The 57671-nt window shown below is 46.7% G+C and carries 48 protein-coding genes and 1 pseudogene (1 of these 49 running past the window's edge); 15 read left to right on the top strand and 34 right to left on the bottom strand.

What is annotated here, in order from left to right; all coding sequences use genetic code 11:
• Positions 1–922: the 5' portion of an APC family permease gene (locus tag Q0L39_RS00695; RefSeq protein ID WP_296626415.1), read on the bottom strand. 449 nt of this gene lie to the left of the window's left edge; 922 of the gene's 1371 nt are visible here — the first part of the coding sequence; it begins with the start codon at positions 920–922; the stop codon falls past the left edge of the window.
• A 31-nt stretch (positions 923–953) separates the two neighbouring features.
• Positions 954–1643: a cysteine hydrolase gene (locus Q0L39_RS00690; RefSeq protein WP_296626414.1), complete on the bottom strand. Its 690-nt coding sequence runs from the start codon at positions 1641–1643 to the stop codon at positions 954–956.
• 246 nt (positions 1644–1889) lie between these two features.
• Here Q0L39_RS00690 and Q0L39_RS00685 point away from each other — a divergent pair, with 246 nt between their 5' ends.
• The 11 genes from Q0L39_RS00685 (at position 1890) to Q0L39_RS00635 (ending at position 13043) form a co-directional block, all read left to right on the top strand.
• On the top strand, positions 1890–2642 hold the full coding sequence (locus Q0L39_RS00685; protein ID WP_296626413.1) for a helix-turn-helix domain-containing protein: 753 nt from the start codon (positions 1890–1892) through the stop codon (positions 2640–2642).
• 11 nt (positions 2643–2653) lie between these two features.
• On the top strand, positions 2654–3853 hold the full coding sequence (locus Q0L39_RS00680; RefSeq protein WP_296626412.1) for a PocR ligand-binding domain-containing protein: 1200 nt from the start codon (positions 2654–2656) through the stop codon (positions 3851–3853).
• A gap of 343 nt (positions 3854–4196) precedes the next feature.
• Positions 4197–4892 carry an HAD family hydrolase gene (locus Q0L39_RS00675; RefSeq protein ID WP_296626411.1) on the top strand — a complete coding sequence of 232 codons (696 nt, stop codon included), beginning with the start codon at positions 4197–4199 and terminating at the stop codon, positions 4890–4892.
• 19 nt (positions 4893–4911) lie between these two features.
• Entirely contained in the window at positions 4912–6468 is a 1557-nt protein-coding gene (locus Q0L39_RS00670) for an ABC transporter substrate-binding protein (RefSeq protein ID WP_296626410.1), read from the top strand.
• 76 nt (positions 6469–6544) lie between these two features.
• Positions 6545–7489, top strand: coding sequence for an ABC transporter permease (locus tag Q0L39_RS00665; protein WP_296626409.1), 945 nt, complete (start codon positions 6545–6547; stop codon positions 7487–7489).
• Positions 7490–7507: 18 nt separating this feature from the next.
• Positions 7508–8329 (top strand): ABC transporter permease, encoded by an 822-nt coding sequence (locus tag Q0L39_RS00660; RefSeq protein ID WP_296626408.1) that lies wholly within the window; start codon positions 7508–7510, stop codon positions 8327–8329.
• Between the two features lie 12 nt (positions 8330–8341).
• Entirely contained in the window at positions 8342–9331 is a 990-nt protein-coding gene (locus tag Q0L39_RS00655) for an ABC transporter ATP-binding protein (protein ID WP_296626407.1), read from the top strand.
• 3 nt (positions 9332–9334) lie between these two features.
• Positions 9335–10315: an oligopeptide/dipeptide ABC transporter ATP-binding protein gene (locus Q0L39_RS00650; protein WP_296626406.1), complete on the top strand. Its 981-nt coding sequence runs from the start codon at positions 9335–9337 to the stop codon at positions 10313–10315.
• Entirely contained in the window at positions 10312–11133 is an 822-nt protein-coding gene (locus Q0L39_RS00645) for a metallophosphoesterase (protein ID WP_296626405.1), read from the top strand. Before Q0L39_RS00650 ends, Q0L39_RS00645 begins: the two co-directional genes overlap by 4 nt.
• 12 nt (positions 11134–11145) lie before the next feature.
• Positions 11146–11667 (top strand): metallophosphoesterase, encoded by a 522-nt coding sequence (locus Q0L39_RS00640; RefSeq protein ID WP_296626404.1) that lies wholly within the window; start codon positions 11146–11148, stop codon positions 11665–11667.
• A gap of 263 nt (positions 11668–11930) precedes the next feature.
• Positions 11931–13043 carry a hypothetical protein gene (locus tag Q0L39_RS00635; protein WP_296626403.1) on the top strand — a complete coding sequence of 371 codons (1113 nt, stop codon included), beginning with the start codon at positions 11931–11933 and terminating at the stop codon, positions 13041–13043.
• A 66-nt stretch (positions 13044–13109) separates the two neighbouring features.
• Here the strand turns inward: Q0L39_RS00635 and Q0L39_RS00630 are convergent, their stop codons facing one another.
• From Q0L39_RS00630 to Q0L39_RS00570, 14 genes are all read right to left on the bottom strand, one after another.
• Complete coding sequence (locus tag Q0L39_RS00630; protein ID WP_296626402.1) at positions 13110–16454, bottom strand: serine/threonine-protein kinase; 3345 nt, start codon at positions 16452–16454, stop codon at positions 13110–13112.
• 170 nt (positions 16455–16624) lie between these two features.
• Positions 16625–17713: a serine/threonine-protein kinase gene (locus Q0L39_RS00625; protein ID WP_296626401.1), complete on the bottom strand. Its 1089-nt coding sequence runs from the start codon at positions 17711–17713 to the stop codon at positions 16625–16627.
• Between the two features lie 2 nt (positions 17714–17715).
• The gene (locus tag Q0L39_RS00620) at positions 17716–19059 is read right to left on the bottom strand and encodes a trypsin-like peptidase domain-containing protein (RefSeq protein WP_296626400.1); all 1344 of its coding nucleotides are present in this window, start codon (positions 19057–19059) and stop codon (positions 17716–17718) included.
• 11 nt (positions 19060–19070) lie between these two features.
• Positions 19071–19781 carry a protein phosphatase 2C domain-containing protein gene (locus tag Q0L39_RS00615; protein WP_296626435.1) on the bottom strand — a complete coding sequence of 237 codons (711 nt, stop codon included), beginning with the start codon at positions 19779–19781 and terminating at the stop codon, positions 19071–19073.
• Between the two features lie 23 nt (positions 19782–19804).
• Positions 19805–20776, bottom strand: coding sequence for a protein phosphatase 2C domain-containing protein (locus tag Q0L39_RS00610; RefSeq protein WP_296626399.1), 972 nt, complete (start codon positions 20774–20776; stop codon positions 19805–19807).
• Positions 20777–20779: 3 nt separating this feature from the next.
• Positions 20780–21454, bottom strand: a complete 675-nt coding sequence (locus Q0L39_RS00605; RefSeq protein WP_296626398.1) for an FHA domain-containing protein — start codon at positions 21452–21454, stop codon at positions 20780–20782.
• A gap of 27 nt (positions 21455–21481) precedes the next feature.
• Positions 21482–22192, bottom strand: coding sequence for a DUF805 domain-containing protein (locus Q0L39_RS00600; RefSeq protein WP_296626397.1), 711 nt, complete (start codon positions 22190–22192; stop codon positions 21482–21484).
• Positions 22193–22431: 239 nt separating this feature from the next.
• Entirely contained in the window at positions 22432–22893 is a 462-nt protein-coding gene (gene tnpA, locus Q0L39_RS00595; RefSeq protein WP_076917642.1) for an IS200/IS605 family transposase, read from the bottom strand.
• Between the two features lie 209 nt (positions 22894–23102).
• Positions 23103–24593 (bottom strand): hypothetical protein, encoded by a 1491-nt coding sequence (locus tag Q0L39_RS00590; protein ID WP_296626396.1) that lies wholly within the window; start codon positions 24591–24593, stop codon positions 23103–23105.
• Between the two features lie 20 nt (positions 24594–24613).
• Positions 24614–25693, bottom strand: a complete 1080-nt coding sequence (locus Q0L39_RS00585) for a Xaa-Pro peptidase family protein (RefSeq protein ID WP_296626395.1) — start codon at positions 25691–25693, stop codon at positions 24614–24616.
• A 66-nt stretch (positions 25694–25759) separates the two neighbouring features.
• Entirely contained in the window at positions 25760–26140 is a 381-nt protein-coding gene (locus Q0L39_RS11640) for a hypothetical protein (protein ID WP_366916339.1), read from the bottom strand.
• The gene (locus Q0L39_RS00580) at positions 26025–27272 is read right to left on the bottom strand and encodes an oligopeptide:H+ symporter (RefSeq protein ID WP_366916338.1); all 1248 of its coding nucleotides are present in this window, start codon (positions 27270–27272) and stop codon (positions 26025–26027) included. Before Q0L39_RS00580 ends, Q0L39_RS11640 begins: the two co-directional genes overlap by 116 nt.
• Before the next feature lie 29 nt (positions 27273–27301).
• On the bottom strand, positions 27302–28411 hold the full coding sequence (locus Q0L39_RS00575) for a hypothetical protein (protein ID WP_296626394.1): 1110 nt from the start codon (positions 28409–28411) through the stop codon (positions 27302–27304).
• Positions 28412–28861: 450 nt separating this feature from the next.
• A complete protein-coding gene (locus tag Q0L39_RS00570; RefSeq protein ID WP_296626393.1) occupies positions 28862–29923 on the bottom strand; it encodes a hypothetical protein in 1062 nt (353 codons plus the stop codon).
• A gap of 563 nt (positions 29924–30486) precedes the next feature.
• Here Q0L39_RS00570 and Q0L39_RS00565 point away from each other — a divergent pair.
• The 3 genes from Q0L39_RS00565 (at position 30487) to Q0L39_RS00555 (ending at position 33929) form a co-directional block, all read left to right on the top strand.
• Positions 30487–30837 carry a hypothetical protein gene (locus Q0L39_RS00565; protein WP_296626392.1) on the top strand — a complete coding sequence of 117 codons (351 nt, stop codon included), beginning with the start codon at positions 30487–30489 and terminating at the stop codon, positions 30835–30837.
• Between the two features lie 75 nt (positions 30838–30912).
• Positions 30913–32400: a xylulokinase gene (gene xylB / locus Q0L39_RS00560; protein WP_296626391.1), complete on the top strand. Its 1488-nt coding sequence runs from the start codon at positions 30913–30915 to the stop codon at positions 32398–32400.
• A 59-nt stretch (positions 32401–32459) separates the two neighbouring features.
• Positions 32460–33929, top strand: coding sequence for a fucose isomerase (locus tag Q0L39_RS00555; RefSeq protein ID WP_296626434.1), 1470 nt, complete (start codon positions 32460–32462; stop codon positions 33927–33929).
• A 429-nt stretch (positions 33930–34358) separates the two neighbouring features.
• On the opposite strand, the gene Q0L39_RS00550 is transcribed toward Q0L39_RS00555, so the two are convergent.
• The 14 genes from Q0L39_RS00550 to speB form a co-directional block, all read right to left on the bottom strand.
• Positions 34359–34790: a 4Fe-4S dicluster domain-containing protein gene (locus Q0L39_RS00550; RefSeq protein WP_296626390.1), complete on the bottom strand. Its 432-nt coding sequence runs from the start codon at positions 34788–34790 to the stop codon at positions 34359–34361.
• Positions 34783–36921 (bottom strand): molybdopterin-dependent oxidoreductase, encoded by a 2139-nt coding sequence (locus Q0L39_RS00545; protein WP_296626389.1) that lies wholly within the window; start codon positions 36919–36921, stop codon positions 34783–34785. Before Q0L39_RS00545 ends, Q0L39_RS00550 begins: the two co-directional genes overlap by 8 nt.
• Before the next feature lie 21 nt (positions 36922–36942).
• Positions 36943–37917 carry an oligopeptide/dipeptide ABC transporter ATP-binding protein gene (locus tag Q0L39_RS00540; RefSeq protein ID WP_296626388.1) on the bottom strand — a complete coding sequence of 325 codons (975 nt, stop codon included), beginning with the start codon at positions 37915–37917 and terminating at the stop codon, positions 36943–36945.
• Between the two features lies 1 nt (position 37918).
• Positions 37919–38935, bottom strand: coding sequence for an ABC transporter ATP-binding protein (locus tag Q0L39_RS00535; RefSeq protein WP_296626387.1), 1017 nt, complete (start codon positions 38933–38935; stop codon positions 37919–37921).
• Between the two features lie 12 nt (positions 38936–38947).
• Positions 38948–39844 (bottom strand): ABC transporter permease, encoded by an 897-nt coding sequence (locus Q0L39_RS00530; RefSeq protein ID WP_296626386.1) that lies wholly within the window; start codon positions 39842–39844, stop codon positions 38948–38950.
• Positions 39844–40803, bottom strand: a complete 960-nt coding sequence (locus Q0L39_RS00525; protein ID WP_296626385.1) for an ABC transporter permease — start codon at positions 40801–40803, stop codon at positions 39844–39846. Before Q0L39_RS00525 ends, Q0L39_RS00530 begins: the two co-directional genes overlap by 1 nt.
• An 89-nt stretch (positions 40804–40892) precedes the next feature.
• Positions 40893–42572 (bottom strand): ABC transporter substrate-binding protein, encoded by a 1680-nt coding sequence (locus Q0L39_RS00520; RefSeq protein ID WP_296626384.1) that lies wholly within the window; start codon positions 42570–42572, stop codon positions 40893–40895.
• Positions 42573–42719: 147 nt separating this feature from the next.
• Positions 42720–43421 carry a MerR family transcriptional regulator gene (locus Q0L39_RS00515; RefSeq protein WP_296626383.1) on the bottom strand — a complete coding sequence of 234 codons (702 nt, stop codon included), beginning with the start codon at positions 43419–43421 and terminating at the stop codon, positions 42720–42722.
• 455 nt (positions 43422–43876) lie between these two features.
• Entirely contained in the window at positions 43877–44047 is a 171-nt protein-coding gene (locus Q0L39_RS00510; protein ID WP_296626382.1) for a hypothetical protein, read from the bottom strand.
• Positions 44048–44159: 112 nt separating this feature from the next.
• The gene (locus Q0L39_RS00505) at positions 44160–46454 is read right to left on the bottom strand and encodes a hypothetical protein (RefSeq protein ID WP_296626381.1); all 2295 of its coding nucleotides are present in this window, start codon (positions 46452–46454) and stop codon (positions 44160–44162) included.
• Between the two features lie 5 nt (positions 46455–46459).
• The gene (locus Q0L39_RS00500; RefSeq protein ID WP_296626380.1) at positions 46460–48463 is read right to left on the bottom strand and encodes an MMPL family transporter; all 2004 of its coding nucleotides are present in this window, start codon (positions 48461–48463) and stop codon (positions 46460–46462) included.
• 448 nt (positions 48464–48911) lie between these two features.
• A complete protein-coding gene (gene tnpA, locus Q0L39_RS00495) occupies positions 48912–49370 on the bottom strand; it encodes an IS200/IS605 family transposase (protein WP_296626379.1) in 459 nt (152 codons plus the stop codon).
• A 208-nt stretch (positions 49371–49578) separates the two neighbouring features.
• On the bottom strand, positions 49579–51027 hold the full coding sequence (locus Q0L39_RS00490; RefSeq protein ID WP_296626378.1) for a nucleoside recognition domain-containing protein: 1449 nt from the start codon (positions 51025–51027) through the stop codon (positions 49579–49581).
• Positions 51028–51086: 59 nt separating this feature from the next.
• Positions 51087–52040 (bottom strand): agmatinase, encoded by a 954-nt coding sequence (gene speB, locus Q0L39_RS00485; protein ID WP_296626377.1) that lies wholly within the window; start codon positions 52038–52040, stop codon positions 51087–51089.
• A 296-nt stretch (positions 52041–52336) separates the two neighbouring features.
• On the opposite strand from speB, the gene Q0L39_RS00480 reads away from it, so the two are divergent.
• Complete coding sequence (locus Q0L39_RS00480) at positions 52337–53248, top strand: LysR family transcriptional regulator (protein ID WP_296626376.1); 912 nt, start codon at positions 52337–52339, stop codon at positions 53246–53248.
• Positions 53249–53714: 466 nt separating this feature from the next.
• Here Q0L39_RS00480 and Q0L39_RS00475 read toward each other — a convergent pair whose 3' ends face one another.
• The 4 genes and pseudogenes from Q0L39_RS00475 to Q0L39_RS00460 form a co-directional block, all read right to left on the bottom strand.
• Positions 53715–54287, bottom strand: a complete 573-nt coding sequence (locus Q0L39_RS00475; protein ID WP_296626375.1) for a hypothetical protein — start codon at positions 54285–54287, stop codon at positions 53715–53717.
• Between the two features lie 334 nt (positions 54288–54621).
• Positions 54622–56235, bottom strand: coding sequence for a hypothetical protein (locus Q0L39_RS00470; RefSeq protein ID WP_296626374.1), 1614 nt, complete (start codon positions 56233–56235; stop codon positions 54622–54624).
• Positions 56232–57272, bottom strand: coding sequence for a hypothetical protein (locus Q0L39_RS00465; protein WP_296626373.1), 1041 nt, complete (start codon positions 57270–57272; stop codon positions 56232–56234). The genes Q0L39_RS00470 and Q0L39_RS00465 overlap by 4 nt, the downstream gene beginning before the upstream one ends.
• A 147-nt stretch (positions 57273–57419) precedes the next feature.
• Positions 57420–57671: pseudogene (locus tag Q0L39_RS00460) on the bottom strand (recombinase family protein); the annotation flags it as partial.

The raw sequence follows: 57671 nt of genomic DNA, 5'->3' as shown, positions 1-57671 counted from the left end.
TTAACTGTGCTGCACCGTAAAGAACGCGTGCAGAGGAGGTCCAGAAGCCCATCAGTGTTGTTACTGCATGAAGAATACCTGCAATGATTGCCAGAATTGCCAAAATCTTTGGCATGGAGTACATGTTGATAAATTCCGGTTCCGGCATATTCATCGCCGCTACGACATCCCAGGAGCCCATACCGCCGATGGCCATAACAACAACAAAGTACAGAATTGCTGGTACAAACAGCGCGGAGAGAATAACCTTCCACATTTTGCTTACCGGAAAGTTGGTTTCTTCAATCATGGTAGGAGTCATCTCAAAGCCGATAAACTTTAAGGAAAAGACTGCCATTGCAACAAAAATGCCTTTGAAGCCCTGAGAGAAGAAACCACCATTTGCGGTAAGGTTACCTGCTTCCCAATGTCCACTTAAAAACAGCGAACCGCTGACGATCAGGGACATAATGATCATTGTAAAGAAAAAGATATTTGCCAGCGAACCGGTAATGCCTACATTGAAGTTGGAAACAATATACCAGAGGACAACGATTGCAATCGCAATCCAGACCTCCATTCCCTTTGGAATCGGTACAAAGTAGCCGATGGCGGTGATGAAGATGAATGCCATCATCGGAGGCTCAACAACCTGGACCAAAAACATCATCCATTGTGTTGCAAAGCCCATCTTGTGTCCAAATGCACTTGTTGTCCAAATATCAACCGAGGATGCAAACGGAAGCATGGATGTCAGCTCTGCGAAGGTGAGTCCAACTGGAATCAAAAGAACCGCCAAAATTGGAAAGATCAGCGCTGCACCTGCACCCGTAACCGAAAACCAGTAGGGAGCTTCTGCCAGCCAACCGCCGATAACCGCACCCGATGCCAAAGCAATCATCGATATAAAGCTAAGATTTCTTTTTAATTTCTGCTCTCCCATACTACTCTCCCTTTCTTATTTTGATCTGCTGCTATTGAATCGCTGCCAACAGTTCTTCGGTGTTGATAACGTGGCAATAGATGTTGTTCAGAATCTCCAGCTCGTTATCCTGGATGCGCTGTGTGGATGCCATGCAGGCGTCCTCGATCAGCCATACCTTAAAGCTTTCATCTGCAAGACTTCTTACCGTTCCCGATACACACTGGTCGGTCAATACGCCGGTGCAGACCACAGTGTCAATGCCCATGTTGTGCAGCCAGAGGCGCAGCGGAGTACCTGTCAGCGCACTGTCGGTCGTTTTGGTTACAACGATTTCATCTTCCAGCGGCGCCAGCTCCGGCACGATCTCTGCCGAAGGAGTTCCAGGAGGAAGCAGCAGCTCGTTATATCCGGTTGCTTTCTGGTCCAGAGAGCGATCGCTTCCGTTCTTTTTCAGGCACTGGATCTTTGCAAAACAAACTTCCATGCCCTGTTCACGAAATGCTTTCAGCAGCTTTGCATTGTTTGGAACAACAACCTGCTCGACCTTGCTGTAAAATGGCTCCCAGCGTTCTGCTTCCCTCTTCTGTTCCTCGGTAGGATTCTCATAGACCGGACGGGTGATGAAAACATGCTGCATATCAATGACAAGCAGCGCCGTCTTTTTCTTGTCGATGACAATCTCTCCCATGTCCATGTCGTTTTCGTAGTAGAACGAAACATGACGATCGTTTACTCTCATTGTGTACTCCTCGCTTTCTTTGATAAAAATTGTTTTTTCTTTATCATATCAGAACATTTTTGGAAATTCTATATCCGAAGGCACACCTGACAATTCCTGCAAAAGAATACAAAATTTTCGCCGTATGTTTACAGTTTTTGACATCTTCTTAATACTTTTTGTTATCAGGCTTTTCGATTTGCCATTTTTATATTAAGATAATACATAGGACATTATAGTACATTATATCGGAAAGGAGCTCTCCGTATGCTGAAAGTGTTGATCGCTGATGATGAAAATATCGAACGCAGATACCTTCTGTCGTTGTTTAAAAAACATCCCGATCTCTTTGAAGTCATCGGGGAAGCCAGAAATGGAAAAGAGGTCCTGCAAAAGGTTTTGGAATATACTCCCGATGTCATCATCATGGACATCAATATGCCTTTCCTGGATGGACTAAGCTCTGCCCACAAAATCAAGGAGCGATTTCCCAACACCATCATCCTGCTCAACACCGCCTATGCAGAGTTTGAATTCGCAAAAAAGGCGATTGACTATGGACTGGATGCCTATCTGCTCAAGCCCGCCAAGGAATCCCAGATACTGGATGCCATCCAAAATTGTCTGGACAAACGAGAGCGACGAAATACACCTCCTTCCACCTTTGCCCAGACGCTTGCTCATACACCACCCGAAAGAATATCCGACCCTGTCCGGCTGATTGTCGAGTATATCGACAAGAACTCCCATTGTGACATCACCCTGCAGGAACTTGCCGCTGTTGTCCACTTTAGTCCGTCCTATATTTCCCGCGTCTTTCACCTCAAACAGGGAATGACCATCAAGGCCTATATCACACAGCGCCGTTTGGAAAATGCAAAATACCTGCTGGAACACAGCGATCTGAGCATTCAGGAGATCGCCTCCTCCTGCGGATTTTCCACAACGCCAAATTTTAATCGGGTATTTAAGCTGCATGTTGGATTCACTCCGTTGGAATACCGGCATCAACACTCATAGGAGAATCATTTATGTCTAAATTTGATCTTCGATCTATCATCACAGAAGAATTTCAAAATGAGATTCAGGATTCCTTCGCCTATGCGACGGGATTCGGTGTTGTATTTACCGATGCCGAGGGCAATCACATCGGACCAGGAGGCAACTTCTGCCGTTTTTGCAACAAGATCAACGAAACATCGGAAGGCGCACACTATTGCAGTCTGTCCAATAAACACGCCATCGAGCTGGCGCTGGCCGCCAAAAAACCCAGCATCTATATCTGCCATGCCGGCCTTGTCAACATCGAGATCCCTTTGATCTATGAAAATCAGTGCGTGGGTGCCATCACTGCCGGTCAGGTACTGTGCTCCGAGGAGAACATCTATCCCGAGGATGAAATCGCATCGGAAATCAACTGGCTGTCCGATCCGGAGCTTGCCTCCTATTACAGTGAAATCGAAATTATGGATCAGAAAAAAATCGAAGCAACCACGACCGCTCTGTCAAACTTAACAAATTACGTCATTCAAAAACTGGCGTATTCCCAGATTCAGGAGAAGCTTTCCCGACAGTCCGAAGCACTGCTCAAGGCAGAAAATCAGCTGAAACTGGCACAGCTGGATGCACTGCAAAAGCAGGTGACGCCGCACTTTATCTTCAACGTCATCAATTCGATTTCCCGCCTGCTGTCGCTGGAAGAATATGACACCGCCGAGCAAATCCTGAATTCCTTTGCGCAGATGCTGCGGTACAGCCTTTCCAATATGAAGGTATCCGTCCTACTGGAGGAAGAACTGGGATACATCAACAACTATCTCACCATCCAGAAAATGCGGTTTGGAGATTATATCGACTATCAAATAGAGTGTGACGAAAACATCAAAAACCTGGAGATTCCGTTTTTCTCGATACAGCCTCTGGTGGAAAATTCGATCGAACACGGCCTGCTTCCCAATCTGGAGGGCGGAAAACTTTATCTGCGCTGCACCAGAGAAAAGGATCGTGACATCATCACCGTCGAGGATTCCGGTATCGGCATTCCACCCGAACAGCTGGAGTATATCCGCTCCACCCTGCTGTCGTCCGAATCTGTACAAAGTCAGCATGTTGGCCTGCAAAATTGTTACCGCCGTTTTCTGTTTCTGTTTGGGGACAAGTTTCAATTTTCCATTCAAAGTGCCGTCAATCAGGGGACCAAGATCACAATTACCATTTTTCACACGACATAACCTATTTCCTTTACTCAACAAAAATGCCAAAAGAGGTAAGCCGCGAAATCGGCTTACCTCTTTTGGCATTTTCAGAGAAGATATTTTTTGCGACCGAGTACATGGTAAATGCCGCTACGAAATCAACGGCATCAACCGCTCCTTGTTTAGTAGAATGATCTTTCTTTATACAACTATCATATTCCCGAGTAAAAAAATCGGGCGTGGTGTATTCTATTCCTTTGTGAAAACTTACAATTCCCGCTGCTTTTTTACATCTTTTTTACCAACACCCGCTTTTGTACCTTACTTTAAAACGATAAAATAAGCACTGTTGAAAACAAGTAAGTTTAGGAGGGTTTGATTGGTAAAACAAATTTTCTTTGATTTGGGTTTGACGCTTGTCCATAACGACATGCCGCACCGGTATCAGACCGCATTCCAGCAAATTGGTCAGGATATTTCGCTTTCACAGGCAAGCAGAGCTTATCACCTGGCAAACAAATACTTCATGAGAGAACGCCAGGGTGCACTCAGCCAAAAAAGCGAAAGCGTCGTTTCTGATTTTCACCGATGTGTTTGTCAGTATCTGGGCGCGGAATCTGTGTGGAAGGATTTTTCAAATCAGCTCAAACAGATGGAAAGACCTGTGTGGAGATGCTTTGATTTCACACTGAACATGCTGGATGAACTGAACAACATGGGAATCAAAACAGGACTGATTTCCAACTGGGACCTGTCTTGCAGAAAGGTTCTGGAAAAAAATGACATTCTGTCCAGATTGAACTGTGTTGTAGTTTCCGAGGAAGTCGGTACGGAAAAACCGGACGAAAAAATTTTCCAGGAGGCACTGCGATTAACAGGCGCAGATCCAAGCGAATGTTTTTATGTGGGAGACAACTACTATGACGATTACATCGGTTCACAAAAGGTCTCGATGCCCTGTGCCATCATCAATTATCAGGGTAAATTGGGAATCGAAGAAGTGGACTGCCCGATCGTGATAGAACAGGCCAGCGAAGTGGTCGATTTGATGAAAAAACATTTGATGACAGAGTAAGAAGAACAAAGGAGATCGTATGAAAAAATTAGTTTGTTTTATGTTGGCAGCCGTACTGTCCTGCTCCGTATTCTTTACAGGATGCACATCTGCAAACGCCGAAGGCTCGCAGAGCGCTCAGGGCGAAACTGATACCAAAACAGAAGCTGAAGCTGAGGTTCCAACCATTGTCCGCACCAGCATCAGCTCTGAACCGGACAGCCTGGATCCATGGCAGTCCGCAGCAACCGACACCGAGGCAATTTTCCACAACGTATTTGAAGGTCTGTTCGTCTACAACGAAAAAGGCGAACTGGAACCAGGACTTGCTGAGAGCTATGATGTCTCCGAAGATGGTCTGACCTACACCTTCCACCTTCGCGATAACGTCACCTTCCACAACGGAGAACCAATGACCAGCGCTGACGTCCTGTACACCTACGAGAATCTGGCTGGTATGAACGGCGAGAAAGCTGCTTCCAGCAAATTTGATTCTGTGGAAAGCATCAACGCCGTTGATGACTACACCTTCGAGATCAAGCTCACCGAGCCATCTGCATCCTTCCTTGCAAGCAACATCGTCGCTGTTCTGCCGGAAGGCTACACCGAGCAGAGCCAGCATCCAATCGGCACCGGTCCTTATAAATTCAAGGAATATATCCCTGGCCAGAAGGTTGTTCTGGAGCTGAATGAGGACTACTACGAGGAAAGCAGAAAAGGAACCATCCAGACAGTAGAAGTTTACATCATGACCGACGCCAGCAGCGTTGTCACAGCACTGCGCTCCGGACAGCTCGACTTTGCATCGGTATCGGTAGACAACGCCAATGTACTGGCAGAAGACTTCGACATCTACAACTCCGCACAGAACATGGTACAGATTTTTGCTCTGAATAACTCGATTGAACCGCTCAACGATGTTCGCGTACGTCAGGCAATCAACTATGCCATCGACAAAGATGCTGTCATTGAAGGTGTATTTGACGGATATGCTACCAAGCTGTACTCCAACTTCAGCCCTGTAATGGCAGTTTACTACAACGACCAGCTGGAAGACACCTACCCAACCGATATCGAAAAGGCAAAAGAGCTGCTGAAAGAAGCCGGCTACGAAAATGGTTTTGACCTCACCATCACTGTTCCGGCAAACTACACCAGCCATGTCGATACTGCTCTGATCTTTGCAGATCAGCTGGCACAGGTAGGCATCAATGTTCAGGTGGAAACCATCGAATGGGCAACCTGGCTGGAGGATGTATACAGCAACGCACAGTATGAATCCACCATCATCGGTCTGACCGGTAAGCTTGACCCTGACTCGGTTCTGGGACGTTTTGAAACCACCTACAGCAAAAACTTCTTCAAATTCTCGGATGCCCGCTACGACGAACTGATTCAGGCCGCAAGAGTAGAACTGGATGAAACAAAACGTGCTGATATGTACAAAGAATGCCAGCAGATTTTGAACGAACAGGCAGCAGCCGTCTTTGTCTGCGACCCGAACCTGACCGTTGCCTGCCGCAAAGATCTGAAAGGCTACACCTTCTATCCGGTAGGATTCATTGATTTCTCCAAACTTTCCTACGAAGCTCAATAAATAGTCAAACAATAAAAGGAGGACAAGCTATGGTATCGGTGTTATATCATAGCTTGTTTTTCTGAGAAAGGAACCCATGAAATACTATTTAAAAAAGATCCTTGGTTTTATTTTTACCATTTTATTGGTATCCATCATCACCTTCGTTGTATTCCAGATTCTGCCTGGTGATCCGGCACAGATTATCTTGGGCGTAGATGCAGATCCTGCACAGATTGAAAATCTGCGCGCAACCATGAACCTGGACAAGGGATATGTCGAGCGTTACCTGATCTGGCTGACCAATGCGCTGAAAGGTGATCTGGGCGTTTCCTATCGTTACAGCAGAGCAGTCTCTGAACTGATTTCGGAAAGCTTCTTCGTCACCAGCTCTCTGGCAGTATATTCGATTGCACTGACCATTTTGATCGGTCTGCCGCTGGGCATTTTTATCGCAAAAAACAGCAAAAAGAAAATTACCACCGGAATTTCCATGCTGTCCCAGCTGGGCATTTCTGTTCCCAGCTTTTGTATGGGCATCGTGCTGATCAGTATCTTCTCGGTCAACCTTGGATGGTTTGATTCGATCGGATATATTCCGGCAAGCGAAAGCCTTACAGGATGGTTCAAGACGATGTTTCTGCCGTCGTTGTCCATCGCATTTGGCTCCTCGGCAGTGCTGGCACGATACATCAGAGTCAGCATCGCCAACCAGCAGAAACAGGATTATGTCCGAACAGCCAAGAGCAAAGGTCTGTCCGAAAAAATCATTATGAATCAGCATATCCTGAGAAATTCGCTGATTCCAGTCATCACGATCCTGGGTATGCTGGTGGCGGATATTCTGGGCGGCAGTATCATCATCGAAAATGTATTTTCCCTTCCAGGAATTGGAAAGCTGATTTCCACCTCGATCACCACAAGGGATCTGCCGCTGATTCAGGGATTGACCGTCTATCTGGCGGGCATCGTCGTCATCTGCAACTTTGGTGTTGATATTTTATATTCGATCATAGACCCAAGAATTAAAACAAAAAGATAGCTAGGCAGGAGAAATACTTTGAAACAGAACAGATTAAAAAAATATCTTTCCAATCGCAACTTCACACTGGGATTGATTATGGTCAGCATTTTGTTCCTTCTGATGGTAGTCGGATTCTTCTATCTGCCTGCCGATCCGAACAAGATTGATGTCATGAAGGAACTGCTCCCTCCTTCCCGTGAAAATCTGTTGGGAACAGATCAGCTGGGCAGAGATATTCTGTCCAGAGTAATGGTAGGCTCCAGAATTTCTTTCTTTATCGGCTTTTGTGTTGTAATCTGCGGCGGTCTGCTGGGATGTACCCTGGGCGGCGCTGCAGGCTACTACGGCGGAAAAATCGACAGCGTCATTACCAAGCTCATTGATACGCAGATGGCGTTTCCAGGCGTTCTGCTGGCACTGATGCTGATCGCAGTATTCGGAAACAGCGTGCAGAATCTCATCCTGGCGCTGAGTGTGATGTCCGTTCCACGTTTTGCCAGAATGTCCCGAAGCGGCTTTTTAAAGTACCGCAACAGCGAATTTGTAAAGGCAGCAAAGGTCAAGGGTGCATCCGATCTGCGGATCATGATTCTGCACATCTTCCCAAACCTTCTTCAGGAGCTGTCGGTAACGGCAACACTGAGCTTTTCCGGCGCTATCATGTCCGAAGCAGGTTTGAGCTACCTGAGCCTTGGCATCCAGCCTCCGACACCGAGCTTCGGCAAGATGCTCAGCGAGGCGCAGAACACCATTTTGACAGCCGGTTGGTACGTTGTCATCCCAGCGGCGTTAATCACCATGCTGGTATTGGGATTTAACCTGATCAGCGACGGACTCAACGAAATTTACAGGCACTAGAGGTAGATTGCTTTGAATAATACAACAAAAACTGTACTGAAAATCGACAACCTGTCGATCTGTTTTGATATCAACGGAAAAAAATGCCACGCCATCCGCGATCTGAACCTGACGGTCAACGCCGGAGAACTGGTCGCACTGGTAGGAGAAAGCGGCTGCGGAAAAACACTCTGCGCCTCCTTCTCAATGGGTCTGGGGCCTCAGACTGCTTCACTGGAGGCAGGCAGTATCCTGGTCAATGGTCAGGATATGACACAGGCAGACGATGCTGCCTGGAACACCATCCGCGGAAAAGATGTTTCGATGATCTTTCAGGAACCGATGACCAGCTTAAACCCACTGATGAAGGTGGGCAGACAGATTGCAGAAAATGCACTCAACCGCGGTGTACCCAAGGCAGAAGCTAAAAACAAAGCGCTGGAAATGATCCGTCTTGCAGGTCTGCCGGATGCAAACAGAATTTACAACTGCTATCCACACCAGCTTTCCGGCGGACAAAGACAGCGAATCATGATCTGTCTGGCGCTGATCAACCAGCCAAAGCTGCTGATTGCAGACGAGCCGACCACCGCACTGGATGTCACCATTCAGGCACAGGTCCTGGAGATCATTCGGGAGATGTGCACCAAAACAGGAACCGCCGTTTTGATTATCACCCATGATCTGGGGGTTGTCAGCCACCTTTGTGACAGAACCTACGTCATGTATGCCGGCTCCATCGTGGAAAGCGGACCCACCGCTCAGATTATTCAGCATCCAAAACATCCCTATACCAAAGGTCTGCTGGCCTGTCTGCCGGACATCAGCAAAAAGGGACAGCGGCTGGAAAACATCAAACACAGCGTCCCTCCTCTGGAAAAACGTCCAGAGGTCGGCTGTATCTATGCAAACCGATGCAATGAATGTATGGACTGCTGCACACAGATCACGCCACAGAGGATTGCATTTGGACAGCGTGAGATCGCCTGCCACAAATACACCCTGGATAACCTGGAGGAATAAGGTTTGAATAACGTTTTACTGCAAACAAATCATTTATCAAAGATCTATACCGACGACAGAAAATCCGTTGTAAAAGCGGTTAATGATATTTCGCTGCAAATTTATCAGGGAGAAACCTTCGGATTGGTGGGAGAAAGCGGCTGCGGAAAATCCACCTTTGGACAGATGCTGGTCAACCTCCTGGAACCAACCAAGGGAAAAATCCTGTTTGAGGGCGAGGACATTTTTAAAAACAAGAGAGCGCGCAAGGAAATCCCGCAGAAAATACAGATGATCTTTCAGGACCCCTATTCTTCGCTGAATCCCAAGAGAAAAATCGGATGGCTTCTGGAAGAATCCTTGATTATCCATCGCAAAAATTTAAGCAAAGAGCAGCGGGCAAAGATTGTCGATGAGATGCTGGACCTGGTTGGTCTGGACGAAAGCTATAAAGACCGCTATCCTTCCCAGCTGTCTGGCGGACAGCGTCAGCGTGTCTCTATCGCGATTGCGCTGATTTTGAATCCAAAATTCGTGGTCTGTGATGAGGCTGTCTCTGCGCTGGACGTTTCGGTTCAGGCCCAGATTTTGAACCTGCTGCATGACTTACAGGAAAAGTTCAGTCTCACCTATCTGTTTATTTCCCACAACCTCAACGTCGTGTCCTACATGTCGGACCGCATCGGCGTTATGTACCTGGGTTCCATCGTGGAACTGGGCGACGCTGTTACCCTGTCCAAAAACCCAATCCATCCCTACACCAAAATGCTGTTCTCCTCGTCGATGAATGTTGGAGATGCTGACAGCGGCAAGGTTCAGATTACCGGCGAGCTGCCAAGCCCATCCAATCCGCCAAGCGGCTGCACCTTCCACACACGCTGTCCATACTGCACCGAGCTGTGTTCATCGGCTCGTCCAGAACTGCAGGAGCTGCCCGATGGCAGACAGATTGCCTGTCATTACGCTCAAAAATTCTATCAGGAATCCATGGAGAAAAAACGATGAAAATAGGCATTATATCCGACATTCATGTGGACATCAATCAGGACTACGACGTCTTAAAAACGCTGGACCATGTGGCGGCACAGGAAGGCTGCGACCTGGTGTTGATTGCAGGAGATATCCACAATAACGCATATCAGGCCATCGAATCGGTTGCTGCATTAAACCAATTTGGAAATATTGCATACCGATACGTCCCAGGAAACCACGATCTTTGGAACGATCACATCGACCTTACATCGACCGATGAAATTTACCAGCTGTTTTTGCAGGACCCAAACTGTCTTTGTGAAAAGCCGCTGGAACTTACAGACTGGGTCATCATCGGTGACGTTGGATGGTACGATTATTCCTTTGGCAACCATGAAAAATACACCTTCGCTGATTTTGAGAAGATGCAGATGGATGGACGCACCTGGCAGGATAAAATCAAAAACTGCTGGACATCGGACAATCTGGGAAGAACATCCGCATCCTTAAAAGCTCTGGAAGAAACCATGGCTCGTTATCCTCACAAAAAGAAGATTGTCGTAACCCACATGCTGCCGATTCAGGAATTTTGCGTGGATGAGACAAGACTGGATGCCCAGAAACCGGATTGGAGCTATTTCAATGCTTTTTTAGGAAGCAAGCAGTACGAAGCTCTTTATAAAAAATATGAGGTGGCATACGCCATCTGCGGTCATGTACATTACCGGAAAAATGTCATGAAGAACAACACACAATACCTGTGCCGGTGCTTAAACTACTGCACCGAATGGCAAGGAGAAAAAGAAATAGAAACACAAATTCGGAAAGCCTTCGATTATATTGAAATCTAACAGGAGATAACGATGAAAGTTTTTTTGATTTCAGATACCCACTTCGGAGATGACCGCATCCTGCGGTATGAAAATCGTCCTTTTGCCTCGGTGGAGGAGATGGACAAAGCGATCATCGAAAACTGGAACAGCGTGGTCTCAAAAGAGGACACGGTGTTCCACCTGGGAGATGTTTCCTCCTATGAACCGGAACGAATCAGCGAGATTTTGGCGGAGCTCAATGGAAAGAAAGTTTTGATTATGGGCAACCACGACCAGAACTACACCAACAAACAATGGGAGGAAATGGGATTTGAGCAGGCAATCAATTACCCGATCCTGTTTCGTGAATTTTTCATCCTATCCCATGCGCCGATGTATATCTGTACAAATATGCCGTATGCAAACTTTTATGGGCATGTCCATGCAAATCCCAGCTATCGGGATGTCAGTCGGCAGAGTGCCTGCGTCTGTGTGGAGCGAATCAGCTATACTCCTATCGAAGCAGACGAGTTGATAACAAAAATGAGACATGTTTCCGAGTGCAGTCGCTAAGGACATCCCTTTACAAAAAGTCACTCTTTTTATAGGAAAATCCATTGATTTTTCTCCTTGTTGTGACCGTAGTTTTCCCAACCAAGACCAGCCTTTTATAAAACCATCATCCCGATTCTCATGCGAAAAATCCAAGGTAGATAACAGCAATCTGCTCGCCTTGCTCTGCATTTCTTCAGCCGCATAATCGCTTATATTGACAACTTTTCTGGAATATAGTATCTTATAATGAGATTATTTTATATTTTAAAGGAAGAAAGTAGATGAACAGACAGCTTACCGTTACTTCTGCCGCAGAATATAATCGCGTTTTATATGGACACATGTCTCCTGCCATGGCCGTTGCATACCTGCAGGACAATCAGCTGCCTGTCCGCACCTTCAGTGACGTCCTTCATCAGATGTATGGAGGAGACGACCTGCAAGTACGACTGACAGACTTTTTTCTGTCAGAAATGCCGGATGTTAACCCTCCGTCGGTCGTCCGAAAAATCAAAAACTGGCTGACGGATAAAAATCTGCCGACCAATCGAGAGGACATCTTCCGAATCGGATATGCGCTGGGATTTGGCGAATCCCAGCTGGATTATCTGTTGAGCCTCTGCACTGACTATGGCATCCAGTATCGGGATGGACATGACGTGGTGTATGCCTGGTTTTTGCGCAACGGATATGCTTATCAGGATGCACGCGAGTTTTTTGACAGCCTGCCTCCTGCTCCTGGCTTTAACCAAATTGACGGTGCTACCAGTTCTCATCTGACCAAAGAAATCCAAAACAATTTTCTGTTGGTCAACTCCAAAGAGGAGCTGCGCAGCTGCTATCTGAACAATCTGGATAAATTTGGCTGCCAGCATCTGCGGGCATATTATTATTTTGATAAGTTTCTTTCGCTGCTGATCCATCCGGTGCCGGAATGGATTGATATTTCGGAACCATATTACTCGCTGGAAACGGTGATGCAGACCTACCTCTCCCTCCGTATGCCATCCGGCAAAAACCGGCAGAACTACTCGCTGGTGCAGCGGCTGATCAAACAGAACTGGCCCAACACCACCGCGATTAAAAACATTCGCAGTCATAAGGTGGACGTTCCCAGAAAGCTGCTGCTGCTTCTCTATGTGATCACCGAGGACCTGTCGGTTGTTTCCGACAACTTCTCGCAGGATGATGTAGAGAACATGACGATTCAGGAGCGGGTTGAGGAACACTGGTGGACCCTCAACGCCATGCTGTCCGACTGTGGAATGGCACTGCTCGACCCGCGAAATGTGACCGACTGGCTGATTCTGTATGCGATCGGCGCCGCCGGAGAGGAAGAACCGATGAGCGAACGGCTCGAACAGGTCATCTCTCTGATGTACGAAGGTATGTAATTGATAAAAGATAAAAAACAGCCCGTGGAAAAATTCCACGGGCTGTTTTTCATCTTTTATCAGCAATCAAGCCAAAGCCTGCTGCGCATTTCCCTCAATCCACTTTGTGTCAAAGGGATGGTCAGGAGTTGTTTGTAAGGCTCCCTTATTATAGATCTTACTTTCACCTGTAATCGTATGGGGCGGATTGATCTCCGCTTTGCCGTTGTTGTAGATCACGCTATCCTGCTGCACGAACTTCATCTCATCCCATCCGCCAACAACGAAAAATCCGTCGTTGGTGATTGTCGTACCTCGCAGCTGTACGTTGCAATAATCGCTGAAGACCGTTGCCTGCTCTGCAATAGAAACGGTGCTGTTTTCCAGACAAAGATCATTTCCAGCTTCCGTAAAGATGCCTCCCTGACCGATATTCAGCGTACAGCTTCGCAGCATCAGATTGCCGCCGCCGGAAAGACGAGCGTTCTCAATCTCCATTGTTACGCCCGAAAGCACCGTCATGCTGTTGCTCATTGGCATCAGCACCGCCGACTGATCTGCAATGTGCAGATGGCTGTTGTCCGCCGAGAAAAACTCGCTGCTGCAATCAGCTTCAGGCACGATCAGCGAATGATTCCTCAGCTGAATCTCTGTTCCGGCTGCCTGGATGCGGCTGTCGCCGCTTCCCTGAAGAACACTGCCGTCCAGATAAATCTGTCCGCCTTCTGCTACGGTCAGGGTGCCGCTATCCAGCTGCATTGCTGCACCATCCAGCAGGGTAACGCCGTCCGCTGTCAGGCTGGCTCCATCCGCAAGAATTACCTTGCTTGCAACCGATACCAGGCTGCCGTCGGTAACGGTCAGATTGCCGGTGATGTACAGATCCTTGGTGATCTTGCACTCGCCGGTATAGGTCACATTGCCCGAAATCGCAATCGCATCGACAGCTATCTCATTCATCAGGCTGTCCAGCTGCTCCTGCGTTGCAGCTGCCGAAGCATTTTGGGCAATCTCTGTTACCTGCTGCTCATTGGCAACCGAATAAACCACCGGTGGATCGCTGCACAGCAGCTCAACCGTTCCGCCGGTCGAAATATATCCGCCATTGGCTGGTTGATCAATAAAACCAGGAGGGCCTAACAGTATTGCTCCCGCTTCTGCCCGAAGGGTACCGAAATCATTTTCAACCAGATACTCATTCCACAGCTTGCCTTCGGATTGCACCAGCAGACTTCCTTTGTTATACAATAGACCATTGTTACACATTTCCGCCTGACTGTTCACCGTCAAGGTTCCAAAGTTATGGAGTCGGGAACCGGTGTTCAGATTGAGCGACTCCCCTTTTCCCATTGCTGTGAGCGTTCCGTAGTTGGAAAGACTTGCATTCAACAAAAAGAAGTTTTCCGCATCCAATGTTCCGCTCGGTGCATTGAGCAGATGGCTATTCTGCCAGAGACGCGAACAATCTCCGTGCAGCATGTAGCCTTCATTATAGATGACCGAATAGCTGTCTTCACACAGCCAGACACCGCCGTTTCCTACGTCGCTGTCTTTTCTGCCCGAAAAACTTCCATAATTGATAAACGCAGCGCCCTGATCCATCCAGACGCCTGCCTCACAGCTTCCGTAGTTAATCAGAACCGATGTATCTGCATACAGTAGCAGACTGAACGGCTCCTGTCCCTCAACATAGTCAGCAGAAACGGTGACACCCTCTGCAATATAAACCGGACAAGCAAGGGAAATCTCTCGGTTCAGCGTAATGTCTTTGGTGATTTTGATGCCTTGTGGAATCTCCTGGTCCACACACGCAATCAATTCCTGTAAGCTGGTCACCTCTCTGGCTTTATCCATCTCCTCCTTAAACACCAGCGAATAACCGCCGATATTTCTGATCGCTGACTGATCGTCGGCTTTGAGGTTCTGGCTGCCTTCCATCCAGAGAAATCCGCGCGCACAGCTGAGGTGTCCATCCAGTCCATCCGGAAAACTGAGCCGCAACTGTTCTCCCTTCATCTGCAGATTGCCGTCGTCCAGCACCAGACTGCCCTGAACCTGGATAAAGCCTTCTTTGTCGATGCACAGAACGTCCACATCCAGTTGAGCGCCTGTCTGAATCTGCATGGGTTTGGTCAAGGTAAAAAGACTGCCGTCTGTCAGATAGGAAATCTGACCGGATACACCCGAAGGAAGGACCAACGCTGTCACCGACGGATCGTCCATCAGCTGCTGCAAGCCTTCCATCGTCATCTCCTGTGCCGTCAGCAGATGAGCCTCCTCCCAGTTGATGCTGGGCTCTTCCTGCACCTCATCAGCGGATGACTGCCCAGACTGCACAATGGTGTTTCCCTTCTCAACAGAAGTGTTCCCAGGAATCAGCTGTACCGCCAGAATCAGCAACAACAATACGGCTGCTCCGGCGCTGATAGACAGGATATGGCGATGAGCAAAAGCAAGGCTTCGCCGCCAAAAATCCTTCTTGGGATCAGGCAGCGGCATAGGTGTTGGTCCATCCAATGTTTGTTCCTGCGAGATATCCTTTGTTAAATCATCATCCTGTGTAATGATGGGATCTGGCTCAGGAATCAAGACAGACGGTGCATACAGCGCTCCCTGCAGCTCTTCCATGCTTTGATAGCGGTTTTTAGGCGACAGATTCAGGCCATGCATGATCGCCTCTTCCTGCTGCGGCGACAGGTTAATTCCCAATTTGCTGGGCAGGATCATCGATTTCTCCGAACCGATGCGGTTGAGCGCCTGCGGCGGCTTCTGTCCGACCAGACAGAAATAGATCGTCGCACAAAGTGCATAAACATCGGTCCAGGGACCCTGTCCACCCGCCGTCTGATACTGCTCAATCGGTGCATAACCATGTTTCAGTGTGATGGTCAGAGTCTCATTTCCGTTTTCGACATCCCTTGCACAGCCAAAATCAATCAGCCGCACCTCTCCATCCTCCAGCATCAGATTGTCAGGCGAGATGTCCCGATGGATCAGTCCTGCCCGATGCAGGTTGGACAGTGCGCTGAACAACGGCTTGATCAGTGTGAACAGCTCATCCGGCGGTATCCGGCCGCCGCGCTGTGCCACCAGATCGGTAAAGGTCGTGCCCTCGATATATTCCATGACAATATAGGCGGTGTTGTTTGTTTCAAAAAAGTCACGAACACCCACAATCACCTGCTGTTTATCCATCTTTGCCATCGTTCTGGCTTCCTGCAGAAATCTGGTCTTGCCGCGTTCAAAGCCGGAACGTGCCGGCGCAACGCTGAAGCTGACCAATTCCTCGGAAACAGCGGTATTTCGGCTGACCTTGTCCACCGGATAATATTCCTTGATCGCCACCTTCAGCTCCAACCGCAGGTCACAGCCGATGTAGGTGATACCAAAACCGCCTTCTCCCAGCACTCGTCCTACCAGGTATCGGTCCATCAACAGGGTTCCAGGGCGCAAATGGTGGGGCTGTGGAACGTAATTCCCCGCAGTCAGCCCGCAGCGTGGACATATTTTTCCATCTTTTATGGGTGTCATGCAATACGGACAATATTGCGTACTTGGCTTCACTTTTGCAACCTCCTTGTTCTCAGTGCTTATGCATCACCCTAGATCAGCTGTGCCAGCCCAAAAACAGCCGACACTGCTGCCAATATGCACAAGCCTATGACGATCCAGTGCAGCACCGACTTTTTCAAGTCCGGCTGCGGAGGAATTGGTTCAGGTTTAGGTTTAGGATCTGGATCAATCTCGGTGTCCGTCATTTCGGTATTTGACCAGACGGTCAGTCCTTCTGCCCGTTCCAGCCACTGCTGCACCTTTTGCGGACGCATTTCGGGATTCAGCTGTAATCCCCACATCAGCAGCGCTTCCCAGTCGGGACTGACCTGAACATCCAGGTCATGCGGCCAGACCAACGGGTCCGGCTTATTGTCATATACGGCAAACTGCCGTTCCGGCGCTGCCGGAGGAACCATTCCTGTAATGCAGTAGTAAATCGTTGCACACAGTGCATACAGGTCGGTATAATCTCCCTGACCGTGTGAACCATACTGTTCTGTCGGTGCAAATCCTGGTTTTAACTGCACCGTCATCGAGCGGCCGTCCTCCATCGCACGGGCACAGCCAAAATCCATCAGTTTGAGCGTTCCGTCCGGCATCCACATGATGTTGTCCGGTGCAATATCACGATGCAGCACACCGCGCTCGTGAATCGCGCAAATATCTCGAATCAACGGCGTCAAATGCGACCGGAGGACATGGACGGGAATCCGTCCTCCGCGCTCGACCATCTGCCGCAGATTGGTTCCATCCAAAAATTCCATCACCATATAGGCTGTTTCGTTGGCAGGAAAAAAATCCAGTATCCGTACAACCGAAGGAATATCGTCCAATGCCCGCAGCATTGCCGCCTCGTTTAAAAAGCTCTTCTTTCCGTTTTGATATACCTGCTGGTACTGTGTCAAAGGAACAATGCTTCCATTGGGCATTCTGCAAGGCTGACAGCGGTTTGGAAAGTATTCCTTGATCGCTACCGGTCTGCCGGAGGAATTTTCTCTTCCTCGATAGGTAATTCCAAAGCCGCCTTTGCCCAGCACCTTTTCCAGCGTAAAACTATGTCTTGGTCCACTGATGACCGTTCCAGCCGGAAGACAAGGATCCATGATCGTGTGCTGTGTATGCTGCGTATTCTCCATGATTAAGATCCCCGCCTTTCTGTGATGACAAAGCTCTCCTGACTGGAGCCAAGATAGAATCCATCGCCCACTTTGATCTCGATTGCCTGATTGGACGGCAGACGGGTTCCTGGCAGAAGATAGGTGCCATGGCTGGAACTCAGATCCTGTAAGAATATTTTACCATGCTGATACCATACAGAGCAATGTTTTCCGCTGACACCAGGTGTGCCCGGGAATACAACATTGCATACATCGCTGTTTCGTCCCAACACAAGCGGTGTATCCTGCCGAATCATAAAGCGCTGGCCTGCAAGGGCGCCGGAGGTACACTGGAGGCGATAGCCGGAATCATTCGGATTCGCAGCAGCGGAGGCCGGCTGCTGAATCACCGGCTGCTGAATGGCTGGCTGTGGTTCCACTGGCGGCTGTACTGCATCGGGCTGACTTGGATGTTTATTCTTGCTGGCAACAATCACGATGACCACTACTGCCGCGACAGCAATGACAGCGACAATCACAACTACCGGCAAGAAACCTGCGCTGGTGTTCGATTCAGTCGACATCATATACTGGATATTGTTCTGATTTAACAGCAGGACTGCTTCCGAAATATCGCATGCGTAGTAGTTCGTTTCCTGGGTGTCAGAATTGGAGACCGTCCAGGAGTTTACACCCAGCACCTCTCCTCTTTCGTTGACCATCGGTCCGCCGGAATTGCCATGCTGGATGACAGCATCGGTCTGTATCCGACGAACTCCCGATCCGGACGAGGTCAAAAGCCGGCTGATGGTGCCGCTGGTGACGGTCATATCGTTTAGACCGCTCTGTGTGGTGGCGTCGATCAGCATATTGTCCGACAACCCAGGGAAGCCAATACAGTAGACCGAGGAACCGACCATCTCATCGGTAGGCTCGGTCAGAGTGAGCGGCACGCGCTGATCGGTCGGCTGGCTCAGGCGAAGAATGGCAATATCCGCCGTTTCATTAAAATCAACGACGTTTGCCTGCACAAAATCATCGCGGTCAAAATAGACATCCACATACGCCTTTACCGTCATCTGTGTTTCACCAATGTCCAGCGTGACCCATTCACCGGAACCGGCAGCCAGATAAAGCTCGACGACATGGTGATTGGTAATCATATATTCTGGATTTTTGCCCTGTTCTCCAACAAAAAATCCGCTGCCCGTACCGCCTGTCACCAGGTTGCCGCTTTCATCCCGCACGGTGCAGATGACCTGGGCGACGCCGTTTTTGGCATCCAGTGCGCTGCCCGTCTGTTGCTGGCATCCAGTGCATAAAACACAAAGTACCACACATAAAAAGAGAATAATCCCCTTGAGTTTTCCTTTCATCTTCCTCATCTGCTCCTCTCCTATACGGTAAGCCAGACAGCCGCTGCCGTATTATTGTCGTTGTTTTCGGGTGCTCTTTGACGCAGCAGACTGCGCATCCGTTCTACCCAGTCTTTGGGAGAAGCTGCCTGCGCAAGGGATGATGCCATCTCCTGCTCATAAACATATTCCCAAAAGCCATCGCTGCATAGCAAAAAGGCATAATTTCCAGGGGTCAGATCCACGCTTCCGGTATCTACATTCAAGCCGCCATCCTGTCCAAGCGCCCGAAAAAGCCGGCTTCTGTCCTGATGGAATCGGATCTGGTCCTGTGTGATCTCTCCCATCATCACCGCTACCTGGGAGGCGCTGTGATCGCGTGTCTGCCGCACCAGCTCACCGTTGTAAAACTGGTACAGGCGCGAATCTCCCGCATAGGCCCAGTCGGCGTGACCTGCTCCCACCGACAGTGCCACGATGGTGGAGCGCATCCTGCAGACAGGTGTTTGGGCAGACAGGATTTTGCGGTGCGCCTGCATAATCAGGTCGTATAAAACAGCCGGTGAGGAAACCCCAGTCCATCCGCTGTCGAGCGTCTCCACTGCAATGCCGGAGGCGATTTCTCCGCCGCCATGTCCGCCCAATCCGTCGGCAAGTACGGCAAGAAGCTGATTTTCTCCCGTCTGCCGGATACAAACGGCATCTTCATTGTGCGGGCGCCCACCTATATCTGTATAGCTGTACGTATTCATCACGATGTACGGCTCCTTTCTCCTTAACGTCCAGTCGAAGCAGGCTGTGTCTCACAGGACAGGATCACTGCTGTATAATTGTCCTGATCTGGATAGGCCTTTTTCTGGATCGCCTGTTCCAGTTCCGCCGGTGCACCTTCCGCTCCCTTGTCCAATGCCGCACAGATTTCCGATTCTTCCAGCGCATTGTAGATGCCATCGGTCATAATGATCAGCTGGTCGCCAGGAATCAGCGTCACCGGAGTAGACGGCAAATCCACCTGATCGAGCGCTCCCATTCCCATGAAACAGACCAGACCGTCCTTCTGTTTATTGGTATAAACCTCCTGCAGCGAAATTTCCCCGTTGATTGCCTGCAAGGCCAGTTTTTGTTTCAGATCATGTTCACGGTTGAGCTGAATCAGTTGTCCACCGCGATAAAGGCAGATGCGGCTGTCTCCGACGCTGACCCAGGAAAAACGCCCGTCACGGATCATTCCCATCGCCATGGTCGAGCCGCTGCTGCGGTAGTGGTCAGGTCCCAAAAAGCGATTGACCTCCCGAACTGCCCACTGGGTCAAAGTCAGCAGCACCTGTTCCGGTGTGCCCTGGCCCTGTGAATAGGTAAATCCATCCAGCACCGTCTCGACAACGGCGGTACTGATTTTATCTCCATCCGAAAGTCCGCCCATTCCGTCGGCAACCACCGCCAGCAGCCCGTTTCCTTTGAGCATCTCCGGATCAGAAACGCCAAAGCTGTCCTGCTGATAGCTCCTTGCACCCTGTCCATGAACCTTGCCAATTCGTATCTGTTGGATGACAGCCGGATGCAGCTTTCCCGTCCTTTGAGGCTGCCGCTTTTTGCGGATAAACCAAAACAGCGCCGCACACAATGCCAGCAGGACAAGAACGCCGAGTACGATCTCTGTCGTAGAAAATTCCAGATTCAATAAATTCTGTTCGGGAGCAGATGCCTCGGGAGTTTCAACCGTAAGAAAGAAATTCATCCAATTCATCGTTTAATTATCACTCCAGTCAAATTGCTCTCCCGACAGTCCAATGAATATCAGGTTGGTGCTTCCTATCGTGATGCGGTCATAGCTCTTCAGCTCTGCTTCCCGAATGACCGGCTTGCCGTTGAGCAGCAGCGGATTTTTGCCCAATTCATGCGCAATATAGAATCCTCTGGTTTGCGGAACATAGGTCACGCTGCAATCCCGTTCTGCCGAGATGGTCGCATCGCCATGGATGCAGATATCGCCGCTGGTTCTTCCGATGTAATTGTATCCTACGCGGATACGGTAGTCGGTTCCGCGGCAGGGACCATCCACCGCTACCAGCCATCCGACAACCGGAGAGGAGGTTCCGGCCGGTGTGGACGGGTCAACCGACTGCGTTTCCTGCATTCTTCCCGAATAGCGCACCTCTGGGATAGCGGTTGGTTCAAATCGGCTGTAGCCGCCTTGGGGCGCATACGCTTGATTTTGATATCCACCTTCCGGCGGTGCTGTCGGTGCAAACGAACCATTGTTCTGTGCTCCCATGTCAAAATCTGCACCCATTGGGTCCGCCGAAAATGGGTCGAGAGTAGGTGCAAATCCGCCGTTGCTGCAGATAGGACAGCTTTCAAACCGGCTGGGATCGTATGGATGTCCGTTCGGGCAAATTTTAATCTTTTTCTGTATTTCTGCCATAATTGATTTCCTCCCTGTTGTTTTCTCTTACATATAGATAATCTGGCACATATTGGATGGTGAACCCAGATAAAACTTGCTTCCAACACTCAGACACTCTGGATAGTTAGGCGGCAGTTTCTTGCCGTTTTCCAACCAGGTTCCATATCGGGAATTGAGGTCGATTAAAACCGGAACGCCTCTTTCCTGCCGTACACAGCAGTGCTGATTGCTGATGCCAGGAACTCCCTCTCCGTAGCGGACAGCACAGTTGGGCGCGCGTCCCAACACAATTCCCTCGCTGCCAATGCGATAGGTATGTCCTCGCAGTGTTCCCGACACACACTTGATCGCCAGCGTGCCCTGACTGACAACCGGCCTCTGCGCAGGTGAACGATAGGCAGCCTTTTGTCCAAGGGGATTGGGACCATAGCGGTTATCCCCTGGCTCGCTTTCCTGACACAGCCAGATGACCAGAAGCACCCATCCCAAAACCGGTACCAGTCCGATCAGCATCCATACTCCGCTTCTTCCGATATCGTGCAGTCGCCGCACTGTTACTGCAAGACAGGGGATAAACATTGCCAACACAAAAATGTTCAGCAAAATCAAGCCGAGCACAACCACCGACAGCAGCGAAAAGGCAAGGACCACGCAATAATAAAACAGCATGAAATACCAATATTCTTTTCTGCGGCTGCGTCCATCAAACTGCGCATATTTTCGAAGTACTTGTTCAACCCAATTAAGCCACTCCATCTTTGACACCTCCTGAAAAGTAGGTTGATTCCTGTACTCCTATCATACCATCTGGCTTTTCCCGTTTCGTCCAACCGGTTTCCAGATTTGCAAAGTCCTACCTTTCGTGTTTTGCCAGCACGCTCAAGTCATGACCACCCCTAAGAGGGGTGGCATGACGAGCGGCCTATAAGGCCGTGATAAAAGCCAGCGCCTAAATGACGCTGGCTTTCACTTCGTTCAAGCCTCTGGTGGTATGATTACTTGCTACCCTTGAAAGGGTCTACATACTCCTTCTTGCTTAAACTATCTTCTATTTGATCTTGCTTTTCTTGCTCTCGGATATATTTTTGTATTGTCGCAGTATTGATTCCTACTGTACTTACATAATATCCTGTTGCCCAGAAGTTTCTATTCCCAAACTTGTATTTTAGGTTTGCATGCCTTTCAAATATCATCATCGCACTTTTCCCTTTGAGGTATCCCATGAATTGGGATACACTGTATTTGGGCGGTATACTTACCAGAATATGCACATGATCCGGCATCATATGCCCTTCTATAATTTCTACACCTTTCCACTTACACAAATCTTTTATGATTTGCTGGATATCTTTTCTCAATTCTTTATAGATTATTTTCCGACGGTACTTTGGTGTAAAAACGATGTGATACTTGCATACCCATTTGGTATGTGCTAAACTATTTGCCATAAGAAACATCCTTTCCTGGTTTTTTAGAGGCTTGAACAATCTCTATCTTACCAGAAAGGATGTTTCTTTGCTTAAGCCTTAATCCACCCGCATAGCGGGCGGTTGTTGAACTTTCGCTTATTGGCGAAAGTTCTTTGCTAAAGCACTAATAAAAACAGCAGGAGAGACCTTTTAGTCTCTCCTGCTGTTTTTGGGAAATATGAAATGCATTTTAGAAATTATCCTAAAAATTTATCGCGGAGATAGTCAATATAATACTGGATATTGACATCTTCCCCTGTTGCTTTGATCAACGTCTCACGAGCTGAATAGGTCTGTCCATACTGGTGGACATGCTCTTTCAGCCACTGATTGATCACGCTGATATCTCCCTGTACCAGTTTTTCATAGGCATCTGGACAATCCTCCAGCATTTTGTGGCGCATCTGTGCCGCATAAATTTCGCCCAAGGTGTATCCCTGGAAATAACCGATATAACCGGAAGCCCAGTGAACATCCTGCAAAACGCCTTCTGCATGTGTTTTTGGTTCCACTCCGAGATATTCCTTGTATTTTGCATTCCATGCCTGATCCATGGTATCCGCCGTAACCTTGCCTTCAAAATAATCCCGTTCCAGCTCATATCGCAGAATGATGTGCAAGTCAACGGTCAGTTCATCCGCATTCAGACGGTTGGTTCCTGGAATTGGTTTATTCAGCGCACTGAGCAGGTCATCCAGCTTTACATCGCGGTATTTTGGGATTTTCTCCTGCAGTTTTGGATAAAATGCTGTCCAGAATTCCTTGGTACGTCCCACCATGTTTTCATAGAACTTCGACTGGGACTCGTGCATTGCTCCATCAATTCCACCCCAAAGTCCAGCTGCTGCAACCTCATCGCTGCCATTATAGTTGTACAAACCATGTCCGGTTTCATGGGCAGCGGCGAGTAGGCTGCGGAACAACTCGTAATAATTGGTGGAAGGTCTTGAGTCACGCGGTCCATTACAGGTGCAGACCGGATGGTGTACCTCATACACGACGCCCTTGTTCCAGTCAAATCCCAGAAGGTTCTGCACCTCACGAACAAGCTCCATCATGGTTTGCTTATCCGCATCGTTCTTTAAAACAGAAGTGTCAATTTTTGCCCGTTTTTCTTCCGTTTTTGCCAGAATATCCCGAATTGCTTCCTTGAGCTTTTCAAAGATGGCGTCAATTTCTTCCAAAGTAAAGTCCTTGTCAAAACGATTGACCAAAACCTGATAAACCGGCTTTGTTGGATCAATCGCCTGTGCAATCTCTCTTTGGACATCAAAGGCTTCCTTTAATACCGGTTTAAACGATTCATAGTCATTTGCATGGACACAGCGTTCCCATTCCAGCTGGCCTTCCGAACAGGCTTTGTTGAGTCTTGCCTGAAGCTGTGCCGGAATCTGCACTGCTTCTTTATATTTTGCAGTCAGATAATTTACCATACCGCGCTCAATATCGTTCTGGTACTGGCTGTCGTCGACCGTTTCAAAATAAGCTACCAACTGTGCAACATGGTCATTGACCAGCTGGTCGTGACGGATTTCAGCGAGGTAAGCGTTGACCTCTGCTTCATAGGAAAATCCATCTTTCGGGCAAACATGCCATTTATCGCAGTAGATAATATTGTCGATCGACTCCAGATAGCGCATCTTGACGACGACATCTCTCACCTGGTCGATTGCCTGTGCATAATTCATACCGTCCATCCTTTCTTGGATTACAGGATCATCAATTCATCGCTGATGTTGGTCAGACGTTCAAAGCCATTTTCTGTAATCAGGTAGTCGTCCTCGATGCGGACTCCGCCAACTCCTGGAACATAGATGCCTGGCTCGATGGTATGGATGACACCTGGCTGGAGCTGATAGTCGTTGGCTGCGCTGATAAATGGTGCTTCATGGATATCCAATCCAAAGCTGTGGCCTGGACCATGTGGAATCTTGTATCCTCTTTCCTCCACATATTGATTGATAACCTTGTGCAGCTGGCTCATCGCAAGGCCAGGACCCAATACCTTTTCTGCCTCCCGCTTGCTGTCGCGGACGATGCGATAGATGTTGAGCAGCTCCTGATTTTTAACTTCTCCTACCGCTACGGTGCGGGTGATGTCGGAACAGTAATCATGATAACGGGTACCAAAGTCGATGGTGACCAGGTCGCCCTCCTGAATCTTGCGCATAGATGCTGTTGCATGGCAGTTTGCTCCGTTGTCCGGTCCCGAAGCAACGATGGTTTCAAAGCAGAAGCCGGAACCTCCGCGGCTGCGGAACTGATACTCCAGTTCATTTGCAATGTCAATTTCGGTAACACCTGGCTTGATCACATCAAGCAGCGCATAGAAGGAACGCTCCGAAATGCGGCAGGCTTTGCGAATGGTTGCAATTTCCTCCGGTGTCTTGATCCGGCGAAGATGTTCTACATAAGGAAAAGCCTGTACAAAGTGCGTTCCTGCACATTCTTTTGCAAGCGTCTGATAATCTGCATAGGAGATGTCTTCTCCATAGATGCCGCATTCTTTGATGCCACATGCTTTTACCAGTTCACCGGTTCGTCCATAATAGCTGGAACCGCGGGCAAATGCACTGACTTCCAGACCTTCAGTCTCCTGCTCTGCCTGATTGGTAAAACGGCCATCGGTAATAAAATAATCTTTGTCCGCGGTCAGCAGCAGCACTGCAACACCATATTCACCGGTGAATCCGGTCAGATATTTGATGTCCGATCCTCTGCTGACAATCAGGGCCTCTATGTTATCCTTCTGCATCGAAGATTTTAACGATTGCATTCTGCTGTTCATCGTTCATCCATCCTTTCAAACCAGAGCATCCGCTCCAACCAAAATGGAGCGGATGTTTTTTAATCATTATGCCTGCTTGCTATCAGCAAGACCCATTCCTTTTTCGATCTTCTTTGCAAAGATCATAACCAGCAGACCAATCAGACAGGTGATGCCGCCGATCATCAGGAAGTAGGTAGCTTCCGAACCCTCGTGATAGAAGTTAACTGCCAGGGTGCTCAGTGCAGCACCGGTAGACTGGCTCATGCTCCATACGGTCATCATCTGGGTGGTAAATGCTTTTGGTGCAACCAGAGAAGCGGAGGAATAGCTAACCGCATTGGTGATTGCCTCACCAAAGATAATCAGAACATAGAACATAACAAGCCACATTGGACTTACTTTGACATCTGCTGCATACAGAACAAATGGAATAATCATAAACAGCGGACCACAGCCCCAGAAGATGGTTCCGATACCGATTTTGGTCGGAGCGGACGGCTGTTTTTTTGCCAAGTTTTGTCCAGAGTGCGGTGACGATGATACCAAAGATAATTGCCAGAACTGCCGGCAGAGTCTGGAACGCTGCTGGTGTGATTTCAAAGCCAAACAGATTTCTGTTAACTCTCTGTTCTGCATAGATCGCCAGAATGGAGGTGGACTGTGTCCATACCAGCATTGCAAAGCAGTTACATACGTACATTGGGATCAGGTACAGCACATGTTTGGATTCTTCTTTTTCTGTCTTAGGGCTCTTGATGATGTAGATCAGATAGATGACCGGAATAAAGATTGCCGCGGTGCTCATGAAGTTTGCAAATACGTTGATGGTGAGGATACCGGTGGTGAACAGAACTGCCATTACAACAACAGCTGCTACCACAGCAACCACAAATTTTACCATGAAGGATTTCTTTTTCTCTGGAGACAGTGGGTCATCTGGTTCCTGACCGATTGGGCCAAAGAATTTTTTCTCGGTTGCATAGTAGCTGACAACACCAAGAACTGCGAAAACTGCACACATTGCAAATGCAACATTGTAGCCGGTCATCAATGCAACGGTACCGGAGATTGCCGGAGCAGCTGCACCGATATTGGAAATAACATACGAAATTGCAAACGCACCGTCGCGGCGTTTATCCTCTTTTTCATACATTTTGCCGGTCAGTGCTTCCAGGCTTCGGCCGGAGAGCATGGTGCCCAGACAGAGCAGTGCCTGGCTGGCAACATAGCCGTATACGCCAAAGAATGGAATTGCCAAGCACAGATATGCAACAGCCTGAACACTTCTTGCCAGACCCAGTGCTTTTCTTGGACCAAGCACACGGTCAGCAACGTAGCTGCCGATGATACCGGTCAAAATGGATACTGCCGAATACAGCGAAACCAGCTGAGCTGCATTTTCCTGTGTGAAGCCAAAGCCTTCCGGTGCTGCCGCATACAGGTAGTAAACCAGGATGGCGCTCATGCCGTAGTTTGCAAACGAGTTGCACAACTGCATAAAGCTCAGTGTTCCAATCGCCTTTGGATGACCAAAGAAGCTTTTCTGGCTGCGCAGCTGCGCAATCTGACTTGTACTTGTCTGTACAGGATTTGTCATAAGAATTCCCCCAATATTGCTCTACGATTTTATTTGATAAAATCCCATTCAAATTTGTCTGGACCCAGATCATACGTTTGCACGGATGCGCGAAGATTTCCGTTGATATCATAATGGTCGGTGTTATGATCCCATGGAGCCGGCAGCAGATGATATGGATAGATGTCCCTCATCAGTTCATAGCCCTGCGGGTCATATTCTTCCAGCTCTCTGCGGGTGTTGACCGGTCCGCGGATGCCATCCCAGCGTCCATCCACACCTTCCTGCATCACATTGAACCAGATGGTTCCCAGCGTTGCAAAGTATTCTTCGTGGTTGCTGATTGCGTATGTATCATGCCAAAGTCCGCTGTCCTTTGCGTGCTGATAACATTCCTTGACACGATTGCTGAGCGTTTTGTCCTCCAGTCCATCCATACCTACCAGGTGGATGGCGTGACCAAACTCGTGCACCAGAATCATCTCGTGAGGATAGCTGGTCGCATATCTTCCGCTGCGCAGTCGGATGACATTTGCCTCCGAAATGGACGAAAGCGGATTGGTCATCTCACCGCCAAAACCTTCAATATGCCGCGTCGCCAGCAGATAACCCATCCGGTGTCCTGGCACATCAAAAGCATTCTCCTTGAGTCCGTACACGGCAACCGATGCTCCCCGTCGAACCAGTTCCTGTGCAACCTGCGGAAGTTTTTCCAGCATCATGTCAATGATGACAGCTGCTTTTTCCACGCTGCTTCGCTGCACTGTTTTGCCCGCCTTCACTACAATGCCGCAGTTGGTTGTAAGCTCGGTGACATAATATGGCTCATATACCACCGGATAAACCTTGGTATAATCCGCCGGCCGATCCTGCAGATCTTCCACCTCTGAGAGCACCTGCACGGTCAGCTTTGATGCACAGCTGAAATCCACCGGTTTAGAAAGCGACAAGGTCGTGCGCATGGTTTCTTTCTGGTACAGCGTTCCATAGCTCCATTCCATGTCGCTCTTCCAGTGAAACAGTTCCTGCTTTTCTCCGTCATATTTTACCAGGAAGTTTTTCTCGCAGTCGGCGCGACGCACCTGTGTATTCCAGTACAGCTCAATTCGCCGGTCATCAATCAAAACAGCTTTTCGAATCGTTGGCATCTCATGATTCATATTGATTTCTCCTTTCTTGTTTATTTTTAAAACAGATTCCTGCCTTGTTTCTTATTTCATAATTATAATATTTTTTTCACTCATATAATATCACCCGTTTTTTTTCAGTGTCAACACCTTTTCTTCACCAAATAATCTTTTCGTTTATTTTTAAATATAAATGTATTTTTTATTGGATATTTTGTACATCAAACAAAGAGATTAAAATAATACATCGCAATCTGAATAAATAATGCAGATTGTAAACATCCTTTGCTCCTCCTAAGAGCAATCCTTTAAAGCGGAACATTTTTTCACTTTTGTGACGTTAGTATAGGAAAAATAAAATTTGCTTATCGAAGAAAAAAGGCGGCAGGTAGGTTATTTCCTACCTGCCGCCTTTTGGCAGACATATCATCTGTATTATGTAGACTTTCGTTTAGAATAGCTTGTCTGACATCGTGTATTTCTTTAATAGTTCTGATAGTAAGCTTCCAGATTGTTGGTGGTGATCTTCCACTCACTGTCCTCACAAATCAAATCCTTCGAGGTCAGGCAGATTGCATTTTCATTGCAAATGGTCTTATCCTCACAGGAGTCGATCGCCTTGACAAAGTAAAACAGTTTGTTGCTCATGAATGCCAAAAGAGACATGACGTCCGCTTTTTCTCCGTTTTTGCCGGCGTTCTCATTGCAGCTCAGCTGTGCATGTTCTATCATGGCCTCCCGAAGCTCCATCAGGGACAGCGGTGTTGTCTCCCTGTAATAAACCAAATTGTTGGTCGGATCAAGCATCGCCCATTTGTGAAGATTCTCCAGATAAACCTCACAGACCACATGGACATCGCCGGCAAGCGGCCTGCATTCTACTGCACTTGCACGGTAACCATAAGCGCGCAGAATACCCGCCAGAATCATCGCGATTCCTCTGCAGTTGGTGCGGTGGTTGTGTGCAAATGCATATTCCATCTGAGCGATGGTGCCGCAGTTGTCCTTATCGTGTGTATAGTTGACTCCATCCTGCTGGATGACCTGACACAGACGATCCATAATGGCAAGGCAGCTTGTCAAATCGTGGTGATTTTCCACGTCAATTCCATGCTTTTTGGCATAACAAAGCACGTCTGGGTCATCCAGTACAAAATGCAGCTGGTTTTCGGCTGGCTCATTAGTGTACTCCTGATGAGCCTGCAGCTGCTGGATATTTTTCTCCGGTACGACGATGTGATGCTTTTTAAAATCAGGGGTATCTCCGATCAGCTGCAATTCCAAATCCTTATGAAAACCGATGCTGAGCACATCAAAGCATCCCTTTTCTGTTTCCATGTCAATTTGAATTTTGCTCGGCATATGATTGAGCATCACCGTAATTTCCATGTGAGTTCCGTCGATTTCTGTTTTTTCACAGTCGTTGTTCATGTCACCGATGTCAATGAAGGAAAGCTGGCTGAACGGTGCTCCATCTTTGCTGCCAAAGTGAATCCAGCCGTTTCCAATTCCCAGATCGGTTTGATAGATTCCCTGTTTTTTCATCTGATTCCACTTCTTCTTTTTAAAAATTGTTTTATCAAGTCATGCTCTTCAGATCATCGCGAAGATAAAATCTTTCGTTTCTCTAACAGCTGTGCTGACCTACTTAATATAACTATATCTCAAACAATAAAACTTATCAAGCTACCGATTGGACTACAACAACATTAAAAAAAGGCTGCTCTTTTGGTTTAAAGTTTTTATATTGCTGCAGCGTTGAGTTTTCATCATTTCTACCAATTTTGATTTGTTCGTTAAAAACTGGTTCCAAAAAGTAAAAGAGGAGAATCCTGCTGGAAGGCTTCTCCTCTTTTGTCTTATCAAGACAGATTCTAAAACATATCCTGCCAGACTGATTACAGAATATCCAAGGCTGCATGATAGCCTTCATACACCGCATTAGTACAGGATATACCGCCATGATTATTGTCAGGCTTCCCTTTGCGATATGTGTGATGCTGCTGGAAACATTCTTTACAAACTGTGTCTTGCTGAATCCTGCCGCGACGACAAACATTGCCATCATCATAATGCCGTTGGCATTTCAAAAATAGCCCAGCGCCGTATTGGCATCAATACATCCTGTCACCATGATTAAGCAGGACAACTTCTATGCACTTGGATTTGGAGATGGTGCAGATGTTGCACTTCAGGCGGTCACCCGTGCTCCGCAAAACAGACAGACAGCGGACGGCCGTCAGCTGCCGCCGCTTTCGCCGCACAGCGACCTGTTCAGCTCTCTGGGATTGATCGGCGACCTCTCCGAAGAAGGAATGCGCTTTGCACAGGAAAGATTGATTTCGATACCGATAATTTTCAGGATGTCCAAGATGATTTTCTGTCTTTCTGGAAAAAACGATGAGGAAATTCAGAAAAATTCATCTAAAATGAACCTAGCATGGAAAAGTATCTCGTGATAAAATAACAAAAGCAATCTTTATTCTGACATCTTTTTTAGAATAAACGACAAATTGAAATCCGAGGTGAATCCCATGCTATATCTTGGTGTCGATCTGGGCACTTCCTCGATGAAGGTTCTGCTGGTCGATCAAACCGGCAAGGTTTGCAAAACCGCTTCCCGCAGCTATCCGCTGGAATTTCCGCAGCCTGGCTGGTCCCAGCAGAATCCTGATGACTGGTGGAATGCACTGTGTCAGTGCATTCCAGAGCTTCTGGACGGAGAGGACACCTCCCAGATAGCGGGTCTTGCAGTTGGAGGACAGATGCACGGTCTGGTCGTGCTGGATAAAAACGATGCTGTCATCCGCCCTGCTATCCTGTGGAACGACGGACGAACCGCAAAAGAGACAGAGAAGCTCAACAACGATTTTGGCAAGGAGCGGCTGCTCTCCCTCACCGGAAACATCGCCTTTGCCGGCTTTACCGCACCTAAATTGCTGTGGATGAAGGAGCACGAACCACAGCTATTTTCCAGAATCCGAAAGATCATGCTGCCTAAAGACTACCTTGTCTATCGTTTGACCGGTGTGCACAGCTGTGATCTGTCCGATGCTTCCGGTATGCTGCTGCTGGACGTCAAAAACCGCTGCTGGTCGCAGGAGATGCTCCGCTACTGCGGCATTTCGGAAGAACAGATGCCGCGCTTGTATGAAAGCTATGAACCTGTCGGCACAGTCCTACCATCCATCGCCGCTTCTCTCGGCTTGTCACCGGATACGGTCGTTGCGGCAGGAGCCGGTGACAATGCCGCCTCTGCTGTGGGAACCCAGACGGTGGGCGACTGCGCCTGCAATATCTCGCTCGGTACTTCCGGCACGGTCTTTATTTCCTCGAAAGAATTCCGCCTGCCTCCTGAGGGAAATCTGCACGCCTTCGCGCACGCCGACGGCAGCTATCATCTGATGGGCTGTATCCTTTCCGCCGCCTCCGCTTATGGCTGGTGGAGCAGGGACATCCTGCGGGCAGACTCGGACGCACAGGAACAGGACTGCATCCACGACGATCAGCTGGGCAGAAATCCTGTCTTCTTCCTGCCTTATCTGATGGGAGAGCGCTCTCCGCACAATGACCCATCCGCACGCGGCGCCTTCCTTGGCATGAGCATGGACACCTCCCGTGCGCAGATGACCCAGGCAGTGATGGAGGGCGTTGCCTTTGCCATCCGCGACTCGGTGGAGATTGCCCGTTCGCTGGGTATCCAGGTAACCAGCAGCGGTCTGTGCGGCGGCGGTGCAAAAAGCCTGCTCTGGCGCAAAATCATGGCAAATGTTCTGAACATGGAGATTCAGGTTCCTCTTCTCGAAGAGGGCGCCGGTTATGGAGCCGCTGTCCTTGCCATGGTTGCCTGCCGAGCCTTTGATTCGGTGCAGCAGGCCTGCGAGAAACTGCACTCCGAGCGCACCATCTATCAGCCCGATCCGCTCATCGCTGCCCGCTATGAAGAGCGGTATCAGGTGTTCCGCACTCTGTACCCAACGCTCAGGAACCTCTACCCTGCATTGAGCCTTGCAGCTCTGTAAAAAATAAAATATCCTCACTGGGAAAAAGAAATCAAAACGATAAAGGAGAGAAAAAGATGATTACAAATATTCCTCAGGTAAAAATGGGACTGATCGCTGTTTCCCGTTCCTGCTTTCCACGTGCCCTGTCTGAACGCCGCCGCGCCGCAGTAAAAGCTGCTTTTGGTGAGGGACTCTATGAATGTCCTGTCTGCGTGGAAAATGAACTGGATGCCCGCAAAGCTGTCGAAGATGTCAAGGCTGCCGGCGTCAATGCCCTGTGTGTTTATCTCGGTAACTTCGGACCGGAAACACCGGAAACCATGATTGCGGACATGTTTGATGGTCCATTGATGTATACCAGCGCTGCCGAAGGAGACGGCGACCTGCACGACGGACGCGGCGACGCATTCTGCGGCATGCTCAACGCCAGCTACAATCTGGGACTGCGCAACAAGAGAGTGTACATTCCCGAATATCCCTGCGGTACCGCACAGGAAGTTGCTCAGCAGATTCGCGAATTTCTTCCGGTTGCTACTGCGCTGCTGGGACTTCGTGGACTGAAAATCTTCGCCTTTGGACCTCGTCCAAATGATTTCCTTGCCTGCAATGCTCCGATCAAGGCGCTGTATGACCTTGGTGTTGCGGTGGAGGAACACTCCGAGCTCGATCTTCTGGTCGCATACAACAAGCACAAACACGATCCGCGCATCCCTGCCAAGGCTGCCGAGATGGCAGAAGAACTGGGCAGCAACAATCCTTATGCCGGTGTTCTGCCAAGACTTGCCCAGTACGAGCTGACATTGGAGGACTGGATGAAGGAACATCTGGGCTGCTCGCAGTATGCAGCATTTGCAAACAAATGCTGGCCGGCATTCCAGACCGAATTCGGCTTTGTTCCGTGCTATGTAAATTCCCGCCTGACCGGCCGCGGCATTCCGGTCAGCTGTGAGGTGGACATCTACGGCGCACTCTCCGAGTATATCGGCGTGTGCATCTCCCAGTCAGCGGTCACTTTGCTGGACATCAACAACACCGTTCCTGCCTCCATCTACCAAAAGAGCATCCAGCCAAACACCTCCTACCGCCTGAACGAAACCTTCATGGGCTTCCACTGCGGAAACACCTGCTCGAGCCTGCTTAAAAATCCGCACATGGGCTATCAGCTCATCATGAAGCGCGACCTGGAACCGGATCTGCCGGAGCCGGATATCACCCGCGGCACTATGGAGGGCGACATCAAAGCCGGAGACATCACCTTCTACCGCCTCCAGTCCACTGCGGACACCAAACTGCGCGCATACATCGCTCAGGGTGAAGTGCTGGATGTACCGACCGAGAGCTTTGGTTCGATCGGCATCTTCGCAATCCCCGAGATGAACCGTTTCTACCGCCATGTCCTGATCGAGAAGCAGTATCCGCATCATGGAGCGGTAGCCTTTGGCCATCATGGAAAAGCGCTGTTTGAGCTTTTCCGCTACCTTGGTGTAACTGATATCTCCTACAATCAGCCAAAGCATCTGCCTTATCCAACTGAAAATCCGTTTTAACAAATGGAGAGCGGCAATTTATAAAAGCAAATCAGGGTTCAGAAACTAAAACTAAAACTAAAACTAAAAGGAATGCGTTCGGAGATTGTACCGAACGCATTCCTTTTTATCAGCATCAAATATAACCTCCACCTGGAAAATTTCTGGGTGGAGGCTTTTTGTACTACACCACTTTCTATGATAATGAACGGTGCAGTCAAGGGGGATTGAACTATTGTAATCTTGTTCCCTTCTGGTCACTTACTACACAAACTTTTTATGATGCAGTAGTTTATCGCTCTTACTTTCTCTCCTTTCCGCTATCTATATTCGTCTGTTTTGCCACAGTGCTCAACCAGTATTTGAGACACTGTGTAAAAAGTTAATCATCAACGCCTCTATAAATTCCACCTACCAGGGCCACTGTATAACTCTTGAAATCTCTTTTTCTTACGGCACCAGCTTGAGTGCACCGGTGTTGCAGACACGGACACAGGCCGGTTCCAGCCCGCAGGCAACCCTGACAGCACAGCCGTCACATTTGACCACCTTGTTTTCCGCATCAAATCGGGGAACATCGAACGGGCAGGCAGCTGCACACTTTTTGCAGCCGATGCACCGCTCCCTGTTGGCAGCGACGACAAACCCGTTCTCTGTTCGTTCAAATACCTGCATCGGACACGCTTCCATGCAGGCGGCAGCTGTACAGTGCAGACAGCTGCGGGTCGCATAGCGCACCAATCCACTCGGAAAAACCTTTTTCTCATAGAGGCGCAAAGATACAGCGTCCTCCTGCGTTTCCTCGTAGTGCTGATCCATACAGGCGACAACACAAGCAAGACACCCAGAACATTTGTTCTCATCACATACGATCCTAGCCATGGGAAACCTCCTTCTTTTGCAACCGGCAGCAGTAGGATTTAAAGCCAGGGAAACCGGAGATCGGGTCAAGATAGGTATCATCCATCAAATAGTTGATGTCCTTCTCTCCTGCTCCATGGTAGATATTGACCGTTCCTTTGAGCGTGGAGGAATTCTCGCTCAGAACAAACTCCATGCTTCCCACCGGCGTGGACAGAATGACCACCTCTCCATCCTGCATTCCCAGCTTGTGAGCATCCTTGGGATGCACTTCCGCCAGCGGATATTCCTCCAGCTTAGCCAGCCACGGGATGCGATAGGTTCTGGAGTGGAAAAACTGCGGCTTGCGGCTGCCCGTCGAGAGAATCAGCGGATACGCCTCCAGCGGCAGCTGCTCTCTGTAATCATGATAAACCGGCAGACCCTCATGGCCTGGTTTGTGGCAGGATTCCAATATGCTTGAAACAAACTCGATCTTTCCGCTTGGAGTCTTGACCTGCAAAATCTCCTCGGAGGTTTTGCCAGGCAGAGTCCGTTTGGCCTTTGTTCCCTCGGGCGCATCCTTAACCTCCTCCAGCGTCAGTCCGGTTCCCGAAACTGCCATCCTCAAATAATCTTCGTGGCTGCGAATCTGTGGATCATTCCCAAGAGGAAGTCCCAGGCTGTCCGCCAGTCCTGCCAGAATATCCATATCGCTGCGTGCCTCTCCCATCGGTTCGACCACATGGCCCTGATAAAAGACGGTATCCATCCCGAGAACCTGCAGCTGTTCTCGCTCCAGTGATGTCTGCGACGGCAGCACAATGTCCGCATACCGGCAGGTGTCGGTCATGTACAGGTCGACATCGACAAAAAAGTCCAGCTGCTTGAGCGCCTTTTCGATGCGATCAGGACGCGGCCACATGTGGTGATTCATTCCAAAGGCAAGCACCGTCTTGATGGGATAATCTCCCTTTCCTTCGATGTAGTCGGCCAGTCTTGTCACCTGCACCTCCTGCGAGGACAGCTTTGCCCACGCTGGAAACTGCTCGTGGCTGAGGTCCTGCTGTGCATGGACGCGCTCCCTCACACCGCCTGTCATACCACCTTTGAGCATTGCACGGCCAGGTCCAGGTGCCATCGAACCTCCCTGCACACCAAAACTGCCGGTCAGCGCCATCAACAGGGTGATTGCGCGGACATTCTGCACGCCGTTGATATTGTGCACCAGCGGTGAAGCTGACAGCTGAATCGGGCAGGGTGCTTGTGTCGCCATCAGACGAGCTGCTGCAATCATGTCCTCCTTCGGGACGCCGGTCAGCTGCTCCACCTTCTCCGGTGTAAACTCCATCACGTATTCTTTGTACGCTTCATAACCAGTTGTATATTTATCAATGTATTCCTGATTTTGCAATCCCTCGGTGATGATAACCCGCGCCATGCCCAGCGCCAGCGCTCCGTCGGTACCAGGCAGCGGACGAAGGTGAATATCGGCATGTTCGCTGGTAGGAGTACATCTTGGATCAATGACGATCAGCTTGACGCCCCGTTCCAACGCTTTCAAAAATCCAGGCAGTCGGGTAAGCGGCGTGGTGTGAAGCGGATTACCTGCCCAAACACACAACACCTTGCAGTTTCTGAGGTCCGCCGGAGGCATTCTGACCGTTCTGCCAAAGTTGCACTGGCAGGCCATCATCACTGCATAGGCGCAGGTGCTGGATTCGGTGCCAAAGTTTGGTGTACCGTAGGCATTCGCCAGATCGGTGGCCTGAGCACGAAACCACTTGGGATGTCCCACATAGAACAGGGTGGACTTTGCTCCGTACTGTTCCTTCGACTGATTAAGCTTCTCCGCAATCGTTTGATAAGCTTGCTCCCAGCTGATCCGCTCAAACTTGCCCTCACCCCGTTCTCCAACCCGCTTCATCGGGTACAACAAACGTTTTGGACTGTACAACGCCTGTTTTAAAGCGGCACCTTTGACACAGACATGTCCGCAGGATGACGGCTGCGATTTGTTGCCCTCCACCTTGATCACCTTGCCGTCTCTGCAATAGACATCGACCAGACAGGCATCTCCGCAAAAGCCGCACAGCCCTGTTTTGACGGTAATCCCTGTTTCGTCACAGGGAATCTTTGCCTTCAACAGCTCCTCTTTGTCGAATGTTTTCATGCTCTCACCTCTTGAACTTGTTTATTTCATCTCGTCATACAGGTGGCAGGCCACAAAATGACCTGGCTCTACCTCGCGCATCACCGGCGTCTGACAGCTGCATTCTTCCATTGCATAGGAACAGCGATTGCAAAAATGGCAGCCTGCCGGCGGATTCATCGGGCTGGGCACCTCGCCTTCCAGACGAATCTGGTTTCTCTGCCGCTCGATGTCAGGGTCCGGAACCGGAATTGCCGACAGCAGAGCCTTGGTGTAGGGGTGCAGTGGATGCTGATACAATGCATCCGAGTCAGCAAGCTCCACCAGGTTGCCCAGGTACATCACTCCTACCCTGTCAGAAATATGCTTTACCATCGACAGGTCATGGGCGATGAACATGCAGGTCAGTCCGCGTTCCTTCTGCAATTTGACCAACAGATTGACCACCTGTGCCTGCACCGATACGTCCAGCGCGGAGATCGGCTCATCGCACATCAGAAATTCCGGATTGACTGCCAGTGCCCTCGCAATACCGATGCGCTGACGCTGTCCGCCGGAAAATTCATGGACATAACGGCTGGCATGCTCCGGATTCAGTCCGACCTGTTCCAGCAGGCTCTGTACCGCCTTGATCTCCTCCGCCTTGGAGGAAACCAGCTTGTGAATCTGCATTCCTTCCGCGATGATGTCGTGCACCTTCATTCTGGGGTCGAGCGAAGAATACGGGTCCTGGAAGATCATCTGTACCTTCTTGGTAAATTCCTTTCTCTCCGCTGCCGTCATCTTGTTGATGTCCTTGCCCTTGTACAGTACCTCGCCGGATGTCGCCTCATAGACACCGATACAGGTTCGTCCGCAGGTGGTCTTACCGCAGCCGGACTCTCCCACGATGCCCAGTGTTTCGCCCTCATAGATGGTGAAGGAGACATCGTCCACCGCTTTGAGCGTGTGCTTTGCATCGACGGGAAAATATTTTTTCAGGTGTTTGACTTCCAAAATCGGCTTTTTGTCTCCCATTTTACTCTCCCTCCCTGCTAAAATCAATATCTGCATATCCCGACTCCGGATGATACAGCCAGCACGCTGCCGTATGTCCTGGTTCAAACTCATATTCTTCCGGTGCTTCGGTGGTGCAGATGTTCATGCAGTACTTGCAGCGGGCTGCAAACGGACAGCCCTTTGGCGGGTCGATCAGGTCGGGCGGTGTACCCTCGATCGAGATCAGCGGCTGTTTATTGCTCAGTTCCAGATTAGGAGCCGCCTTCAGCAGTGCCCAGGTATAGGGGTGTTTGTGTCCATAGAAAATCTGGCGGACATCGCCCTTTTCCATAATCTTGCCCGAATACATCACCACGATGTGATCGGCAATATTGGCCACTACGCCGAGATCGTGGGTAATCAGGATGATGGTCGTTCCCAGCTTTTTCTGCAGTTCCTTCATCAGGTCAATAATCTGCGCCTGAATCGTCACATCCAGCGCCGTGGTCGGCTCATCCGCAATCAGTACCTTCGGCTTGCCCGCCAGTGCAATCGCGATCATTACCCTCTGGCGCATACCGCCGGAGAGCTGGTGCGGATATTTTTTCATGCAGGCCTGTGGGTCAGGAATTCCCACCAGTTCCAGCATGTGAAGCGTCTCCTTTCTCGCTTCCTCCTTGGAAACCGGATAGTGATTGCGGATATTTTCCATAATCTGTTTTTCCACATTCATGGTAGGATTGAGCGAGGTCAGTGCATCCTGAAAAATCATCGAACAGGTCGCGCCGCGATAGGCTTCCCATTCCTTTTCGGTCTGCTTTAAAATATCCTTTCCGTCCAGAACAACCTCGCTGCCCTCTTTGATTTCCCCTGGAGGAGTAGCGATCAGTCCCATGATTGTCTTTGCTGTCACCGATTTGCCGCATCCCGACTCACCAACGATGGCAAGTGTTTCGCCTTCCTGTACAGAGAAGGTGACGCCACGGACAGACTGTACCTCACCGGCATAGGTATGATAAGAAACTCTCAGATTTTTGACGTCAATCAGATTCTTCATTTCTTCACCTCATCACTTGATCATCTTTGGTTCCAGAGCAACCCGCAGAGCATCTCCCAGGATATTAAAGCTGAACACGGTCAGCATGATAAAGACGCCCGGGAATACTGCCAGCGTAGGCACATCGGTCATATACATCTGGGCGCTCTGCAGCATGGTGCCCCAGGATGCCTTCGGAAGCTGGACACCCAGACCCAAAAAGCTCAGTGCCGACTCGGTCAGAATGGCACGTGCAACTGCCAGACTGCCCGCTACAATGATGGACGAGCTCATGTTGGGGATGATGTGTTTAAAGATGATTCGTTTGTGGCTTGCTCCCAGATGCTTTGCTGCAATCACATAGTCCCTCTGTTTGAGCGCCAGCGTCTCCGCACGGGTGATTCGGGCCACCTGGCACCACTCAAACAGGCCTAAAATGATAATAACAGAATATAACTTCGGCGGAAAAATAGCGTTGATAACAACCATCAGCATCATACTCGGCACTGACATAAACAAATCGGTGAAGCGCATCAGCAGGGTGTCCACCTTGCCGCCCATATAACCGCTGAAAGTTCCAATCAGTGTTCCGATGGTGACCGACAGCAGCATCGACAAAAAGCCGACAGTCAGCGAGATTCTGCCGCCGTAAAGAGCACGGGTAAAGTAGTCGCGTCCCAGTTCATCGGTTCCAAACCAGTGTTCAGATGAAGGCGGCTGCAAAATCGCCATATAATCCTGTGCATCTGGGTCATACGGACTGAGTGGAGCCAAAATCGCCATCAATGTGATGATCACCAGGATAACCACGCAGAGCATTGCCAGCCTGTTTCCCTTGAGTGTGTGCAAAATATCTCCGACCAGACCTCGTTCATAGCGGGCCTCGGTGTTTGTTTCCTGTACCTTGACACGTTGAAATCTCTTATCCATTATTTTCTACCCATCCCTTCCCTGATTCTCGGGTCAGCGACCGCATACAGGACATCCGCAACCAGATTGCCGACAATCAAAATCAGACAGGAGAACATGGTGTATCCCATGATTACAGGATAATCCCTGCCTCCGACTGCTTCCATGCACAGACGTCCAATGCCTGGCCAGGAGAAGATGTTCTCGATGATGAAGGAGCCGCACACCAATCCGGCGATATTCATACCGATCAGTGTGATGATCGGCAGCAGGCAGTTTTTGAGCACATGGCAGAACAGAATGATATTTTTGTTGGTTCCTTTGGAAACTGCAGTCACCACATAATCTTCCTCCAACTGTGAGATGGTGTTGGAGCGGATGTACTTGGTGTAGACTGCTGTGTGGTTCAGACTCAGCACACAGGCAGGCAATACCATGTGCCACAGAGTATCGGCTGTGCTCTCCACATCCAGAGAGTGCATGCCTCCTGTCGGGAAGCATCGCAGTTTGATGGCAAAAATAATCACAGAGATCATGGCAATCCAAAACGGAGGGATCGAAATTCCGAAATAGGTGATGGTGCTGATCACTTTATCCATCGGCCGGTCTTTATGTAGTCCTGCAATCAGACCGAGCGGAATGGAACAGACGATGGAAATCAGCAGGGATGCACCCATCAGCGATACCGTTGCCGGAAGGCGCTCGGCAATCAGCTCGGTAACCGGTCTGTTCTTGCTGATGGAAGTTCCCATATCGCCCTGCAGCACATGCTTGAGCCAGTACCAGTACTGTTCTGCAATAGAACCGTTCAATCCATATTCTTCTTTTAATGCTTCGATCCGATCTTCTGTCATGCCTGGCTGCATGTAGTTGTCAATCGGGCTGCCCGGAGCCGCCTGCAAAATCAGAAACGAAAAAATACTGACAACCAGCAGCAGCGGAATCAACCCTATTACGCGCTTGACGATATATTTTTTCACCGGAAAATCCCCCGTTCCGTTTTGAAATTTCTGTTATAAAAAGCCGCTTGGAGTCTCCCCAAGCGGCTTTTCCTTTAATGGCCCTTGTTCTATTCCATGGTGATCTGGGTGTAATCTTCAAATACTGGATATTTTTCGATTGCATCCAAACCTTTGAATTCTTTTCTGGCAACCATGACATAGTTGGTGTTTGCCATTGGGTACAGCGAGTAGTCTTCGTTCATCTGAATCTGAAGCTGTTTGTAGAGTTCTTCTCTTTCGGTCAGGTCGATCGACTGAGCAGCTTTTTCCCACAGTGCACTGGTTTCCTCGCTCATGTAGAAGCCGTTCTGGATCAGATCGCCCTTCCAGGAGGACATCTTGGTTGCTGGGTCAGCATTCAGAGAATCCATACCGTTGGTTGCGAGATCCCAGGAAGTGTCCTCGGTAGTCTTTCCGCCTCTCCATGCTGCAAAGAGGTGTGCGAAAAATTCGCTGGTATCGTAAGCCTGAATGTTTACCTCAACACCGATCTGTTTGAGCTGCTGCTGAACAATCTGTGCTGTTTCTTTCATGTTCGGTCTTGCAGAGAAGTAAATGTAGTTGAGGGTCATATCGGTCAGACCGCTTTCCTCTGCCAGACGTTTTGCCTCTTCCAGATCCTGCTGATAACCTTCCATCTCGTCATTGTAGTACAGGTTTTCTGGCGAGCAGAAGTTGGTTGCTGCAACTGCCAGCTCTTCGGAACCGTAGGCGCCCATGATGATCTCATCGACATTCAGTGCAAGGCAAACTGCTTTTCTTGCATCTTCATTCTTCCAGATATCGCACTGATAGTTGAAGGTCAGATAGTTCAGACGGCCTTCTGGAATGGAGTAGACGGTGTAGTTGTCGTCTGCTTTGTACTTGTCCAGCTTGGTCTGGCTGGTAACACGCATCATCGAGATCTCACCAGCCTGCAGAGCTGCTTCCTGTGCGCTCAGATCCGGCATCATCTTGATTACTACCTGATCCAGGCTTGCTGCACCTCTGTAGTAATCATCAAATCTCTCGTAAACGATGGATTCACCTTCGTTATATTCTTTGAGTTTGAATGGACCGGAACCGATTGCCATGTTGAGTTCTTCGGTCATATCCTTGATGCAGGTCTGTCCGCCGAATACATGCTCTGGCAGCAGTTTGATACGACTAAACTCACTTTCAAATGCGGAATATGGTTTTGCAAGGGTAATATCAACGGTCAGGTCGTCCACCTTTTCTACCGATGCGATCGGATCGCCGTCATATACAACATACTGGCTCTGGCTGCCGGTGTTGGAAGGATCCAGCAGCACGTTGACGGTGTAGACAACGTCATCTGCGGTGATCGGCTCACCATCGTGCCACAGAGCACCATCGGTCAGCTTCATGCGGTAGTGGCAGCCATCATCAGAGGTTGCTTCCAGGCTTTCTGCAAGATAGCATCTGGTGCCGGTGCTGGATACGATAAACAGCGAATCATAGCATGGATTTGCTGCCATCTGTCCGTCGTCACTGCCGTAGATGCTGTATGGAGTCAGCGAGGTGATGGAGCTGGAGTTGATTGGAACAATAAATGTACCACCTTCCGACGATTCTGTCGATTCTTCTGCTGTCTCCTCGGTAGCTTCAGTTTCCTCAGCAGTTTCTGTCTCGGTGGATGTTGTGGTCTGTGTTTCTGCTGTTTCTTCCGATGTGCTGCTAGAACCGCAGGCAGCCATGGAAACAGCCATTGTCATTGCAAGCAAGAATGCGATTACACGCCTTTTCATGCTTTTTACCTCCTTGAAGAAATATAGTGACCCTGTCGTCCGCTTCATGTTACGCCTGTGTCCGACACACAAGTCAAGACTGCTTCTTTCAAGGCAGAATCGGTATAAAAATATCAAAAATTAAACTTTCCTTTTCCTCTGTTGTGATTACTTTTTTGTGATCAATATTTCATCAGACAATGTATATCCAAGCTCTGTTCCTCTGAAATAAGCTTCCTGAATCGTTTGCTTAAGCGCTTCTTCTCCTCGAAAAACAACCTGTCGGCGATACACCTTTTGATAACTCCATTTTTTCCTTTTACATTCTTTGCATCTTTCACCCATGATAAAGCTTTCCCGAATCACTTCACATTCTGTTACCTGCACAAAATTTCTCTCCTGATCCATCTGTAAAAGCAATGCATCTCGCGTAAACAGCTTGCGCCGGTCATCCACTTCTAAATTGGGACAGTCGATACAAAACTCTCTGTTATAATCAATATTGAATCCGTAGTGAAACCGGCTGTCATTGCCTATCAGTCGCTCCAGGCGATTGATTCTTTCCAAGTCAAAGCTTAACTGCCGAATTTTCTCTTCGGTTCTTTTGCGTAAATTTTCCAGATATCCTATCCTGATTTCGGCAGCTGTGGCTTGATTATAGTCAATAATCTCGTCAACTGTAAACCCCAGATCACGGTAATCCAAGATTTTTTTGAGCTTTTGTACATTATACTCATCAAATACACGGTATTGGTTTTCAGATCTGTCTGGCTCAATCAATCCTTTTTTCTCGTAATATTTGATGGTATCCCGACTGATTCCAAATTTTTTCATTATTTCTTTTACATAATAGGTTTTTTCCCAAAGCACAATCTCGGCTCCATTTCCATAGAATGTTTTCCTTTCATTATATACTTATGTCTTAGACCCACGTCAATATTCTTCCTGATTTCTTTTATCTATACATATATCTACATATTATTTTTTATTTCTATGGAATTTGTCATTTTCGACACTTTGCTAAAAAGAAAATGATAAATTACATAAAATTAAGTAAAATTAACAAAGTAGAATTTTGATTTTTTTCCTCGAACAGAATCATTTTTATTTGTTCTATAAGGCATCTTCTGCTGAATAGTTAAAACATGTTGTTTTTCAATATATTTCCGTGATCACTGGAACCTATTAAGTCCTTAGAACTGATGGCCTTTTGATGCCTGTTCGGCACCATAAAAAAGGAGTTCCCGAAGGAACTCCTTTTTATCTTCATCCATATTATCTTACATACCCCATCTTTCATAGACACAGATTGGAGAAAACTTCCTTTACTGCGGCAGCTCCAGATAGATTTCAAAGCAATCGTCCCGAAGTTCCACCTCATACTGACCATTTTCCAATGCTTCTCCGGTGGTATGTTCGCTGACAGCAAGCTGCTCCAATCTCTCTGTCACCAAGGTTTGAGATTCAAAGTCCAGCTTTGAATCCAGCGTCGTCATAATTTCAAATCCATCATAACTTTCATCCTCGATGTTCTTGATACCGGTATACTTTTCGTTGTATCACAGTGCCGCCCAAAAAGAAAGCATTGCATAGAATGTTCAAAAAAGCTTAGTTTTCGTTATACAGTCCAAACAGTTTTAGGAATTTCTGCCAGAAGGTCAGCTTTGGCTGTTCTGCCGGTTCTTCTTCTGAAACATCCTGCTCTTGGATTGGCTCTGTCTGGATGACAAACTGAACTGCCTTGACATTGGTGTTTTCGTCCGAGACAAATGAACCGATATCACTAACATCTCCAGTGATATCACTGACCAAATTATCGATCTGCTCATCAATCTCGCTGTCCATTCCACTGGTTTTGTCACGCATTTCTCCGGTGCCGTCTTTCAGCTCCCCTGCACCATCATAAAAATCGGACATTCCCTGTGCCATATCGACTGTTCCGTTATACAGGGTACTGGTTCCATCTTTGAGCTTTTCGCTTCCTCCGACCAGCTGTTTTGCTCCATCCACCAACTGACCGTATCCGTCCAGAATTTTTGCTACACCGCCTGTATAACTGTTGATTCCTTGATCCAAAACATCATACTGCTCAACGAGCATATCGATTCCTTCGGAAAGCTTCGACAATCCCAGCAGCATTTCTTTGAGCTGTGTCCCAAGGCCTTCAATCACAGAATTAAATTGTTGATAGTTTGTCTGTAGTTTTTCTGCCCCACTCATCAGTTCTCCGACACCCGGAACTGCGGAACTCAGAAAAGTCTCTGTACCCTTTACCAATGCAAGATTTCCGTTAAACAGTTGCTTTACAGTTTCTAATTGTTGAATCAAGTCTCTGAGTAAAGAAATCTGCGCCTGAATTTCCTCCTGTGAGGTAACCGAACTGCCGGAAGAATAATAATCATCCGTTGAGCTTTCTACTCCTATCATTTGTGCGCTCTCATCTGTTTGCAACTCATCCGAAGCTCCTGCGTCCTCACTATTTTGGGAAGTCTCCAAGGAATCCTCCTGACTATTCTCTTCCTGAGGCACCATATCCTGAGAATTATCTGTACTTTCTTTTTCAGAAGGCTGCTGTGTTCCTTCTTCAGTATGTTCCTCCGAAACATCCGGCAAAGGCATTGTTTGGGCCGGAGCATCCGGCTCCGGCGAAACCGAGCTTTGGGACAGCATATCGATAACATCATTGAGCGCATCGATGATACCATCAATCATTTCGACTGCTGAACCATTTCCCTGCTGCAATTTTTCCAGTCCATCTTCTCCCAGTCCTGCTTGGTACTGATCGATTCCGTTCTTCAATGTCGAGATTCCTCCAACTAGCTCACCGATCCCATCATTGATCTCGTTGGATGCTTTTACTAGCTCATCGATTTGGTCACTAGATGCAGAGATGGATTGTAAGGACGCTTGGATGGTTTCCAGCGCCTCTTTTACCTTTGCCGAACCCTCTGTAAGGTCATCCGAGTTGGAATCCAGTTCGAGCAAACCATCTTGGACCTTTAAGATACCGTCATAAAGCTCTTGAACGCCTCCGTCCAGATCACTCATTCCATCACGCAGATCTAGTGCTCCGCTTTCCAGATCACTGCTTCCGTTCTTTAGGTCGGATGCACCGTCTTTCAGCTCTAAGCTGCCATCATCCAGTTTCACGATTCCATCCACCAGCTCATCGACCTTGGACATCAGTTCTTCGTCGTCCACATCAATGTTTAAGGAAAGTGGGACTCCGTTGACTGCTATTGCTGGCATCTCAAAATCCTTTACATCCGCTGTGATGGTGAGATCTGCTTCTTTCCCCGGAAGGATAGTATACGTCAGCTGCTTCTTGCTTCCGACATTTGCTACGGTTGCATCTTCGGTCACGATATTCTCACATTGATTGGTATCCAGCGTAACCGATGCCTGAAGCGCATAATTTTCAAAAAATGTGCCGCTGCAATCCGGATTCTTGCGGATCGACATGGTGATTTTTAATGCACCGCTCTTTCCTGCGATCTCCTCTGCTGGATATTCCTTCCCATCCAGATAGTAGTGGAGCGAAAAATCCCAAGGCATCACATTTTTAGAAAGCTTTCCCTCATAGTAAAGCTTTCCTGCCTTTGCATCCACAGTGATCTTATCTCCCGAGTATTCGATCTTGTCGGTCGTTGTCATATTCCGCAGGCTTTCATAGCTGCCGTAATCGACGATCTGACCGTCTTTATCCAAATCAAAAATATTGACGACGTTGATTTCCTTCACAGAACCATCTGTATTCAAGTTGACATACACTACTTCTTCTTTTGGAGTGTTCGGTACTGCCTCGGCAGCAAGCGGCGAAATGGTCATGGAAGTAGAAAGGATTACGGCCATGACACATGCAACTATACGATTCCATTTTTTCTTTGTATCGATGTAACTCATCGTTTCTATGCCTCCTGTTCTTTTGGTTCATTTTGTTTTCTTGTGTGCTTTACTTTAAGTTTTGGCGGCTGAACGATCAGTCGGTCAAACAGATATAACAAGCCTGGAAGGACGAACAAAACGATTGCTAATGAAAAGATAGCTCCGCGTCCAATAAAGAGTCCCAGCTGTGCAAGAAGCTGATTGGTGGAAATATATCCCATCAGCAAACCAACTACGGTCAGTACACTGCCGGAAGTCAAAATCGAAACGGTTACGTCGGAAATTGTTTCGACAACTGCCTGTTTTTTATCAAATCTCTGCCTGTTTTCCTTATAACGGTCGGTCATCAAAATTGCATAATCGACGGTCGCTCCAAGCTGGATGGAACTGATAATCAGGTATGCAATATAGAAGATCGTCGTGTCCATAAAATATGGTACCGAGAGGTTCAGCCAGGTTGCCGTCTCGATGCTCAGCACCAGGATCACCGGCAGGGATATCGAATGCAGTGATACCAGCAGTACCAGGAACACTGCGCCGATTGCAAGCATGTTTACTTTCAGCATATCATCCATTACTGTGTTCATCAGGTCATAAGTGCTGACTCCTTCGCCCGCCAGATAATATTCATCCGGATAGTTTTCTGAAGCGATATCCCGAATCTTCTGGACCAGATCAAAGGTCTCCTGACCTTCATAGTCAGCATTGACTGAGATTACCATTCTGCTGTAATCCTCTGAGATTAACTGCGAGATTGTTTTTTCATCCAAATATTCCAGTGGAACCTCAGCTCCTGCCAGATCCACATAGGAGATAATGTCACTTACCTGCGGCAGTGTGTGCAGCTCATTGGAGAGCTCCTTCTCTGTCGCGGTATCTCCGGCAGATACCATCAAAACATAGGTATCACTCTTGCCGAATACCGACTCAATCGCTGCCGTATCATCTCCCAGTCGGGTTCCTTCTCCAAAGATGTGGGAAGAACCAAAGTAATAGTCGTTTGCGTTGGATGCAAGATAGGACGGGATAAAGATTATCAGAAAGATGCACACCATCGGGATGGAGATCTTTCTGACAAACCCTCCAAATCCACGGAAGGACGGGAGAAGCTGTTTGTGCTTGCTCTTGTCCAGCAGCTTATAAACCGACAAGATAAACGCCGGCATAAATACAAACACAACAATCAGGCTGATTGCAACGCCCTTTGCAAGTGCAAGTCCAAGGTCCGGTCCGATCTTAAATCGCATCAATACCAAGGCTAAAAATCCAATTACTGTTGTCAGACCACTGGACAAAATCGAGGATGTCGATTTGCACAAAGCATCGATCATCGCCGACTGCGGATCGCTGTTTTCCAGTCGGCATTCTTCAAAGCGATGAATCAGAAATACCGAATAATCCAAAGAAACCGCAAGCTGCAAAACGCTTCCAGCAGCATTTGTTACAAAGGATATTTCACCAAACATTAGGTTCGTACCGTCATTGATGATGATTGCTACACCAAGGCCAATCAAAATCACCAGCGGTTCCAGCCAATAATTGGTGGTCGCAAGCAAAACGATCAAAACGAATAAAACAGCAATTACCGTGATTGTCTGTATTTCAGACACGGTGTTGGTCGTTGCATCCGCAGTCGCTACCGCACTTCCTGCAATTGCGTTATCTTGGCCAACCAAATCTTCGATCCCTGCTACTGCTTCGATCCTCTTGTCTTCTTCTATGGTAACAGTGAACAACGCGGTATTATCTTTATAATATGTTTCCACCACTTTTGGGTCTAAGTTATCAAGTGGAGTGGTAATATCTACTGAATCATCCAACCAGGTGACAGCGCTCACACCATCGATTGCTTCCAGTTTTTCTTTATAATCAAGTGCCTGTGGAATGGTGACATCAGAAACCATTACGCGAGCATTTGGAATTCCTCCCTCAAACTCCTGCCCCAAAACATCGATTGCTATCGTTGAGGGACTGTCATCTGGAAGATAGTCATTGATGTCGTAATCTACCGACACCATGCTCTTCATAAAAAAGCTGATGATCGATAGAATCAAGAAAAAGCAAATTACTGTTTTTCGCTTCCTGACTACTATGCTGTAAAACTTTCGCATTTTTCCTCTTCCTCTCTTGCATTCATCTTACAGTAAACAATATTATAGATAAAAACAAGGTAGAGAAAATAGTCAGATTCCCAGATTTGTCTAAATTTCAGACAAATCTGGGAATCTGACGGACAGCACTTTTTCTATGGACGATAATTTATAAAACTATCTTTTGCATTTATGAATAATGCATGAAACCTTCGTTAAATCATATCCAAATTTCACAGTAATCGTAAACAAACTCCTTTAAGAATTAGGTGTTAAAGTAAATATCCACCGGCATAGCCGGTGGCTTTACGGATGCGCCTGTAAGGCTCTGTTACTAGCAGCGCCTGCAGGCGCTTTTTGCGACCTGACACCTGCGAGGGGATTGTTACTTGCTACCCGTAAACGGGTCTGCATACTCCTTTAGTGTCAGCTGATCGTGAAGCTGATCCTCTTTCAACTGATTTTGTATATATTCAGATATCTTTTTTGCATTCTTTCCTACTGTATCTACGTAGTACCCTCTGCACCAAAAGCTTCTGTTCCCATATTTATATTTTAGATTTCCGTGTCTTTCATGTATCAGAATACTGCTCTTTCCTTTCAAAAAACCCATGAATCCAGATACACTTTCCTTGGGTGGTATTTCTACGAGCATATGGATATGGTCGGGGCATACTTCCGCTTCAATGATATTTACTCCTTTCCACTCACATAGCTCTCTGAGTATTTTTCCTATTTCCGCCTTGTGTTCTCCATAAAATATTTTTCTCCTATATTTCGGTGCAAAGACAATATGGTATTTACAATTCCAACTTGTATGTGCTAAACTTTTTGTGTCATTCATTTTGAATGTCCTCCTTTTGGTTTTTAGTTTGCAGTTGTCAGGCCGCATACTGATTTTACCAAAAGGAGTTTTTATTTCCTACTTATCGCTAAAGCTTTTTTGAACCCCCGGCACAGCCGGGGGTTTTCTTATAACAATAAAAACAAGACCTTCTTTCTAGAAGGTCTTGTTTTTAAGGAAAAAGTATGGAATTTTATCAAAATATCGATTAGAACAAAATATGCATAAATACCGCTGTTACCGGAATCGCAATCAAGGTTCTTTCTACAAAGCAGATAATCAGCTCTTTCAAAGAAATCGGCATTTTGGTAGAAAGCATAACGATGATTGTTTCCGAGAAAAAGATGATCTGTACCATAGCAACAGTAACAACCATGTAGCGTGCACCAGCTGCCAGCATCTCCACCTTGTCCGCAATCATCATAACAGGCAGGAACATCTCTGCAATGCCAACTGGGAAAGATGGTGCGATCTCTGCCGCATTTGGAACCTGCAGCAGCACCAGGAGTGGTTCAAACACTTTACCAATCCAGTTAAAGACAGGTGTATAGTTTGCTACGATCATGGCAACAGTACCGACAGCTGCAAGCAGGGAAATAACCTTTGGAAGGACAAAATATCCGTCTTTCAGGCTGTTTTTAATCTCTGTGGACAGCTTTGGAGCAGTGTATGCTTTTTTGACCGCTCTCTCAACACCCTTTTTCAGAGCACCTTCATCAGAATGACGTTCTCTCTGAATATCTTCTTTCGTCTGTTTTCTTCCGTCAATAAAAACAGACTCTTTGGTAGACAGAGGCGGGATTCTCGCCATAAAGATGCTTACAATCAGAGTAATGAGCAATGCAAGGAAATAAACCAGCAGAAAATGTTCTGCCAATCCGGCTGTTTCAATCGCCATGTACGCAAATCCAACACTGACAGCGCTGAAACCGGTTACAATAATGCAGGCTTCTTTTTTGGTATACACACCGCTTCGATACAGTTTGCTTGTAATCAATACACCAACAGAGGAAGAGCTGACAAAGGAAGCTATTGCATTGACCGCACTGCGTCCTGGAACCTTGAATACAGGGCGCATCAATGGTTCCATCAGACTTCCAATCAGATCTACAATGCCGTAGTTTAAAAGGAAAGGCATAAAGAAGGCGCTAACAGGAATGATCCATGCAACGTCAATCGCAACCGGGAAAACAGTTCCACCGGTATGAGCACCAACCAGCCATTCCGGACCACTGAATGCTGCAAAGGTTTGATCTAAAACATAAACAACCGCAAATGCAGAACCAAGCAGATAGAAAATTGCATGGACGATGGAATCATCTTCATAATATTTGTAGAGTTTTGACTCTTTGTTTTTACAGATAAACTTGCTGTAAATGCTCAAAGGTCCATTTACAATAATGATGCTGCAGATCATCCAGATACCAACAAGACCCAGTACGCTTTTGATCGTTTTATAAATTGTTCCAAAAACAATATCTGTGTTTCCGTTGATGGTGACTGGAACAAAGAAGACGATAATTGCAATGATCGTAAAGATAATACTTTTGATTGTTCCGGCCTTTTCCTGCTGTGGATTTAACTTCAATGCGTCCAACACATTGTTGTCATTATAATTAATCTGTTCCCCACTGATATTTACTTTATTATCTGACATAATCCACCCTCCTTATGTAATAAATAGGACCGGTCGAACACCAACCGGTCCCGAAATTTTTACTTGTTATTCTTCTTTTTCAAAGCGAGAATAGAAAGATATTCAAATACAATGTTCGCTGCCATGTATGCAGTGATTTCGCCACTATCGTAAGCTGGAAGCACTTCAACAATATCAAAACCAACATAGTTGAGGTCTTTGATTCTTCTTACCATATCCAGTGTTTCAAAGGAGGTGAAACCGCCAACCTCTGGTGTACCGGTACCTGGGGCGTATGCAGGATCTACAAAGTCGATATCGAAGGTCAGGAAGCAAGGTTTGTCCCCAACTCTTTCCAGAACTGCCTGGATCAGCGCGTCTGTTCCCATTTCGCGTACTTTGTGAGCTGGGATAAGCTTCATACCAAGTTCAGCAGCCATCTTGTGCTCGTTTGGATCGTACAGGGATCCTCTCATACCAATCTGGATGGAGTGGGATGGATCGATCAGATTTTCTTCGATTGCACGACGGAATGGTGTACCATGGTTATATTTTTCACCGAATACGGTATCACACAGGTCAGAGTGAGAATCGAAATGTACCAGAGCTACAGGACCATATTTTTTAGCAACTGCACGAAGCTCTGCCAGAGTAATCGAATGGTCGCCGCCCAGAACGATCGGAACTGCATTCTTTTCCAAAATCTGACTTACGCCTTCTTCGATTGCTGCATAGGATGGATGAATGTAGCCTGGGGTTACATTGAAGTCACCAATATCGCCGCCTTTGAGGCTTTCCATGATGTTTACCTGAAGAAGAACATTGTTTGGTTTCATCATTGCGGAAATATTTCTGATTGCATTTGGGCCAAAACGAGAACCAGAGCGGAAAGAGCTTGCTGTATCGAATGGAGCACCGGCAATAACGAAATCTAATCCTTCAGCCGAATCAACTTTGCTCATTCTCATAAATGTTCCCATATTGCAGAATCTTGGGGAGGACAGTGCGCTTGCAGGTTGTTTAACTTCAGACATATTCATTCTCCTTTTTCTTACTCATCTTTTGTTTTTAAAGACAATCAATATATGTCTTATATATAAAATACGCTTTATATTGATTGTTTTTTTATTTCTTTTGACAACTAGATTCTATCATGATTTGTCATATTGTTGTTATAGTAAATCTTGATTCGTTATATGAGAAATGATATAATCAAAAACAAGTAAAAAGGAAGATATTTTTTGTTACTATTGTGAATTATTTTTATAATATCGATCTTTTCTAGATAAAAATGTACAGAAAGGAATGTTTCGACAGAATGGACATAAAAATGATGGAATATGTCGTAGAAATCGAGAGATGTGGCTCTATCAACAAAGCTGCCAAAAATCTATATCTTTCTCAGCCTAATTTGAGCAACGCATTAAAAAATCTGGAATCAGAATTAGGCTATACCCTCTTTGTCAGAAAAAATTCTGGAATTCAGCTGACAAATGCTGGCCGCATCTTTTTATCTTCTGCCAAAATTATTGTGTCTGAAATGCAAAAGATCCACCAGATTCCACGCATGTTTACAGAGCACAAAAACATTTCCCTTTCTTGCACGTATTACTCAGTATTTATGCATGAATTTTTGCGTTTCAAAAAAGAAATTTCTCAAGAGGATATCGAAGATAATTTTAAAGAAACCGGTTTAATACAGACCATTCAGGATATTATTGAAAGACATTACCGCATTTGTTTGTTTTACTGTTTTGAATGTAACGAAAGCAAATATCAGAAGATCGCCAAAAAATACAATCTAAACATGCAGTGCATTGCATCTGATATTCCTTTGCAGGTCATGGTTCCTCAAACCCATCCCATTTCCAGAAAAAAATCCATTGATGTGGTTGACCTTCCGCGATATAATCTTGTCAATTATCAAAATTTTGATTTTTCGGACTGGCTGCAAATCTTAGGATTAGAAAATGATCACCGGGTTTTATATGTTTTTGACCGTGGTGGATTGTTTGATGCCGTGCGTGAAAGCGGATATTTTTCGGTCATTATTAAAAGTCATCCAGACTATTCCGCACAAAACGGCTGTGTATTTCTTCCACTGGTCGGACTGAAAGAAAAACTGAAGGTTTTTCTTCTGCAAGAGAACTCCTATCAAATGAACGAGCGGGAACATCGGTTTGTTCAGCAGCTGATTCATTGTATGAAAGATATTTCAGCCAATGAATCTCCTAAAACTTGATTTATTTACGCTGGTTTATCCATACATCTTCTATTACATTCATTTCTTTTCAGCTTTTCTCTATCTACCGCACTATTTTCTCTCTTTCTAATAAAGAGGCTTTTCCCCATCTATCCCGTCACTTTGGTAACAAGAAATATTTTTCTTGTTATATTGTGGAAATAGATCATTGTTATCATGCAGTGCCATTCATCATTGATGATCAGTTTACTGTCTACTATCTCCAGTATTTCGTCTTCGTACTCACCAAGATCAATATCTTTGTGGCTAGCATCGGATAATCTGACTTCCTTCTAAAGTTATTATTGATTTGTTCGTTATTTTTCAGGGCAAATGAAGCAAAATCGGGACAGTTGAGAACACATTGGAAAATACTGATTTAGTAGGGGTAATATTTTGTTCCTTGGATTTTGATACAAAGAAACGCAAAAAAGAGAGATGCAAGCATCTCTCTTTTTCTTTTGTATTAATATTCTGTCAGATTAAGTTCTTGTTCCATTTTCTTTAAGATTAACTTAAGCTCACATGACTTCACAGCATCCAAATAGTCCTGTTTTGCTTTGTCAAATTCTTCTTTAGACATTCCTTTTTCACCTGTTGGAACTAACTTTTGTATGCTTTCTATTATTTTACATACACCTTTCCAAATATCTTCTGAAAATAAAAATTTGCTTTCAGCCAGAGTTTCGGTAACTTGTACATATTTAAATGCAAAAAGCTTATACTGGTAGGTCTTTGGTTCTTCTGAAGCATCATAAAAAGATGTATAAAAAAACTCTTTGATACCTTCTGGTTCTTTTGATACAAAAACACAAGCTGAAAAAAAATCACATGAAATCAATGTTCTATACACTCTATATCTTTTTTCAAATAGAGCAATCTTATTTTGTTTATCTGATATTTGTATTGCATACCAAACAGCTAAAAAGGAAGCGATTACACCCAGAACAGATACGATTACGCTCACCCATGAAGCAGTTCCCGAAATAGCATTCCAGCTGTTTTCCAAATCAGGTACATAGGTAATCCGAAACCCCATTTGGTACATCAAAAATATCAGAAACAGAAAAACCAAACCTGAACCAAAAACACAACAAAACAAAGAAAACCCTTATTTTTCAACTTTATTTGCATAACATTTCCTCCTTTGCCTCTTTATTCTGCTCTTTTTCTTCTTATCATGTTTTTCATTAGATACTCCTCCTCATAAACAGTTATTTTATATACCATATACTTTCACAATGAACAAAAGCCCCACCCAGAAAATTCTGAGCAGAGCCTTTGTTTTATATCACTTTCCGTGATAATGAATGGGAAGCGTTGATAAAAAAGATACCATGATAAAAAGAAAGCATAAATATGGGCGCTCTAAATTAAATCTCAATCGAAAGGTCTTTTAACAAAGCAATAAAGGATTTTACAAAAGCACCATCAAGGATTTTGCTTGGAGTATGAGATTGATAATTTATATGATTTACATCGGGTAGGTCATCATATTTGCCAATCTCTTCATGCTTTAATGTTGTTGTCAAAATTACCTGATTACCAATAGATTTTGAGATTTCAAGTACCGTATTTTCTTTTCCGGTAGATAGATCTTCTGCTCTGAAGGAATCGATTACTATTGGAAAGCTGTGTCGCAAGACAAATTGTAAGGCGAATAATTTCACCACATGGAAAATAGTAGCCTCACTTCCAGAATACACTTCATTTCGCTGAGTAAATAAACTTGAATATGTAATATTTCCATCCGGATCAATCTGATGGTAAAGTTCATTCATTTTGCTTATAATAGCTGATAATAAAGCTGTTCTTTGTTCTTGTGTCTCAAGCGATGCATTTTCACTGGCTAATAATTGACTTTTTAATGTAGCAACCTCAGTGTCTATCTCTTTGATTCTGGCCTCTGCCTCTGAAGCCGAAAAAATATCTTTCTTGTAAGCAACAATGGATTCAAGAGACACACTTTCATCATCCATCAGAGATTGTAAACGTTCTTGCTCGATAACTATTTCTGCAGAGAGTCGTTCAATTTCTTCGCTATAGGCAGAAATTTTTTCTGAAATAGAATTAATGATTTCATTTCGCATTTCAACTGTAGAAACATCAAACGAGTAGGATGTTTGAGTCGGCTCTCCGGTGCTAAATGAAATATTTGTAGAGTTGCAATCCATGCACCTTAATTCTCCACACGATATTGTGCGATTTAAAGAACGAAGTTCGTTAATTGTATGCTCCCATTTACTCTTACGAGTAGATGCATTGTTTCGGGCCTTTCGTAATTCCGCAATTTTACTTTGAACTTTTTCAAGACTCGCTATTTTTTTGCCAAATGCGAGACGGTCACTCTCTGCACTAAGATATGAGACAGGTGCTTTTTTTGATTTAAGTATTTTATGTTGTTGTAGTAATAGTTTTTTCTCATCAGAAAGAGCAGATATGTGACTTTTTATCTCGTCAATCTTTTCTTGCGGAAGCTGCTCTCCAGTTAGACCAGCAAATGCGTAAAGCATTTCAATAAAATCCTGTTTATTATAGAAGCCGCGATTAGCGATGTTAGACGTATCCTTCTTATCTTGTCCAACAAAGAAAAGTTGGACATATAGTACTGGATCTACTATCCTTAAAAGTTGATTTTTTACTATTGATGGAAGTGGAAATATATTCCTGTTCCAATATCTTTTAAGTTCAGAGACATTATCGAAAATAAGTACAGTAGATTCACGTTTTAATACAAATCCATCGCCGGATCGACAAAGTTTAAATGTTATTCCAGCTTCTTCAAACTCAATATAGTAGTAATACTTCTGGAATTCAAATGATGTAGGGAATGTTGGTTCATTTCCTAAAGCATACATCATTGATTGGATTACGATTGTCTTTCCCTTATTATTATCATCACTTGAAATGATGTTCACACCATTTGCAAAGTTTTCCTCAATAAATGCTTCATCAGAATTACCTACAGCTACTTTTCGTATCATCATTGTTGAACACCATCCTTGACTACAGAGATAAAGTACTTAAGCGATAGAACATCAAAGTCAGGACACCTGGCAATACAATTGGGGATTGCCTGAATTTTCGTAAATAGAGACTGTACAGAGTCGCCTGGATGCTCGACAATCATTTGATACGTATTCTCAAATAGATACCAAAAACCATCTGCCGCATTTTTATTGAATAATGCTCGACATAAGGCACCTTGGCAATCCTCAAGCATTTCCTTCTGCCTTTCTGGAGGCCAAGCGGTATAGATGCTTACAAAGGATGCCGGTATTCCTTGGCTCAGCGGATCTCTATTAATAATACGCTGTAAAGTCATTAAACGAATTTCATTATTAGTTAAGTGCCTGCAATAGTTTAATGCTTCGTCTGTTGTTTCAATCACAACACCCTCGACTGAAGAAATATTTTTTTTGCTTGCCTGCTTATCCCTTATCTCGTTGAAGATTGCATTAAGTATTTTTTCTTCTGGAATAATATTGGGATGCTGCCTTATAATTGCTTTCACATATTCACTTGGTTTTTTATCATCATCAATGACGAAAAAAACTTTGCTTAAGAAGTCATTAATATTCTCATCGGTTAAGCTTGTGCTATCAATATATTCTTTTGTAGAGCCCTCTTCATATAAGCCTAACTTAATCTGCTTTATTGCTGCGTCTTTGACGTTTTCAAGTCCAAAGGTTGTAAGAGAGGGATTTTTGCGAAGAGTTCCTGTCACACTACCAATGAATAGAATATACGCCTCAAAGGTTAGTGGACTCATATAATTCTTAAATAATGTTACAAGCTCTTTTCCAATAGTTTTGGGACTAACATGATGTGCACCTTTCGATTGGACGTCCCATAATCTGGATGCCATGCTGTCCATCCCAGTTAAATCATTAAAGAAATCTACGACAAAGTAGTATATGTCATCACTATCTGGTCTAAAGTTCATCAGATAGAGCAACGCCTTGGTTTCTGCTTCTGAACCAGATTTTCTTAATTTTTCAGATGATTTTACAGTGTATGACATATTCTCATCTCGCATTCATTTTCAGCTTATGCCTATCCAATATGCTTTTTTATTTTAGCACAAAATTCCCCATTTCTCAACGAGAAAAGCAGGCACAGAGAGACACCGGCAGCGCCCAAGCTGCCAGCATCTCTCTGTGCCTGCTTCTTAGTGAAGGGGCTGGGTAATTTCAAACCCACCGATAAAGCGAATGCGGATTTCTTCTTTGGAGAGGACGGTTACTCGTTCGATCACCCGATATACCAGGGTGTCGGAATACTCCGCAAGGTTGAGATCTTCTGCGGAAATGAGTTCCATGATTTCCTTGGCTTTGCTTTCACGTCCCATATCCTGCTGGGCATCCAGTTCCGCACGTTTTTTCATTTGCCTCAGCTGGAGCATATCGTCGCTGATCTGCTT

The organism is uncultured Negativibacillus sp. (assembly GCF_944388365.1).
Classification (GTDB): domain Bacteria; phylum Bacillota; class Clostridia; order Oscillospirales; family Ruminococcaceae; genus Negativibacillus.
Note: the sequence above shows the minus strand (reverse complement) of the source record. Positions and strands in the feature narration are given on the sequence as shown.

Coding starts and splice junctions, on each gene's coding strand:
- Q0L39_RS00690 (WP_296626414.1), bottom strand. CDS start 1,643: ATGAGAGTAAACGATCGTCATGTTTCGTTCTACTACGAAAACGACATG.
- Q0L39_RS00685 (WP_296626413.1), top strand. CDS start 1,890: ATGCTGAAAGTGTTGATCGCTGATGATGAAAATATCGAACGCAGATAC.
- Q0L39_RS00680 (WP_296626412.1), top strand. CDS start 2,654: ATGTCTAAATTTGATCTTCGATCTATCATCACAGAAGAATTTCAAAAT.
- Q0L39_RS00670 (WP_296626410.1), top strand. CDS start 4,912: ATGAAAAAATTAGTTTGTTTTATGTTGGCAGCCGTACTGTCCTGCTCC.
- Q0L39_RS00665 (WP_296626409.1), top strand. CDS start 6,545: ATGAAATACTATTTAAAAAAGATCCTTGGTTTTATTTTTACCATTTTA.
- Q0L39_RS00645 (WP_296626405.1), top strand. CDS start 10,312: ATGAAAATAGGCATTATATCCGACATTCATGTGGACATCAATCAGGAC.
- Q0L39_RS00640 (WP_296626404.1), top strand. CDS start 11,146: ATGAAAGTTTTTTTGATTTCAGATACCCACTTCGGAGATGACCGCATC.
- Q0L39_RS00635 (WP_296626403.1), top strand. CDS start 11,931: ATGAACAGACAGCTTACCGTTACTTCTGCCGCAGAATATAATCGCGTT.
- Q0L39_RS00630 (WP_296626402.1), bottom strand. CDS start 16,454: ATGGACCGATACCTGGTAGGACGAGTGCTGGGAGAAGGCGGTTTTGGT.
- Q0L39_RS00625 (WP_296626401.1), bottom strand. CDS start 17,713: ATGGAGAATACGCAGCATACACAGCACACGATCATGGATCCTTGTCTT.
- Q0L39_RS00620 (WP_296626400.1), bottom strand. CDS start 19,059: ATGAGGAAGATGAAAGGAAAACTCAAGGGGATTATTCTCTTTTTATGT.
- Q0L39_RS00615 (WP_296626435.1), bottom strand. CDS start 19,781: ATGAATACGTACAGCTATACAGATATAGGTGGGCGCCCGCACAATGAA.
- Q0L39_RS00610 (WP_296626399.1), bottom strand. CDS start 20,776: ATGAATTGGATGAATTTCTTTCTTACGGTTGAAACTCCCGAGGCATCT.
- Q0L39_RS00605 (WP_296626398.1), bottom strand. CDS start 21,454: ATGGCAGAAATACAGAAAAAGATTAAAATTTGCCCGAACGGACATCCA.
- Q0L39_RS00600 (WP_296626397.1), bottom strand. CDS start 22,192: ATGGAGTGGCTTAATTGGGTTGAACAAGTACTTCGAAAATATGCGCAG.
- tnpA (WP_076917642.1), bottom strand. CDS start 22,893: ATGTTTCTTATGGCAAATAGTTTAGCACATACCAAATGGGTATGCAAG.
- Q0L39_RS00590 (WP_296626396.1), bottom strand. CDS start 24,593: ATGAATTATGCACAGGCAATCGACCAGGTGAGAGATGTCGTCGTCAAG.
- Q0L39_RS00585 (WP_296626395.1), bottom strand. CDS start 25,693: ATGAACAGCAGAATGCAATCGTTAAAATCTTCGATGCAGAAGGATAAC.
- Q0L39_RS00580 (WP_366916338.1), bottom strand. CDS start 27,272: ATGACAAATCCTGTACAGACAAGTACAAGTCAGATTGCGCAGCTGCGC.
- Q0L39_RS00575 (WP_296626394.1), bottom strand. CDS start 28,411: ATGAATCATGAGATGCCAACGATTCGAAAAGCTGTTTTGATTGATGAC.
- Q0L39_RS00570 (WP_296626393.1), bottom strand. CDS start 29,923: ATGAAAAAACAGGGAATCTATCAAACCGATCTGGGAATTGGAAACGGC.
- xylB (WP_296626391.1), top strand. CDS start 30,913: ATGCTATATCTTGGTGTCGATCTGGGCACTTCCTCGATGAAGGTTCTG.
- Q0L39_RS00550 (WP_296626390.1), bottom strand. CDS start 34,790: ATGGCTAGGATCGTATGTGATGAGAACAAATGTTCTGGGTGTCTTGCT.
- Q0L39_RS00545 (WP_296626389.1), bottom strand. CDS start 36,921: ATGAAAACATTCGACAAAGAGGAGCTGTTGAAGGCAAAGATTCCCTGT.
- Q0L39_RS00540 (WP_296626388.1), bottom strand. CDS start 37,917: ATGGGAGACAAAAAGCCGATTTTGGAAGTCAAACACCTGAAAAAATAT.
- Q0L39_RS00535 (WP_296626387.1), bottom strand. CDS start 38,935: ATGAAGAATCTGATTGACGTCAAAAATCTGAGAGTTTCTTATCATACC.
- Q0L39_RS00530 (WP_296626386.1), bottom strand. CDS start 39,844: ATGGATAAGAGATTTCAACGTGTCAAGGTACAGGAAACAAACACCGAG.
- Q0L39_RS00520 (WP_296626384.1), bottom strand. CDS start 42,572: ATGAAAAGGCGTGTAATCGCATTCTTGCTTGCAATGACAATGGCTGTT.
- Q0L39_RS00510 (WP_296626382.1), bottom strand. CDS start 44,047: ATGACGACGCTGGATTCAAAGCTGGACTTTGAATCTCAAACCTTGGTG.
- Q0L39_RS00505 (WP_296626381.1), bottom strand. CDS start 46,454: ATGAGTTACATCGATACAAAGAAAAAATGGAATCGTATAGTTGCATGT.
- Q0L39_RS00500 (WP_296626380.1), bottom strand. CDS start 48,463: ATGAAGAGCATGGTGTCGGTAGATTACGACATCAATGACTATCTTCCA.
- tnpA (WP_296626379.1), bottom strand. CDS start 49,370: ATGAATGACACAAAAAGTTTAGCACATACAAGTTGGAATTGTAAATAC.
- Q0L39_RS00490 (WP_296626378.1), bottom strand. CDS start 51,027: ATGTCAGATAATAAAGTAAATATCAGTGGGGAACAGATTAATTATAAT.
- speB (WP_296626377.1), bottom strand. CDS start 52,040: ATGTCTGAAGTTAAACAACCTGCAAGCGCACTGTCCTCCCCAAGATTC.
- Q0L39_RS00480 (WP_296626376.1), top strand. CDS start 52,337: ATGATGGAATATGTCGTAGAAATCGAGAGATGTGGCTCTATCAACAAA.
- Q0L39_RS00475 (WP_296626375.1), bottom strand. CDS start 54,287: ATGGGGTTTCGGATTACCTATGTACCTGATTTGGAAAACAGCTGGAAT.
- Q0L39_RS00470 (WP_296626374.1), bottom strand. CDS start 56,235: ATGATGATACGAAAAGTAGCTGTAGGTAATTCTGATGAAGCATTTATT.
- Q0L39_RS00465 (WP_296626373.1), bottom strand. CDS start 57,272: ATGTCATACACTGTAAAATCATCTGAAAAATTAAGAAAATCTGGTTCA.